This is a genomic window from Salegentibacter sp. T436, assembly GCF_001932675.1.
In the GTDB taxonomy this organism is placed as follows: Bacteria; Bacteroidota; Bacteroidia; order Flavobacteriales; family Flavobacteriaceae; genus Salegentibacter; species Salegentibacter agarivorans.
In genome coordinates this window covers 2,534,733-2,592,403 of sequence record NZ_CP012872.1, presented here as the reverse complement: position 1 = coordinate 2,592,403, position 57,671 = coordinate 2,534,733, and the positions used below count along the sequence as shown (strand labels likewise).

General features: G+C 37.1%; 46 protein-coding genes and 1 tRNA gene (1 of these 47 only partly in view). 31 read left to right on the top strand and 16 right to left on the bottom strand.

The genetic code is table 11. The features are described 5' to 3' along the window. Positions 1-829: the 5' portion of an L-aspartate oxidase gene (gene nadB / locus AO058_RS11330; protein WP_156858142.1), read on the bottom strand. Its footprint begins 680 nt before the window's first position; the window shows 829 of its 1,509 coding nt (coding positions 1-829); the start codon lies at positions 827-829; the stop codon falls past the left edge of the window. Positions 830-832: 3 nt separating this feature from the next. Next, positions 833-1,777: a quinolinate synthase NadA gene (nadA, locus tag AO058_RS11325; protein WP_075326663.1), complete on the bottom strand. Its 945-nt coding sequence runs from the start codon at positions 1,775-1,777 to the stop codon at positions 833-835. Positions 1,778-2,143: 366 nt separating this feature from the next. Between nadA and AO058_RS11320 the strand changes: the two genes are divergently transcribed. The 10 genes from AO058_RS11320 to AO058_RS11275 all read left to right on the top strand — a co-directional run bounded on the left by AO058_RS11320 (position 2,144) and on the right by AO058_RS11275 (position 17,293). After that, the gene (locus tag AO058_RS11320; protein ID WP_075326662.1) at positions 2,144-3,109 is read left to right on the top strand and encodes a DUF438 domain-containing protein; all 966 of its coding nucleotides are present in this window, start codon (positions 2,144-2,146) and stop codon (positions 3,107-3,109) included. 165 nt (positions 3,110-3,274) lie between these two features. After that, positions 3,275-4,051: an NIPSNAP family protein gene (locus AO058_RS11315; protein ID WP_075326661.1), complete on the top strand. Its 777-nt coding sequence runs from the start codon at positions 3,275-3,277 to the stop codon at positions 4,049-4,051. A 432-nt stretch (positions 4,052-4,483) separates the two neighbouring features. Beyond that, the gene (gene nirB / locus AO058_RS11310; protein WP_075326660.1) at positions 4,484-6,994 is read left to right on the top strand and encodes a nitrite reductase large subunit NirB; all 2,511 of its coding nucleotides are present in this window, start codon (positions 4,484-4,486) and stop codon (positions 6,992-6,994) included. 45 nt (positions 6,995-7,039) lie between these two features. Beyond that, on the top strand, positions 7,040-7,417 hold the full coding sequence (gene nirD, locus AO058_RS11305) for a nitrite reductase small subunit NirD (protein ID WP_075326659.1): 378 nt from the start codon (positions 7,040-7,042) through the stop codon (positions 7,415-7,417). Between the two features lie 11 nt (positions 7,418-7,428). Continuing rightward, entirely contained in the window at positions 7,429-8,007 is a 579-nt protein-coding gene (locus tag AO058_RS11300; protein WP_075326658.1) for a DUF4202 domain-containing protein, read from the top strand. A 3-nt stretch (positions 8,008-8,010) separates the two neighbouring features. Continuing rightward, a complete protein-coding gene (locus tag AO058_RS11295; RefSeq protein WP_075326657.1) occupies positions 8,011-9,828 on the top strand; it encodes a sensor histidine kinase in 1,818 nt (605 codons plus the stop codon). A gap of 48 nt (positions 9,829-9,876) precedes the next feature. Next, entirely contained in the window at positions 9,877-10,545 is a 669-nt protein-coding gene (locus tag AO058_RS11290; RefSeq protein ID WP_075326656.1) for a response regulator transcription factor, read from the top strand. Between the two features lie 215 nt (positions 10,546-10,760). Beyond that, complete coding sequence (locus AO058_RS11285) at positions 10,761-12,161, top strand: MFS transporter (protein WP_075326655.1); 1,401 nt, start codon at positions 10,761-10,763, stop codon at positions 12,159-12,161. Positions 12,162-12,275: 114 nt separating this feature from the next. After that, positions 12,276-15,800: a nitrate reductase gene (locus tag AO058_RS11280; RefSeq protein ID WP_075326654.1), complete on the top strand. Its 3,525-nt coding sequence runs from the start codon at positions 12,276-12,278 to the stop codon at positions 15,798-15,800. Positions 15,801-15,844: 44 nt separating this feature from the next. After that, a complete protein-coding gene (locus tag AO058_RS11275) occupies positions 15,845-17,293 on the top strand; it encodes a rubredoxin (RefSeq protein ID WP_075326653.1) in 1,449 nt (482 codons plus the stop codon). Positions 17,294-17,306: 13 nt separating this feature from the next. Here the strand turns inward: AO058_RS11275 and cobA are convergent, their stop codons facing one another. After that, complete coding sequence (gene cobA / locus AO058_RS11270; RefSeq protein WP_075326652.1) at positions 17,307-18,119, bottom strand: uroporphyrinogen-III C-methyltransferase; 813 nt, start codon at positions 18,117-18,119, stop codon at positions 17,307-17,309. A gap of 540 nt (positions 18,120-18,659) precedes the next feature. Here cobA and AO058_RS11265 point away from each other — a divergent pair. After that, the gene (locus AO058_RS11265) at positions 18,660-19,661 is read left to right on the top strand and encodes a response regulator (RefSeq protein ID WP_075326651.1); all 1,002 of its coding nucleotides are present in this window, start codon (positions 18,660-18,662) and stop codon (positions 19,659-19,661) included. Between the two features lie 36 nt (positions 19,662-19,697). Here the strand turns inward: AO058_RS11265 and AO058_RS11260 are convergent, their stop codons facing one another. From AO058_RS11260 to gyrA, 4 genes are all read right to left on the bottom strand, one after another. Then, positions 19,698-20,918 (bottom strand): cation:proton antiporter domain-containing protein, encoded by a 1,221-nt coding sequence (locus AO058_RS11260; protein ID WP_075326650.1) that lies wholly within the window; start codon positions 20,916-20,918, stop codon positions 19,698-19,700. A 296-nt stretch (positions 20,919-21,214) separates the two neighbouring features. Then, positions 21,215-22,507 carry a group II intron reverse transcriptase/maturase gene (gene ltrA / locus AO058_RS11255; protein WP_075326649.1) on the bottom strand — a complete coding sequence of 431 codons (1,293 nt, stop codon included), beginning with the start codon at positions 22,505-22,507 and terminating at the stop codon, positions 21,215-21,217. 812 nt (positions 22,508-23,319) lie between these two features. Further along, positions 23,320-24,558, bottom strand: a complete 1,239-nt coding sequence (locus tag AO058_RS11245; RefSeq protein WP_075327956.1) for a tetratricopeptide repeat protein — start codon at positions 24,556-24,558, stop codon at positions 23,320-23,322. 22 nt (positions 24,559-24,580) lie between these two features. After that, the gene (gene gyrA, locus AO058_RS11240) at positions 24,581-27,112 is read right to left on the bottom strand and encodes a DNA gyrase subunit A (RefSeq protein WP_075326647.1); all 2,532 of its coding nucleotides are present in this window, start codon (positions 27,110-27,112) and stop codon (positions 24,581-24,583) included. A gap of 251 nt (positions 27,113-27,363) precedes the next feature. Here gyrA and AO058_RS11235 point away from each other — a divergent pair, with 251 nt between their 5' ends. Together AO058_RS11235 and AO058_RS11230 are read left to right on the top strand one after the other, a co-directional pair. After that, on the top strand, positions 27,364-29,925 hold the full coding sequence (locus AO058_RS11235) for an ATP-dependent Clp protease ATP-binding subunit (protein ID WP_075326646.1): 2,562 nt from the start codon (positions 27,364-27,366) through the stop codon (positions 29,923-29,925). A gap of 117 nt (positions 29,926-30,042) precedes the next feature. Continuing rightward, complete coding sequence (locus AO058_RS11230) at positions 30,043-30,417, top strand: hypothetical protein (protein ID WP_075326645.1); 375 nt, start codon at positions 30,043-30,045, stop codon at positions 30,415-30,417. Here AO058_RS11230 and hutH read toward each other — a convergent pair. Next, complete coding sequence (gene hutH, locus AO058_RS11225) at positions 30,414-31,922, bottom strand: histidine ammonia-lyase (protein ID WP_075326644.1); 1,509 nt, start codon at positions 31,920-31,922, stop codon at positions 30,414-30,416. The genes AO058_RS11230 and hutH overlap by 4 nt on opposite strands. Positions 31,923-32,177: 255 nt before the next feature. After that, on the bottom strand, positions 32,178-33,698 hold the full coding sequence (locus AO058_RS11220) for an NAD(P)H-hydrate dehydratase (protein WP_075326643.1): 1,521 nt from the start codon (positions 33,696-33,698) through the stop codon (positions 32,178-32,180). A 239-nt stretch (positions 33,699-33,937) separates the two neighbouring features. On the opposite strand from AO058_RS11220, the gene gcvT reads away from it, so the two are divergent. The 4 genes from gcvT to AO058_RS11200 all read left to right on the top strand — a co-directional run bounded on the left by gcvT (position 33,938) and on the right by AO058_RS11200 (position 37,035). Next, complete coding sequence (gene gcvT, locus AO058_RS11215; protein ID WP_075326642.1) at positions 33,938-35,020, top strand: glycine cleavage system aminomethyltransferase GcvT; 1,083 nt, start codon at positions 33,938-33,940, stop codon at positions 35,018-35,020. A 3-nt stretch (positions 35,021-35,023) separates the two neighbouring features. Beyond that, positions 35,024-35,839, top strand: coding sequence for a sugar nucleotide-binding protein (locus AO058_RS11210; RefSeq protein ID WP_075326641.1), 816 nt, complete (start codon positions 35,024-35,026; stop codon positions 35,837-35,839). A gap of 89 nt (positions 35,840-35,928) precedes the next feature. Continuing rightward, entirely contained in the window at positions 35,929-36,219 is a 291-nt protein-coding gene (locus tag AO058_RS11205; RefSeq protein WP_075326640.1) for a 4a-hydroxytetrahydrobiopterin dehydratase, read from the top strand. 96 nt (positions 36,220-36,315) lie between these two features. Next, complete coding sequence (locus AO058_RS11200; protein ID WP_075326639.1) at positions 36,316-37,035, top strand: YebC/PmpR family DNA-binding transcriptional regulator; 720 nt, start codon at positions 36,316-36,318, stop codon at positions 37,033-37,035. A gap of 188 nt (positions 37,036-37,223) precedes the next feature. On the opposite strand, the gene AO058_RS11195 is transcribed toward AO058_RS11200, so the two are convergent. Beyond that, entirely contained in the window at positions 37,224-38,426 is a 1,203-nt protein-coding gene (locus AO058_RS11195) for a proline dehydrogenase family protein (protein WP_075326638.1), read from the bottom strand. A 110-nt stretch (positions 38,427-38,536) separates the two neighbouring features. On the opposite strand from AO058_RS11195, the gene aroB reads away from it, so the two are divergent. Then, complete coding sequence (gene aroB / locus AO058_RS11190) at positions 38,537-39,604, top strand: 3-dehydroquinate synthase (protein ID WP_075326637.1); 1,068 nt, start codon at positions 38,537-38,539, stop codon at positions 39,602-39,604. Between the two features lie 61 nt (positions 39,605-39,665). Next, positions 39,666-39,959 carry a hypothetical protein gene (locus AO058_RS11185; protein ID WP_075326636.1) on the top strand — a complete coding sequence of 98 codons (294 nt, stop codon included), beginning with the start codon at positions 39,666-39,668 and terminating at the stop codon, positions 39,957-39,959. A gap of 191 nt (positions 39,960-40,150) precedes the next feature. Here AO058_RS11185 and AO058_RS11180 read toward each other — a convergent pair. Beyond that, a tRNA-Pro gene (locus AO058_RS11180) sits at positions 40,151-40,225 on the bottom strand. A 216-nt stretch (positions 40,226-40,441) separates the two neighbouring features. Here AO058_RS11180 and AO058_RS11175 point away from each other — a divergent pair. The 12 genes from AO058_RS11175 (at position 40,442) to AO058_RS11120 (ending at position 52,746) form a co-directional block, all read left to right on the top strand. Then, entirely contained in the window at positions 40,442-41,641 is a 1,200-nt protein-coding gene (locus AO058_RS11175) for a PQQ-dependent sugar dehydrogenase (protein ID WP_075327955.1), read from the top strand. A gap of 92 nt (positions 41,642-41,733) precedes the next feature. Further along, positions 41,734-42,342 carry a uridine kinase gene (udk, locus tag AO058_RS11170; protein WP_075326635.1) on the top strand — a complete coding sequence of 203 codons (609 nt, stop codon included), beginning with the start codon at positions 41,734-41,736 and terminating at the stop codon, positions 42,340-42,342. Between the two features lie 89 nt (positions 42,343-42,431). Continuing rightward, positions 42,432-42,749, top strand: coding sequence for an FtsB family cell division protein (locus tag AO058_RS11165; protein WP_075326634.1), 318 nt, complete (start codon positions 42,432-42,434; stop codon positions 42,747-42,749). Positions 42,750-42,769: 20 nt separating this feature from the next. Beyond that, a complete protein-coding gene (locus AO058_RS11160; RefSeq protein WP_075326633.1) occupies positions 42,770-44,152 on the top strand; it encodes a methylmalonyl-CoA mutase subunit beta in 1,383 nt (460 codons plus the stop codon). Between the two features lie 15 nt (positions 44,153-44,167). After that, positions 44,168-46,306: a methylmalonyl-CoA mutase gene (gene scpA / locus AO058_RS11155; protein ID WP_075326632.1), complete on the top strand. Its 2,139-nt coding sequence runs from the start codon at positions 44,168-44,170 to the stop codon at positions 46,304-46,306. A 97-nt stretch (positions 46,307-46,403) separates the two neighbouring features. Beyond that, positions 46,404-47,285: an SDR family oxidoreductase gene (locus AO058_RS11150; protein WP_075326631.1), complete on the top strand. Its 882-nt coding sequence runs from the start codon at positions 46,404-46,406 to the stop codon at positions 47,283-47,285. 164 nt (positions 47,286-47,449) lie between these two features. Continuing rightward, the gene (locus AO058_RS11145) at positions 47,450-48,214 is read left to right on the top strand and encodes a ParA family protein (RefSeq protein ID WP_075326630.1); all 765 of its coding nucleotides are present in this window, start codon (positions 47,450-47,452) and stop codon (positions 48,212-48,214) included. Between the two features lie 3 nt (positions 48,215-48,217). Then, positions 48,218-49,123 (top strand): ParB/RepB/Spo0J family partition protein, encoded by a 906-nt coding sequence (locus AO058_RS11140; RefSeq protein WP_075326629.1) that lies wholly within the window; start codon positions 48,218-48,220, stop codon positions 49,121-49,123. Next, positions 49,113-49,703 carry a DUF5683 domain-containing protein gene (locus tag AO058_RS11135; protein WP_075326628.1) on the top strand — a complete coding sequence of 197 codons (591 nt, stop codon included), beginning with the start codon at positions 49,113-49,115 and terminating at the stop codon, positions 49,701-49,703. Before AO058_RS11140 ends, AO058_RS11135 begins: the two co-directional genes overlap by 11 nt. A 48-nt stretch (positions 49,704-49,751) precedes the next feature. Beyond that, a complete protein-coding gene (gene dapB, locus AO058_RS11130; RefSeq protein WP_075326627.1) occupies positions 49,752-50,465 on the top strand; it encodes a 4-hydroxy-tetrahydrodipicolinate reductase in 714 nt (237 codons plus the stop codon). A 55-nt stretch (positions 50,466-50,520) separates the two neighbouring features. Beyond that, complete coding sequence (gene lepB, locus AO058_RS11125; RefSeq protein ID WP_075326626.1) at positions 50,521-52,095, top strand: signal peptidase I; 1,575 nt, start codon at positions 50,521-50,523, stop codon at positions 52,093-52,095. Continuing rightward, positions 52,096-52,746, top strand: coding sequence for a WbqC family protein (locus AO058_RS11120; RefSeq protein ID WP_075326625.1), 651 nt, complete (start codon positions 52,096-52,098; stop codon positions 52,744-52,746). Here AO058_RS11120 and AO058_RS11115 read toward each other — a convergent pair. Genes AO058_RS11115 through AO058_RS11095 form a run of 5 tightly spaced genes read right to left on the bottom strand, consistent with a single transcriptional unit; the run spans position 52,736 to position 57,582 of the window. Continuing rightward, a complete protein-coding gene (locus AO058_RS11115) occupies positions 52,736-53,761 on the bottom strand; it encodes an endonuclease/exonuclease/phosphatase family protein (protein WP_075326624.1) in 1,026 nt (341 codons plus the stop codon). The two genes, AO058_RS11120 and AO058_RS11115, sit on opposite strands and share 11 nt — an antisense overlap. Beyond that, complete coding sequence (locus AO058_RS11110; protein WP_075326623.1) at positions 53,762-54,676, bottom strand: rhomboid family intramembrane serine protease; 915 nt, start codon at positions 54,674-54,676, stop codon at positions 53,762-53,764. Beyond that, positions 54,676-55,419 carry a rhomboid family intramembrane serine protease gene (locus AO058_RS11105; protein WP_075326622.1) on the bottom strand — a complete coding sequence of 248 codons (744 nt, stop codon included), beginning with the start codon at positions 55,417-55,419 and terminating at the stop codon, positions 54,676-54,678. Before AO058_RS11105 ends, AO058_RS11110 begins: the two co-directional genes overlap by 1 nt. Further along, positions 55,420-57,288: a DNA mismatch repair endonuclease MutL gene (gene mutL, locus AO058_RS11100; RefSeq protein WP_075326621.1), complete on the bottom strand. Its 1,869-nt coding sequence runs from the start codon at positions 57,286-57,288 to the stop codon at positions 55,420-55,422. Next, positions 57,289-57,582 carry a hypothetical protein gene (locus tag AO058_RS11095; RefSeq protein WP_093302413.1) on the bottom strand — a complete coding sequence of 98 codons (294 nt, stop codon included), beginning with the start codon at positions 57,580-57,582 and terminating at the stop codon, positions 57,289-57,291. Between the last annotated feature and the right edge of the window lie 89 nt (positions 57,583-57,671).

Here is a 57,671-nt window from a genome sequence, read left to right as displayed (position 1 = left end):
CGTTAACATCATATTTAAAAAGGAATCTATTTCCGGCACTGTCAATTACGTATGCCCCAAAACCTCTAACCGCTTCAGAAATAAGGAACAAAGAATGCTGGTTTTTAGTATAAAGGGCTGTGGGGTGAAATTGAATAAAATTCATGTTTGATATTGCTGCGCCCGCTCTGTACGCCATTGCAATTCCGTCTCCTGTTGCAACTGAAGGATTTGTAGTATTTTGAAATATTCTTCCACTTCCGCCGGTGGCCAAAAATGTAACGCGAGAGCTTATGCTTACCACTGCAGCCTTTTGCCTGTCTATCGCCCTTACTCCTATGCAGGTTGTAATAGATTTTTCTTTTTTCAGAATTAAATCGGTCACAAAATAATGATCGCAAAAAATAATATTTGAATAAGATGCTGCTTTTTGAAGCAATTTAGTCTCCATTTCCTTCCCTGTAAGATCCTGGTGATGAACAATTCGTTTTTGTGAATGTCCGCCTTCCAGTCCAAGTTCAAGTTCTCCCAGTTCATTTGCGTCAAAGCTGGTCCCCCAATTAATAAGTTCGTACAATCTCTCCGGAGCCTGAGAAATTACCATTTTTACGACTTCGGGATCATTTATGCCTTTACCGGCTTTCATGGTGTCCTCTATATGTTGCTCAAAACTATCCCTTATTTTATCGAGTACTACCGCAATCCCTCCTTGCGCTTTAGTAGTATTACCAACATCATTATTACTCTTTGTAAGCACGTGAATAATGGCATCAGGTTTTGCTGCAGCTACCTTAATTGCAAATGATAACCCGGCAATTCCTGAACCTATAACTAAAACATCTGTTTTCATAATTTACAGTTCCATCATACGTTTTATTGGTCTGTGAGCAGCTTTCATCAGGCTCTCAGCCAGTACTATTTCGGGCGATTCATCCTTTAAACAGTTGTATAATTTTTGTAGCGTGTTCATTTTCATAAAAGCACATTCACTGCAAGCACAGCTATTATCTTCTTTTGCGGGTGCCGGTATCAAGGTTTTATCAGGTACATCCATTTGCATTTGATAAAGAATTCCTGCCTCTGTAGCTACAATAAAAGTATCCTGCTTACTGGATTTTACGAAATTGAGCATTCCAGAAGTAGACCCTATGTAATTTGCAATTTTAAGAATATGTTCTTCGGATTCCGGATGAGCTATAATTTTAGCCGAAGGATACTTTGCGTACAATTCCAACAATTTATCTATAGAAAAAGCTTCATGAACAATACACGCGCCATCCCAGAGTAACATTTTCCTGCCGGTTTTTTCTATTAAATACCGGCCAAGATTCTTATCGGGTGCAAAAATAATGGGCTTATCTAAAGGAATGGAGTTTATCACTCTTTCGGCATTAGAGGAGGTACAAACCACATCACTCATTGCCTTAATTTCAGCAGAACAATTAATATAAGTGACCACCACGTAATTGGGATATTGATCTTTTAATTGCTGAAAAGCTTCAGGAGGACAACTTTCAGCTAAAGAACAACCCGCGTTAAGATCGGGTAAAAGAACTTTTCTGGACGGATTCAGGATCTTGGCAGTTTCAGCCATAAAATGTACGCCGGCAAAAACAATAATATCAGCATTTGTGGTAGCAGCTTTTTTGGCCAGCTCCAGACTATCTCCGACAAAATCAGCGATCTCCTGGATTTCCGGTTCCTGATAATAATGAGCCAGGATAACGGCATTTTTCGTTTTTTTTAATATTGAAATCTCTTCTTGTAGTGATAATTTATTTTCCGTTAACACACTCATTATGATGGTTTTTAGAGAAAAAAGAATTCAGAAACTTTTGAAAATCTAATCTTCTGAAACTATCAGAAGAATATAATTGAATTAAGCTACCTCCCAGCAAACCCAGGCACTCACCGTAAACGGTTAAGAAATTTGCAAAGTAAACCCCGAAGCATTTAATCTCGATTATAGAGTAAAATTAATAGGATTTTATTCTGCGATTTATGACCCTAATCAGGAAAAAGGAATTTCTTATCATTTCTGAATTTTTCTACAGTGAAAAATTCAGCTATTACAGCTATTTATACAAATTTCTGCAATGTGATTGCGATCATAAATTTGTGTATGCCTTAAAATCTTTCTTTGTAAAAATTAAATTTTACAAAAATGAATGATACGATTGATACTTCTAAACTCGCTGCAGGACACCCGGTAAGTGTATATTTTCAGGAAAAAGAATTGATAAAATTACTTACTGAAGAATTAAAAAATACAAATCCCACGGCTGAATATCAAAAGTTCTATAATATTTTCAATCAGTTGCAATCTATAGAAAGACGTTTTGAGAGAAAAGAGAACCAACTATTTCCTTTCCTGGAACAAAAAGGATGGAACGGCCCATCACAGGGAATGTGGTCTTTTCACGACACTTTAAGAGAGCAGTTTAGATTATTGCGAAAAAAAATTGAAGCAAGGGAAATAGAAGAAATAGATCAGGACGTACAATATCTTATCAGCGGAATTTTTAGATTGTTATTAATTGAAGAAACAACATTATTTCCAAACGCTCTAAAAATACTAACGGAAGAAGATTGGACCAAAGTACGTGCGGGCGAAGAAGAAATAGGTTGGATGCTACCGCAGATTCCACCAGCCTTTCCTAATAAGGAATATATACATCCCAGCCAGGATTTCACCAAAAGAGAGCTTTCATTTTCGCTAGAGAATACCGCCCATTACGATGAAGGTTATATGACGGTAGAACAGGTAAACCTGCTTCTTAAAACTATGCCGTTAGACCTTACTTATGTAGATGAGAATGATAAAGTGATATTTTACAATCGTGGAGAAGAACGTGTATTTCCCAGAAGTGCGGGTATTATTGGCCGTGAAGTAAAATTTTGTCATCCTCCAAAAAGTGTAGGTACTGTTTTAAAAATTTTGGAAGAATTTAGAAAAGGAACTAAAAGTGAATCATCTTTCTGGATTAATTTTAAAGGTCGACTTATCTACATCAGGTATTTTGCTGTTCGTGATGCTCAGAAAAATTATAAAGGTGTAATTGAAATGTCTCAGGATATTACAGATATTAAGAATATAGAAGGGGAAAAACGCCTATTGGATTGGGATTAAAAATTAGGTAATCACCAAGTGATTAAAAGAATACCCAGGAAGAAACTCGAAAACAATAAGCTTATGCCTGTGTATTAGGAAACAAGATAGCAGCCGCTTTTTTTGATAATTTTAAAAACCTTTACTTTGCTAAAATCCATTTCCTGACTTTTTAAATATATCATTATGAAATATTCTTCCAATTTTAAAACTTTACTTCCCCTGTTCCTTTTAATTATCGCTCCTTTGGTGAACCAGGCTCAAGAACAGGAATATTATGAACTCAAGGTTTATGAATTTGAAAACCACGATCAGGTAGAAAAGACCGAAAATTACCTTCAAAACGCACTACTCCCCGGCTTAAAGGATTTAGGAGTGAAAAATATTGGTGTTTTCAAACCCAAGGCCGACAGCCTAAATAAACTGTATGTGTTGATTCCTTATACTTCTTTAGAGGAATTTGCGTCAAAAAATAAAGCCTTTCAGAATTCAGAAGTTTTTCAGCAAAAAGATGGTGATTATATATCGGGTTCAAATGATAATCCACCTTATAAAAGGATGAGTACCATTTTGCTAAAAGCATTTAAAGATATGCCGGTAATGAAACCTTCAGCAATTGAGGGGCCAAAAAAAGACCGGGTTTATGAACTAAGAAGTTATCAATCCTCAACCGAAGCTTTGCTGAAGAATAAGATAAAAATGTTTAATGAAGGAGGGGAAATAAAGCTTTTTGATGAATTGGATTTTAATGCTGTATTTTATGGTGAAGTGATAGCAGGGCCCCATATGCCAAATCTTATGTACCTCACAACATTTAGCGACCAGGAATCGAGAGATGAGCACTGGGAAAGCTTTGGCAACTCACCCGTATGGAAGAAAATGGAAGCTATTCCCGAATACCAAGGCAATGTTTCTAAAATAGATATTCACTATTTATATCCTACCGATTATTCTGATTATTAGTAAAAAATTATAGTCCAGAAAGTAACACATAAACTCTGGATAATTTGAAATATTTTTTAAATGAGCCCGGTAACTTATCAGGCTCATTCTTTTTGTAGCTTTTTCTCTATCAAAAATAAACTACCTCGAACCAAGCTCCCGAAGCTCTTATAGGGAAACATTGATTAAATTTCGAGATAAAGCCTAGAACATTTAAATCTCGATTCTTAATTAAACTTTTAACAAATTCTAAAAATAATCGGTAATAATAAAAATACTAAGCCACCCTTCAAATTATTAGATTTCACTAAAAATCATTATAAACTTCAAATAATACCGATTTTTTATTTATAAGCGGCTATTTTTCTTAATTCCGTTTTTCTACGCAGAAAATTCAATTCAATACGTATTAATACGTATTTTTATTTAAATTTGAATTAAACTTACGTAGTTATGAAGAAAATAGTTGTAGTAGGAAACGGGATGGTTGGTTATAAATTTTGTGAAAAACTGGTAACCAGACCTGATAGAGAAAACTATCAAATAGAGGTGTTTGGGGAAGAACCGAGTCCGGCTTACGATCGTGTTCACCTTAGCGAATATTTTTCTGAGAAAGGAAAAGATGAATTACTTCTGGCGTCCAAAAGCTGGTATAAAGATCATGAAATTAAACTACGTACTTCTTCGCTTATTTCAGAAATTAATACCAAAGAAAAAGAAGTTATCACCTATAAAGGTGAAAAAATAAGCTACGATTACCTTGTACTGGCAACGGGTTCTTCCCCATTTATTCCACCTATAAAAGGTTCAGAAAAAGCCGGGGTTTTTGTGTATCGTACTACAGAAGATCTAGATGCAATAAAAACCTATGCAAAAAAACTTCAGAAGAGCAATAAATCTAAAGCCACTGTATTAGGCGGCGGACTTTTAGGCCTGGAAGCGGCAAACGCAGCCAAAGAACTTGGTCTTGAAACCAGCGTGGTAGAATTTGCGCCCCGGTTAATGCCAAGACAATTAGACGAAGCTGGTAGTAATACCCTTATTCGTAAAATAGAAAATTTAGGTATTAAAATTTTAATCAATAAAGCTACTTCAGAAATTAGCGGTAAAGAGGAAATTGATGCGCTTACGTTTTCCGATGGCTCCAGGCACGAGACCAATATGCTTATTATTTCTGCCGGAATTAGGCCCCGGGATGAACTTGCAAAATCTGGAGGACTTAAAACTGGCGAGCGCGGTGGCATATTTGTTAATAATAAGATGGAAACTTCAGCAACAAACGTTTATGCCATTGGGGAGGCTGCGCTTTATAATAACGCTATCTACGGTCTTGTTGCGCCGGGATATAATATGGCTGAGGTTGCCGTTTCTCAAATTTGTGGGGGCGATAAAACTATGGCCGCTCATATAGATATGTCTACCCAGCTAAAATTAATTGGCACCGATGTAGCCAGTTTTGGCGATCCGTTTATTGAAAATGAAGAAGTTTCTGCCATTACCTACGAAAACAAGCAAAGCGGAATTTATAAACGAATCAACGTATCCCGCGATGGCAAAAAACTTCTCGGTGGAATTTTAGTCGGCGATGCTTCAGAATATCAGAATTTATTCCAGATATATATCAATGGGATGAAACTCCCAGAGAATCCTGAAGATCTTATTTTGGGAAGCCGCGGGGGCGAAAACTCAAGCCTTGGTTCGGTAACCGAGTTACCAGATTCTGCACAAATTTGCTCCTGCGAAGCTATTTCAAAAGGAGATATCTGTAAACCACTGGAAGCTGGAGAATGCTGCTCTATGGAAGATGTGGTGGCCAAAACTAAAGCCTCTACAGGTTGTGGCGGTTGTAAACCTATGGTAACAGATCTCTTTAATGCTACCATGAAATCTCTCGGAAAAGAAGTAAAAGAGGTGATTTGTGAACATTTTGATTTTAACCGCCAGGAACTTTTTGATTTGGTAAAGATTAATAAAGTAAAAGATTTTGATGAAGCATTAAATCTTTTCGGAAAAGGACATGGCTGCGAAAAATGTAAGCCGGTTCTGGCTTCAATTTTTGCGAGTATTACTATGGAAACTGCCAATAAACAGGTGATTATCCAGGATAGTAATGATAAATTTTTAGCCAATATTCAGCGAAATGGAACTTATTCTATAGTTCCACGCATTCCGGGCGGAGAAATTACCCCAGATAAATTAATGACTATAGGCGCCGTAGCCAAGAAATTTGACCTTTACACAAAAATTACCGGTGGGCAACGAATAGATCTTTTTGGCGCCGAATTGCATCAACTGCCCGAAATATGGAAAGAATTAATTGATGCCGGTTTTGAGAGCGGCCACGCCTACGGAAAATCGCTAAGAACCGTTAAAAGCTGTGTAGGTTCTACCTGGTGTCGCTTTGGGATGCATGAAAGCGTAAGTTTTGCCATTCAAATTGAAGAACGCTATCGCGGTCTGCGTTCTCCTCATAAATTAAAAGGTGGTGTTTCGGGCTGTATTAGGGAATGTGCTGAAGCACGCGGAAAAGATTTTGGAATTATTGCTGTAGAATCTGGTTGGAATTTATACGTATGCGGAAATGGAGGCGCCACCCCAAAACACGCAATTTTACTCGCTGAAGGCTTAGACGATGAAACCACTATAAAATACCTTGATAGATTTTTGATGTATTACATACGTACCGCCGCGCCACTTATGCGAACTGCGCCCTGGTTGGAGAAATTAGACGGTGGAATTGCACATCTAAAAAAAGTAGTAGTTGAAGATTCTTTAGGAATTGCCGAAGATCTTGAAAAAGAAATGCAGAGTCTAATAACCAATTACGAATGCGAATGGAAGCAGGCAATTGAAGATCCTGAAATGATGAAGCGTTTTAAACACTTTGTCAATTCAGATGAAGGTGATGATAATATTAGTTATGTCCCGCTTCGAGACCAAAAAATGCCTAAGGCCTGGACTTAAATTTTCCTTTTTCAAATCAACTTCTAATTTCAAACTTTAAAAGCCATGCAAGAATTATTAGCTCAGTATCAAAGTGTAACTGCACCAGAAGTGCTCAAATGGGTGAATGTGGGGAAAGCCAAAGATTTTCCCGAAAATGGCGGTGCCTGTATAAAATATAAAAACAAGCAAATTGCGGTGTTTAATTTTGCCCGGGAATCCACATGGTATGCCTGCCAAAATCTTTGTCCGCATAAATTGGAAATGGTTCTTTCCCGCGGAATGATTGGCGATAAAGAGGGAATTCCCAAAGTGGCCTGCCCTATGCACAAAAAAACATTTTCCTTAAAAGACGGGAATAATCTTAATGGTGAAGATTACAAAATTGCAGTCTATCCGGTAAAAATTGAAGCAGAAAATGTCTATATTGGTTTTATAGATTAAGATACCTCCCAATGAGTAAATTCCAGGAAGCCATACAACGTATAGACAATAAAAATGCTCAAGATCCTAATTTGGAAATAGCAAACGGAAAAGAATTTCCGAAAGAATTATTGTATTCACAACGAATGACAGATAAGTTACTGGATTTTCATCCGCAGGCTTCCGAAGAATTACAAATTGCAGTACGTGCGCAGCATATTTGTCGGTGGACAGTTCCTCGAGACACCTATCCAAAAAATAGAATTGGATATTTAAAATGGCGCGAAGGTCTCAAAAAAACCCACGCTAAAATTACAGATGAAATTTTGGAAGAAGTGGGTTATGATAAAGATTTTCGGGATCGGGTTTCATTTTTAATTAAGAAAAAGCAGATTAAAAAAGACGAAGGTTCTCAAATTATGGAAGATGTGGTGTGCCTGGTTTTTCTTGAACATTATTTTGAAAATTTTGCGGCAAAACATAATGATGATAAAATAATAGACATTGTAAAGAAAACCTGGGCTAAAATGTCTCCTGAAGGGCATAAAGCCGCCCTAAAACTTCCTCTTTCCGCACATAGTGAAACTTTAATACAAGAAGCTTTAAAATAAATAATGGCGTCACATAGCTCTCTAGACCAACATACCTTTATAAAACTTAGAAAGCTATATATTCTGGCCCTAACAGCCATTGCGCTTTCGGTAATTATAAGTCAGTTATTTATCGGTAAATTCCTTGAAGAACAGGAAGGAGATTCTAAACTTATCAATATCTCGGGTCGCCAAAGAATGTTGAGTCAAAAGCTTACCAAAGAGAGCCTTTTACTCCTTGAAACCGAAAGCATAAACGAGCGCAAAAAAATTGTCCAAAACCTCGAAGAAAGCCTTACTCGCTGGACGCATTCTCATGAAGTTTTAAAACATGGGAGCGACAGTTTAAATATCGCTTCAGCACAGAGTGATGAAATTGAAGAAAAATTCAGTAAAATTCAGCCTTATTATGAGAGAATTAGGGCAGCATCGCAAAGTTTACTGCTGAAAATAGATGAAAATCCGGGACGTCCTGTAGAAGATTTTTCAGCTGAAATCACTGAAATCAAAGAAAACGAAGCCGATTTTCTTGGTCTTATGGAGGCTATAGTAAACCAATATGATGAAGAAGCACATACCCGGGTGGAACAATTACAAAACCTGGAATTATTTTTAACAATTTTTACGCTGTCAATTTTATTACTTGAATTTTTCTTCATCTTCTTACCAACAGCTAAAGGGGTTAAAAACAATATTAAAAACCTGATACACGCAGAATCCCGGGCCGTAAAAATGGCGCGTGATGCAGATGCCATAAGCGAAGCTCGTGAAAAATCGGTGAAAGAATTACGTGCACTTGGCCAGGCAATGGATCAAATTTTACTTTTTGCCCGAATTACTCCAAATGGCGATGTTTTGCATATAGGCGATCGGTTTTCGAAGCTATTTCAGTATAAAAAATTTAATATGGAGACTAAATTTTCTGAAATTTTATCACCCAAAGAAAATGAACAACTCAATATTGAAAAACTCATTTCAGCTCATAAAAGATCGGGCTGGCAGGGGGAAGTAAAAGCTACTACCAAAGACAAAAAAGATATTTGGCTTGAATTATCTATCGTTCCTTTTCAACCCGAAAAAGATAAAACCGAACTTACCATTATTGGCGTAGATATTACCAAAAATAAAGAAGTCCAGCTAAAAATAGAAGAACTTACAAGAAAGAGTTACGAAGAAAAAATGCGCCAACAGGGTTTAATTGCTAAAAAAATCATTGAAAACCAGGAAAACGAGCAGAACCGAATTGCAAAAGATATTCACGACGGAATTGGCCAAATGCTAACCGGACTTAAATATAACCTTGAAAGCATAGATTTTAAATATCCCGAAAAAGCCGAAAGCAAAATTGAAAGTTTAAAAGAATTAAGTACAAGAATTATTCAGGGAGTTCGCGCTGCTACTTTCAATCTCACCCCACCGGAACTCACAGACCATGGAATTGTACCGGCGCTTCAAAAACTCTCAGAAGAACTTTCAAAACTCACCGGGAAAAATATTATTTTATTCAATAAAACAGGGTTTTCACAGCGCCTGGGAAATATTACTGAAATTAACCTTTATCGCATTACGCAGGAAGCCGTAAATAATGCCATAAAATATGCCGAATCTACCCATATTATTGTAAGTGTAAGCCATAGCAAAGAAATTTTAAGTATTAGTATTGAGGATAATGGTAAAGGTTTTGACCAGGAAAGTATTGCTTCAGAAAAAAGCGGCAATCGTGGGATGGGACTTACTTTTATGAAAGAACGTGTAAAATTTATAGACAGCCGATTGTTTATTAATTCGTCTCCCGGGGAAGGCACAAGGGTAACGCTGAATCTTCCCCTAAAACAAGATTAGACTTCTATTTAAAAATGCGTATTTTCGTACGTATAAAACACAAATATTATGGCGCAAACCAAAATTCTTTTAGCCGATGATCACGAACTGGTGCGCGATGGCATTATTGCCTTACTGGAAAATGAAGAAAATCTAACTGTGGTGAATGAAGCAGCGAATGGTAAAAAAGCCCTTGAAATCATTGAAAAAGAGGCTCCCGATTTACTAATCGTTGATATTAGAATGCCCGAGCTAAACGGGATTGAAGTAGTTAAAAGAGTAAAAAAAGATTTTCCTGAAGTAAAAACATTGGTTCTTTCCATGCACGATTCTACCGAATACGTAGTACAATGCGTAGAAGCCGGCGCAGATGGTTATTTACTTAAAGGATCGAGCAAAGAAGAATTTCTTAAAGCCATTAATAAGATTGCCGACGGTGGAAAATATTTTAGTGGCGATATTTCTGCAATTATCGTAAACAATTTTGTGAATGGCAATTCTGGAAAACGCTTAGAGACAAGCTCCCCGGAGCAAGACCCGGCCCTTAATATTCTTACCAAAAGAGAGAAACAAATTCTTGAACTTATTTTAAAGGGAAAAAACAACCAGGAAATTGGCGATGAGCTTAATATAAGTAAACGAACTGCTGAAGCTCACCGGTTTAATTTGATGAAAAAATTAGAAGTAAAAAATCTTATGGAACTCACTCATAAATCCCGGGAGCTAAAATTAATTTAAGAAATCCACTCTCCAAATAATTATCCCGAAATTTAAACTTCTTTACTGTTCGCACCTCCAGGAACACTTCTATTACCTGAAGATTAATATTTTGAATATCTTATTTTTAGAAATTTATAATTCTAAAGGCTCAATTTTCTAATTTTCGCATTAATTCATTTTTACTTATTTTTTTAAGTATTTATACTTAATTTTAGATCATAAAACTAAGTATTATGAAGGATGTGATCACTGGTAAAGCAACAAAATTAGATTTAAGAAATTTAAAAAGTATTCCAATAAGGACTTTTTGGATTTCGGCATTTGCCTTTTTTATCTGTTTTTTTTCCTGGTTTGGAATAGTGCCTTTTATGCCCCAGGTAGAAAAAGATTTAGGCCTTAGCCCCTCCCAAAAATGGAACGCTATTATCCTCGCGGTATCAGGTACAGTCTTTGCCCGCCTGTTAATTGGTAAGTTATGTGATAAATACGGTCCCAGGCTCTGCTATACCTGGTTATTAATTTTAGGAGCCATTCCCACCATACTCTGCGGCCAGGTACAAACGCCATTTCAATTTCAACTTTGTCGCTTATGTATGGGGTTCATAGGAGCTTCGTTTGTAATTACGCAAGTACATACTTCTTTAATGTTTGCTTCTAACGTAGTAGGCACGGCCAATGCAACCTCAGCCGGTTGGGGCAACCTGGGTGGAGGCGCAAACAGGTTAGGAATGCCTTTAATTGCTACTGGTCTTGTTGCTTTTGGAGTTGCAGAAACCGAAGTTTGGCGTTATGCAATGATTGTGGCAGGACTTGTATGCTTCAGTATGGGCTTTGTCTATTATTTCTTCACACAAGACACCCCGGAAGGAAATTTTTCAGACCTAAAAAAATCGGGAAAAAGAATTCCGGTTAAGAAAGATCAAAATGGATTTTTAACCGCTATCAAGGATTATCGCGTCTGGATACTCTTTGTAGTTTACGGTGTGTGTTTTGGTATAGAGCTTACGGTTTACGGTACCATGGACAGCTATTTACAAGATACTTTTAACCTGGAGCGCGTAACAGCAGGAAACATTATTTTAGGCTTTGCCCTTATGAATCTTTTTGCCAGGACCCTGGGTGGATATTTTGGCGATAAATCGGGAGAAAAAGGCGGATTAAAAGGCCGGGTATTCTTTCTCACCCTAATTCTAATTGCTGAAGGAATTATACTTTCGCTATTCTCCATGGCCGGCAGTCTTATTATAGCCATTCTTCTTCTTACTGCATTCAGTTTAGCGGTGCAAATGGCTGAGGGCGCTACTTTCGCCGTGGTGCCTTTTATTAATAAAAAAGCTATAGGTTCAATTTCTGGAATCGTAGGTGCCGGGGGAAATGTAGGAGCATTTTTCGCAGCTTTATTCCTGAAAATTAAATCGGTTGCTGCCGAAGAAGCAGCAATTGCCGCTAACGAAGGCCGAAATAATGAAATTGTAGAAGCAGCCAGGGCTTCGGCATCTTCAGCAGCCATTTCAGACGCATTTCTGTGGATTGGTTTTAGTATTCTGGCCGCAGGTCTTATTAGTTTAGCCATTCGGTTTTCTAAGGAAGATGAAAAAGAAGCTGCATTAGAATTAAGGCACCAAAACGCTTAGAAATCCTATAATAATCACCTCTGTTTTATAAGGATTTAGCAGAAATAATCCATTCTTTTAATAAATTATAAGCGCTTAGTAACCAGCGTTTAAGTATATTTTGTCGCTGAGTTTATGAAAAAAATACAACAAGAAGAATTTAAAACCACCTGCTCTTATTGCGGCGTAGGCTGTGGTATTATAGCCCAAAAAAGCTTCGATAATAAAATTACGGTTAAAGGTGATAAAGACCATCCCGTAAACCGCGGAATGCTTTGTTCTAAAGGAATGAACCTTGATTATGTTGCCAACAATGTTTCTGACAGGATTATGCATCCCGAAATGCGTTGGAGCAAATCCCATCCGCGCGAACGGGTAAGCTGGGAAACGGGACTTGATCGCGCTGCTCGCGTTTTCAAAACTCTTATCCAAAAATATGGACCTGACAGTGTGGGATTCTACGTTTCGGGACAATGCCTTACGGAAGAATATTACATTGCGAATAAACTCACTAAAGGTTTTCTGGGTACAAATAATATTGATACCAATTCCCGCTTATGTATGAGCTCGGCGGTAGTGGCTTATAAAAAAACTTTCGGGGAAGATTCAGTGCCGGTTTCTTATGATGATATTGAACTGGCCGATTGTTTTTTAATCGCCGGTGCAAACCCTGCCTGGTGCCACCCTATTCTCTTTAGAAGACTTGAAAAGCATAAAGAAGAAAACCCCGATGAAGTGAAAGTGATTGTGGTAGATCCACGTAAAACCGATTCTGCACGTTTCGCCGATCTTCACCTCCAACTTATACCCGGCACAGATATTATTCTGTTTAATGCCATTGGCCGCCGCTTAATTGAAAGAGGTTATATCGATAAAAAATTCATAAAAGCGCATACTGAAAATTTCCCTGATTATAAAAAACAGGCCTATTCCCTTTCTCTTAAAAAAGCAGCTAAAGAATGTGGCGTTCCTGTAGAAGAAATTAAAGAAGCAGCTGAATTGATAGGTCGCTCTAAAGGCTTTATTACTATGTGGGCTATGGGGCTTAATCAAAGTTCTGTGGGAACCGATAAAAATTTTGCACTGCTTAACCTTTCTCTTATAACCGGAAAAGTTGGAAAACCCGGTAATGGCCCTTTTTCTCTTACAGGGCAACCCAATGCCATGGGTGGCCGGGAAGTTGGCGGAATGGCGAGTTTATTAGCAGTTCATAAAAATTTAGATAATCCTGATCACAGGCAGGAAGTAGCTGATTTTTGGGGAGTGGATAAAATTTCAGAAAAACCGGGATATACAGCAACTGAAATGTTTGATGCCCTGGAAAGTGGAAAATTAAAAGCGGTTTGGATTGCCTGTACAAATCCTATGGTGAGCCTCCCCGATGTTCGCAAAGCTGAAGCAGCACTTAAAAAAGCCAAATTTGTGGTGGTTCAGGAAATTTCACATAAGTCTGACACCCTGGAATATGCCGATTTAGTATTACCTGCCGCTGGCTGGATGGAGAAAGAAGGCACAATGACCAATTCTGAAAGACGGATTTCTTATCTACCAAAGGCCCTCACCCCACCCGGAGAAGCCCGCGCCGATGTGGAAATTTTTTGTGATTTCGCGCAAAGAATGGGCTTTTCTGAATTTAACTATAATTCTACAGAAGAAATTTACGCGGAATATTGCGAAATGACTAAAGGTACCAATATTGATATTTCCCATCTTAATTATGATCGTCTCAAAAACGAAGGGAGTATTCAATGGCCAGTACCTCAATATCGCCATCCCGGCACTAAGAGATTATTTGAAGACCACCAATTTTACACCGTATCTAAAAAAGCGATTTTTAATATTCCCGCTTCGTTTAATAACACCTCTACACAACCCGATGAAGAATTCCCATTAATCCTTACAACGGGAAGAGTTCGGGATCAATGGCATAGTATGACCAAAACCGGAAAGGTTTCCCGACTTCGAACCCATTATTCTTCCCCCGTATTAGAGATAAATCCAGTAGATGGGATTAAGAATTTCATCAAAAATGGCGAAGTCGTGGAAGTAGAAAGTGAGAATGGAAATGTTAGGCTACGTGCAAAAATCACTAAAGACGTAAGACCTGGCGTTTTGTTTTTACCAATGCATTGGGGTAAACAATTACAAAGTGACCTTAACCGGGCGAACAACCTTACTTTTAATCACGTTGATCCGCAATCAAAAGAACCCGATTTCAAATTTACCAGGGTTTCGGTTTCAAAATATAAAAAACCGGTAGAAAAAATAATAATTATTGGTGCAGGAGCGGCAGCATTTCGGTTTGTTCAAAATTATCGCGACCATAATAGCGATGATGAGTTGCACGTATTTTCAGAAGAAGCACATCCGTTTTACAATCGTGTTTTACTACCTGAGTATGTTACGGAAGAACTCAGCTGGGAAAAACTTTTAAAAATTAAGGAAGTTGAATTGGGAAAATTAAATCTTCAACTTCATAAAGCCTGTTCTATTTCTAAAATAGATAAAAACGAAAAATGGGTGACCGACCACCGGGGGAATAAACATCATTTTGATAAATTGATAATTGCTACAGGTAGTCGGGCATTTGTTCCAAAGGATGCTCAGCTGGATTCCCCGGGAAGATTTACCATGAGAAGTAAAGCAGATGCCGATGAATTTAAAACCTACCTGGAAAATACCGGTTTACCACCAGCGGAACAACATGTGGTGATTGTAGGCGGTGGCTTGCTGGGCTTAGAGCTCGCGGCTGCATTGCAAAAAGAGCTTGTAAATATTACCATAGTACAACGTTCATCCCGCCTTATGGAGCGCCAGCTTGATATACTCTCCAGCAGGCTCCTGGCCAGGGATGTTCAGGAACGTGGAATTAATATTTATTTTGATAACGAAGTAAGTACTGTTTTTGATGTTGAAGAAAATCCCGGAGAATTAACTATTAGTCTTAAAAGTGGGAAAATCCTTAATGCACACGCCATTGCCTATGCCATTGGCACACGGCCAAATATTGAAATTGCTAAGGAAAGCGGTCTCATTTGTGGGCGAGGCGTAAAAGTAAACGAGCATTTACAAACCTCTAATTCAGATATATTTGCAATTGGTGAAATTGCTGAGTATAAAGGTCAGTTATTTGGTATCACTTCTGCTGCCGAAGAGCAAGCCGAGGTTCTTTCTAACTTTTTAGCTGGCGATGTTGGCAGTATTTACAGGGGTTCGGTACTAATGAATATCCTGAAATTTAAAAACCTGGACCTCTGTAGTGTGGGAGATATAAATGTACCCGAGAACGACCCTGCTTACGAGGAAATTGTATTTACCGATGTTAGTAAGCGATATTATAAAAAATGCATTGTAAAAAATGATCTGCTTGTTGGGGCCATTTTAATGGGTGATAAAAATGAATTTGCTCAATTTAAAACGCTTATTGAAAGTAAAATGGAACTGGCAGATAAGCGCGATACGCTATTACGTGGTTCAGGAAACAGTAAACCGGTAAAGGGAAAACTTGTATGCTCATGCAGCCAGGTTGGTGCCGGAAACTTACAGGAAGCCATTAAAAATGGAAATAAAGATTTTACAACACTTTGCAAAGAAACCGGTGCCGGGTTAGGCTGCGGAAGTTGTAAAACCGAAGTTAGGGAACTTTTGGTGGCCGGGTAGTTTTCGCATAGCTCTGGCTTCAGTTTAAATTAATTAGAATATTTATGAAAAAATCATTCACAAGAATAATTATAAAAGGAGGAGTTTTATCACCTGCAGAATTAAAGGAAATTGTAGAATTAGCTGAGGCATCGGGTTCAGATTCTATTTCGCTGGGGTCCCGCCAGGATATTTTGATTACCAAAGATGTTGAAGTTGAAAATTTTTCTGCTGAAAATAAATATCAAATAATTCCGCCAAAAACTGAGGGAGCTGAAAATATAGTTTCTTCTTATGTAGCTGCAGATATTTTTTCGGGAACACCTTGGCTTACCGGAGACCGTTATTTATATGTGCTGGAACAATTTAGAATTCCTCCAAATTTAAAAGTAAATATTACAGATCCTAAACAACGCCTGGTCCCATTATTTACCGGTCATCTAAATTTTATAGCATCAGAACACGAAGATTATTGGTACCTGTACATCAGGCTACCAGAATGGCAAAAAATGCAGGTATATCCTGCGCTTATTTATACCTGGGACGTGGGAGAAATTGTTTATGGAATTGAAGAATTGCTCCAGGAAGAACCAGAGGAGGTAGAGATGATTTTCAATTTGCTAAGTGATTCTCTTGAAACCAATAATAGAACAATTGATAAATCTCTGGAAATCCCATATCAACCTTTTCCGTATTACGAGGGAATGAATAAGATTGGAATGGATAATTATTGGCTGGGACTATATTGGCGAAATAATAAATATTACACCAGTTTTCTCAAAGAAATGTGTGATTTATGCGCTGAGTCTAAAATTGGAAAAATTTCAATTACCCCCTGGAAATCTTTGATTGTAAAAGGAATCCCAATAAACACCAAACTTGAATGGGAGAAATTTCTGGGAAAAAACGGAATTAATGTGAGGCATTCTATGTTAGAGCTAAATTGGCATATTCCGGTAGATAACGAAGAAGCCGCAAACCTAAAAAAATACCTGGTTTCAAATTTTGATCAAAAGGATATTAGCACCTATGGATTGACTTTCGGGATTTTTGATTCAACCAAAAAAAGCAACTATTTTACTGCTGTGGTAATTGAAAAAAATCAAGCACCAGAAATTCTAAATGAGATTGGAGTACGTGACACCTATAATTTACTTTATGCTCAAAATTTTGATCCTAATACCCGTAATTATGTGATTCATGTTCAGGATGTGGACAAAGTTGAATTGCCCGGTTTGCTAATAGAATTAAGTAAAATGTACTTTAGCCAATTGGGTGAGAAAGAAGAAAAGGCCAGAAAGTTACCAGAATCAAAATCAGAGAAAGAGAAATTGAAAAAAGAAATCTGGCAATGTGCGGCCTGTCTCAGTATTTACGAAGCAAAGTTTGGTGACATTACTCAGGAAATACCAGCCGGCACCAGCTTTGATAAACTTCCCGAAACCTACGTTTGTTCACTTTGTGAAGCCCCAAAGTCAGCATTTGAAAAACGTATCCAGGAAAAGCCTAGTTAAATATCAACTATAATTATGCAGTTTGGGGTAAATTGAGGTAATTAAGATTCTGAAAGATAAATTCATCAATTTCTGTATTGTTCACTCCTGTTTTATAAGCCTCACATTCCTTAACAACCTCCCCAATAATTATAATGGCCGGGGTTCCTATTTTATATTTTTTTACCAGGTTTTCAATATTGGCAATATTTCCGGCAACGAGTTTTTGATCTTCCCGCGTACCGTTTTGTACTATTGCAATTGGTAGTTCTGCTTTAGCTTCTTTTTTATATAAAGCTACAATTTGAGCGAGTTTACTCACTCCCATCAAAATCACCACCGTTGCAGAAGTTTTAGCTGCCAGAGCCACATCTTTAGAAAGCTTATGCCCTGAAGTAGTCCCGGTAATTATCCAAAAACTTTCGGCTATATGTCTTTTTGTAACAGGAATTCCTACAGAAGCCGGAACCGAAATAGCTGAAGAAATTCCAGGAATTACTTCTACTTCTACCCCGTGTGCACAGGCATATTTTTTTTCTTCGCTCCCGCGTCCAAATACAAATGGGTCTCCTCCTTTTAACCTTACTACGCTCCCATTTTCTTTGGCAAATTTTACGATAAGCTCGTTTATCTGATCCTGAGTATAAGCGTGACACCCTTTCCTCTTTCCTACAAAAATTTTTATAGCCCCGGGTGCGTGTTCCAGAATTTCGGGATTTACCAATGCGTCGTAAAGTATTACACCTGCATTATTGAGTACTTTTATCGCTTTTAAAGTCAGCAAGTCTGGGTCTCCAGGACCAGCCCCAACGATAGTACATTTTGGGATATTGATTAGTGTTTTCATTTCAATTACGATTAATCTAATTCTTAGAAAACACAATTTATAAAACCCTTCTTAAAACTAAGTATTTTTACGTAAAAAATAGATGAAAAGAGAGTGTTTTTATGAGCTTAGTAATTTTGCGGACTAAAATTTAAATTATAATATTTTGAACAAAAAAAATAATAAGAAAGCTTCAATAAATAGCTTTCTGTTTCTTCAAAATAAATGAATCAAAGCGCTTAATAATCCAATTTTAATATAAAAACGAACTCTTTCATCCATAAAAAAAATACAAAACTTCATTTAAATAAGATTTACTAAAGCTCCCAGGCTTGCATCGAAATCAATAACAATGCTTCGTGAGCTTGCTCTGAAACTGTTTACTTACTTTAAAAATGAACTTAATATCCTGTTTAAAAATTTATTATTTTTAACGGCTTGTACTACTTATAAGTTTTGCTGATTTTAAAGTATTTAGCTTTTTATTTATTCAGAAATATTTGATATTTAGTATTTAGAATTATCAGAAAAATAAACCGAAAATCTATCCCTACTCCAACTATGTTTAAGAATAAAGCTTACCATTTCCTCTTAATAGAGGACAATGATGGAGATTATTATTTAATCTCTGAGTATTTAAAAGAAAAATTACCAGAGCATTCTCTAACCCGGTATAGTAAATTTTCAGCATTAAAGGAGAACGAGTTAAGTGCAGAATATGATGCTATTCTACTAGATCTGAACCTTCCCGATAATAAAGGAAATAACCTGGTAAACACAGTTTGCCATCTTTTTACTGAAATTCCTATTATTGTATTAACGGGAGAAGTTTTTGAAGAATTTGCGTTAGATGCTATTTCTTTAGGGGCTTCAGACTATTTAATTAAAGATAATCTAAACCCTGATATTTTATATAAAAGTATACTTTACAGTTTAGAGCGAAAAGCAAATTTACAATTGCTAAAAAAATCGCAACAACTATATTTCGATTTATTTGAGTTTAATCCCCAGCCTACCTGGGTCTACGATTTGGAAACCTTACAGTTTTTAGATGTAAACGAGAAGGCTATAAATCATTATGGATATTCTAAGGATGAATTCTTAAATATGACTATAAAAGATATTAGGCCAAAAGAACAAATTCCAAATATGGAGGCTTCTTTACGCGATTTTAAAGCTGAAAAAAAGTTGGCGGGGAATAGAATTTTTATCCATTTAAAACGAAATGGTTCAGAGATCCAGGTGAAGATTGATAGTAAAATAATTACTTATATGAATCGAAGAGCCGCAATAATTGTGGCTACAGATATAACGGAAGAAATTGAACACCAGAAAATAATTGAAAAACAAAACGAAGAATTAAAGAATATTACCTGGATCCAGTCTCATTTAGTTAGGGCGCCGGTGGCCAAAATTCTAAGTATTGTAAAAGAAACTTCCTGGGAAGAGCTAAATAAGGATGAGCGTAATTTTTTATTTAAAGGTTTAAATGAATCGGCTACTGAATTAGACGGAATTACCCGGCAAATAATCGGGAAATCTGAAGCTATTCTTCAGTTATAAAATAAATTAAATAAGGTATGGATGAAGAAAACCTGGCTATTCTTTATTTGATTTACTAACCAATTTAGCATACCATTTAGAAAAGGCCAAACTGCTTAGACCGTGAATTAACGTAGAGGCCATTACCACTAAGCTAGTAATAATCCAGGCAGTGTCATCTTTAGTTTTCTCTAAAGTTAGGATAGCATAATAAAGCGCAGCTACACCAATAGGACCAAACCAGCCAATTAATAGCTGATCTTTAAACTTAGATTTAAATTGAGGAGTTAGCCTAAGAAATAAAAGAAAACTGGGAATTCTTCGGAATAAAATTATAACAAAAATTATGCTTACTGACGTCCATATTCCTAAATCAATCCAATCTTTCCAGGGCAGAAGTAAACCAAAAATAAAGAAAACCGGGATAGTAAAAATGCGATCCATAGATTCCTGAACGCGTTCCTCCTGGATGGTTTCGTTTTGAGAAATTTCAGAAGAAAACGCAAAACCTCCTATAAAAACGCTAAAAATTCCATTCATACCTACAGCATTAAAACCAGATAATAGCAGGAATGCAAGCGCCAGAGAAAAAGGCAGTACTGCTTTATTAGACATCCAACCTTTCCCGTGGGCCTTATGCATTAGTTTCCCAAATAATTTACCCAAAACAAATGCTACAATACCACATAAAACCGTCGCAAAAAGGAATTCTTTTAAAACCCAGTTTTGTAAATTTTGCGCGGGGAATATTAAAGCGAAAACGAATAGAATTAACGGATAGACCAAACCATCATTCACCCCAGATTCAAATGAAATTGTATCTCTTACCCTTGCCGGTAAAAATCTCTTTGCATTTTCACCAGATACCATTGTAGATGCTACCACAGGATCTGTAGGAGTTATTATTGCTCCTATAAGGCAGCTTTCTGGTAACGATAAAGGCAACAACCAAAATAAAAGTAAAGAGCTACATAAAAACATTCCTAAAATTCCAAAGACAATAACCATAGATTGTGTTTTGAAATGCTTTCTAAAGTAGTTAGAAGGGATTCGTAATGCTGTAGCCATAAGAGCAACTGCCATGGTAAATTCTGTAGCGGTTTTGAGAATATCCAAAGATTTACTATTCTCCAGGGAAATAAAGCTGAATAAATTGGGTCCAAAGATCACTCCAAAAATTAACGCAATTAAGGGATCGGTTATATAATGATTCTCCAGCTTTTTATAAAAAGTGCCAGATAAAATAATTAAAGCACTAATGGTAAAGATTAATAACATATCACACGGCTTAGTGGCTGCAGTTTATACTGTTATAGTTTTTATCTTATAACTAAGTTATCAAATTATTTATGCTAAATGAAAATCGCTGCTTTTATCCCATCAAAAATTTGGCGTTTCATCTCCTATAGATTTAATTTTTCCTGAATGAATACTGAAATTTAATTAATGTAAATTCAGTTTTTTAATAGAAATACGGCATAATCAAGTAGGGTGAAGATAATAAATATTTGAGCATTTATTATCTTCATCCCTCTTACAGGAACCGGGCATACGGGTCTCGTACACGGCTCATGTTAAATCTTATTCAGTACTGTTTGATAGTACTGATGCAAAGTATTCCCTTCAACGCTGTCCATTGCGTACAACCCTAATTCTGTGAAGTACTTATTTGGCAGGGCATAGTGTATTAAATTGGTAGAGGAGTTTCTCCATCGGGTTACCGATATCTTAAGAAAATTCCCCTTATAACCCATACGCCTTAGTTGTCGGTGAAGAGGTTTCCAGCTTTTCCAGCTTTTCATTACCATCATTCGTAACCTTCTCCTGATCCAGCTTAAAAGATCCTGGAACAGCTTTTTGGTCAAGCCTATTCGGAAGTAGTTGGCAAAACCCCTTAATAGCGGGTTCAGTTCTTTAATATAGAAAGCTATACTTTGCCCTTTAGTTCTAGGGGTTAGTAGTTTTACTTTCTCTTTGAACCTTTTGATGCTTTTGTGGGATACCACTACTCCAAAGGGCTTTATCACCACACCTAAATAGTGAATGCCTTCTGCGAGGTTTGTCAGACTGCTCTTGTTTTTATTCACTTCTAACCCAAGCTCATTTTCCAGATAACTCGTGGCTTTAGCCATATAGTTTCCAGCTTGAGCTTTGGTTGGTGCAAACAACAGCACGTCATCGGCGAACCTCACCATTCGTATGCCTGAATTTTTCATATGCTGGTCGAATGCGTCCAGATAGATATTCATCAGGAGCGGTGAGATAATTCCCCCTTGTGGGCTCCCCTTCTTTGTAGGTGTGAAGCGCTCTCCATCGAGTGCGCCGGATTCTAAAAAGCTCCCTATCAGTTTAAGTATCTTTCCATCGCTTACCCGTTTGCCCACGCTTTGCACTATCAGTCCGTGATCTAGAGTATCAAAACATTTGGATAAATCCATGTCTGCTACATGATCCAGACCATAGTACCGACTAAAGCGCTCTGCTTTGGCAATGGCATGATGAGCACTTCGTTTAGGACGATACCCATAACTGGAGGGATGGAATTCGGGATCGAAGATAGGTTGCAACACATTAAGCAGCGATTGTTGTACAATACGGTCTTTAATGGTTGGGATACCCAATCCTCTCTTGCTCCCGTCTGGTTTATCGATATAGACCCGCCTTACCGGCTGTGGCTTATACCTCCCCTCTTTCAGTTCCCTGAAGAGTTGGCACAAATTCTCCTCTAAAGCTGAACTAAAATCAGCTATACTTTGGTTATCCACTCCCTTGGCTCTGGAACCTTTATTTTTCCTTACCTCACGGTAGGCTTGTTCCAGCCTCGGTAATGCATAAACCTTGTCTATAAGACTGTACCATTTTCGCATAATGAAACTTTCTCTTCTTTGCAGTACGGTTTATTTCTTTAGGCAGAATTAGACAGATTGTTTGTTCATAAGGTATACTGTTGTTTTTAGCACTGTGGCAATCTATAACAGTAAAAAAAAAAAAAAAAATCTTACTACTCAATACTCGCGCGGATTAACAGCCAGAGTTAGCTCGTCACTCCTCTTTGCTGCAATTCCTCAGAATATTTCAATTCCGATTGTCTTCGCTTATAACTAATTCTTTTAAAGAACTTCCTGTACTTGATTTAACTTCGTCCCTTCGCATCCGCCACAGTTAATCTGTGACAGTCATTGCAACCGATTATGCGATTCTTGTGCAATGTCATTTGGGTTTTCTCCTCCACACTGTTACCAGTGATTCTCAGGTCCAAATTTTCTCACTACTACGGACTCATCTGCCACCTGATTTTCCATAACAAATCCTTGTCTCTCGACTTGTTTCTGCTTAGCCTGGAAAGGCGAATAATCAGGCTTCCCCTGTTAAGCTAAAACATTCCTGTTAGTGAAGCCATCCGTTTTAACATATATTGCCATTCGGATTTTGGGCGTTGGCACTTTTTGCAACCTTACCCCCAATATATGCCAGAATCGGTTCGATTTCTCTATGTTCCACTAACTTGCTAGGTCTTCCTTCACACCCCACCGTTGCCAGTGACGCACTTGACTTCGCATTGCTCTTCCCTCCGATCAGGTGAGCGGACTTTCTTTCAAGTCCCGGAATTGTTTGCGTGCAGGGCAAACAAAAAACCACCGGAATTCCGGTGGTTTAAAATATAAAGTAAGAGGATAAATTACTCTAAACGAGCTTTAAGCTCTGCAGCTTTTTCGTCTTCACCTAATTGGGTATAGATGTTAATAGTAGTTCTAATTGCGTTAACATTCTCAGGATCATTTTCAATCACCTTTTCAAGGTATGGAACAGCCTCCTCGTAAATCTCTTTACGCTCTTCTTCCAGCTCCTCATAACGTTTGTTATCTTCCTTACTCATTCCAAGCTGATTCATCTCATCAATTAACTCACGTTCTTTTGCTAAAATTGCCACTACAATATTCATTCTTGCATTGGTCATTTCGGGATCAATTTCAAGAGCTTTTTCGTAATATTCAATAGCCTGTTCGTTATTGCCTAAATCTGCAGCTGTTACACCTAAGTTGTAATATACGTTAGGATCGTTAGGATTTTTCTTTACAATTTCCTGCATTAGTTCATTGTACTTTTCCTTATCACCCATTCTGTAATAAACATCGGCTTCTGCCTGGATTAGTGCAATATTGTCAGGATTTTCTGCTTTAGCATCCTGGATAGCTTCAATTGCTTTTTCATCCTGACCTTCCTGGATATAGATTAAAGCAATATTTTTAGCAATCTCTCCTTTTTTAGTAGGAATTTTACGGTCTTGAGGATTTTCGTACTCGCCCGTTTTAATCATTAAATCTCGTTGCTCTTTTTGCATTACTTCCTGTTCACCAGTTTCTACATTGGTGGCAAGATATTCTACACCAGAACCATCAAAACCTAATTCTTTTAGATCTTCATAGTAACCTAAAGCTGTAGTGTAATCCTGAGCGTTCAACGAGTTAGCCGCAGCATAGTATAAATAAAGTGTATCCTGCTTATTTAACTGGTAGCTGTAATACAATTTATCTGAAGCACTTTCGTAATTCTCTGTATTTTGATCGTTAATCGCGCTTTGTACTAAAGCATTTCTTACCTGGTCAAAACCCTGTATAGCTTCATCATCATTTCCCATTTCCTGGGCTTTCTGAAAAGCTTCTGCAGCAACTTCCAGGTCTTCCAGAGAAGCATTTTCTCCGTTTCCTAAGTAAGCCTGGCCTTTATAAAGGTAGAATCGCTCGGTCCATTTATCATTTGCTTCAGAGAGCATAGACTCGGCAGTTTGTAATTGCGTTTTGGCTTCTGCATAGTTGCCATCTTCTACGGCATCGCCTGCATCTCTAATCTCACTTTTTTGTGCAACGGCAGCCACCGATAATAATGACAACGCAACAGTAAAAATATTAGTTTTCATCTTGTTTTGGTTTTTATTATAGTTATTCTTCACTATCGTTTACAATAGTTGTGCCATTTGGGTTTTCTTCAGCATCTTCGGCCTTCTCGGCGTCTTCCATCAACTCAACATCATCTTCATCGTGCAGTACTTTTGCAACGGCTGCAATGGCATCGTTTCCTTTTAGATTGATTAATCTAACACCCTGAGTTGCACGTCCCATAACTCTAAGATTTGCAACTTCCATTCGTATTACAATTCCAGATTTATTGATAATCATTATATCCTCATCATCTGAAACATTTTTAATTGCAACAAGACTTCCGGTTTTTTCGGTAATGGAAATTGTTTTGACACCTTTTCCTCCCCTGTTGGTAATCCTGTAATCTTCAAGGCTTGATCTTTTTCCGTATCCATTTTCAGAAACTACAAGAATATCAGAATTAAAATCTTCTACCGAGATCATTCCTACCACTTCGTCTTTATCGTCGGCAAGTGTAATTCCTCTTACCCCTGAAGCATTTCTTCCCATTGGCCTGGTTTTTCCTTCTTCAAACCTAATGGCTTTACCACTTCTTACGGCAAGCATTACCTGGCTATCCCCGTTGGTTAACTTTGCTTCAAGCAATTCGTCATCTTCTTTAATGGTAATTGCATTAATTCCATTAGTTCGAGGTCTTGAATATTGCTCTAAAGAAGTTTTCTTAACCTGGCCTTTTTTAGTGGCCATAATTACATAATGCTTATTGATGTACTCTTCATCTTTAAGATCTTGAGTACAGATAAAGGCTTTTACGCGATCGTCTGGATCTATATTTATAAGATTCTGAATCGCTCTACCTTTAGAGGCTTTACTTCCTTCCGGAATTTCGTAAACCCGCATCCAGAAACATTTTCCTTTTTGAGTAAAGAATAACATGTACTGGTGATTGGTTCCAGAGAATAAATATTCTAAGAAATCTTCATTTCGGGTATTAGAACCTTTTTGGCCAACTCCTCCCCTGTTTTGGGTTTTATATTCGTTTAAAGAAGTCCTTTTTATATAACCAGCGTGAGAAATTGTAATCACCACACGTTCATCTGGGATCATATCTTCTATACTTAGATCGCCACCAGAATATTCTATGGTAGAACGTCTTTCGTCGCCATATTTTTCTTTAATCTCAAGAAGTTCGTCCTTAATAACCTGCATTCTGCGTTCTTTTCGCGCCAAAATGTCTTTAAGGTCTTCTATGGTTTTCATTATCTCTTCATACTCTGCACGAAGCTTGTCCTGTTCCAGGCCGGTAAGCTGGCGTAAACGCATCTCTACAATGGCCTTTGCCTGCAATTCGCTTAAATCAAAGCGCTCAATTAATTTATTCCTGGCTTCTTCAGCATTGCTGGAAGAACGAATTAATGCAATTACCTCATCTATATTATCTGAAGCGATAATTAAACCTTCAAGGATATGAGCCCTATCTTCGGCCTTTTTAAGTTCAAATTCTGTTCTTCTTACAACAACCTCGTGCCTATGCTCTACAAAATGATAAATAATATCTTTTAGGTTAAGCATCTCTGGCCTTCCTTTTACAAGTGCAATATTATTTACACTAAAAGAAGTTTGTAAAGCGGTATGTTTATAAAGGGTATTTAAAACTATATTGGGGATTGCATCTCGTTTTAATTGATAAACGATTCTCATCCCGTTTCTATCAGATTCATCTCTAATAAGACTAATCCCTTCAATTTTCTTTTCGTTAACAAGATCGGCAGTTTTCTTGATCATATCTGCCTTGTTCACCTGGTAAGGAATTTCAGTAACTACTAAAAACTCTTTTCCGTTGATTTCTTCTAATGAAGATTTAGCGCGCATAACAATACGGCCTCTTCCGGTTTTAAAAGCTTCACGAACACCATCATAACCATAAATAATTCCGCCGGTAGGAAAATCGGGAGCTTTTATATGCTCCATTAACTCTTCTACTTCAATATCGTGATTTTCAATATATGCAACGGTTCCGTCTATTACTTCAGAAATATTATGAGGTGCCATATTGGTAGCCATACCTACAGCAATACCGCTGGCACCATTTACAAGAAGGTTGGGAATACGCGTTGGCATCACCACCGGCTCGTTTAAAGAGTCGTCAAAGTTTAGCTGGGTATCTACCGTTTCCTTATCGATGTCAGCGAGCATATCCTCACTAATTTTTCGCATTCTGGCCTCGGTATAACGCATTGCTGCAGGGCTATCGCCATCTACAGACCCAAAGTTACCCTGCCCGTCTACAAGCATATAGCGCATGCTCCAGTGCTGGGCCATCCTTACCATAGTATCGTAAACAGAAGAATCACCGTGAGGGTGATACTTACCAAGCACTTCCCCTACAATCCTGGCCGATTTTTTATAAGACCGGTTAGAGAGTACACCAAGTTCATACATACCGTACAATACCCGGCGATGCACCGGTTTTAACCCGTCACGAACATCTGGTAAAGCACGTGACACAATGACCGACATTGAATAATCAATGTAGGCCGATTTCATTTCATCTTCAATATTTATAGGAATAAGCTTTTCTCCTTCAGCCATATTGTAAAGTTTATTTTAGTTCTCTAATCTAACGAGCCAATTTACATATTTTATAGATGTTCAAGCCCTGTTTGGCGTATTGTTTACCCAAATTTTATTAACAAATATTTAGTGTGCTATCGTTAATAAGTTCCTTATTTTACCCTTTGAATATTGAAAGTAATTTTGTCAATTAGCTAATATCATAGGATTAGGTACAATTTTTGAAAGTTTTGTACTGAATAAATCATTAGAGAGAAAGGAAGATAAAGATGGATGATAATTTTTCACCAAGAGTAAAAGATGTAATTGCATATAGCAAGGAAGAAGCACTGCGTTTAGGCCACGATTTTATTGGAACTGAACACCTTATGCTTGGTTTGCTGCGAGATGGAGATGGTAAAGCCATAGATATTTTAAATGCTTTAGATATAGATTTAAGTCATTTAAGACGCAAAGTAGAAATACTTAGCCCGGCCAATCCCGAGTCTACTGCGGTTTCTAACGAAAAAAGAAACCTGCACCTTACCCGCCAGGCAGAGCGAGCCCTGAAAACAACTTTTTTAGAAGCAAAGCTTTTTCAAAGTTCTAATATAAATACTGCGCATCTATTGCTATGTATTTTAAGAAATGAGAACGATCCCACCACCAAACTACTTAATAAGCTTAAGATAGATTATGATGGGGTTAAAGATCAATTTAAGTATATGATTGCCAGTGATGAAACTGATTTTCAGGATAGTCCTACGGCCGAATCATTTTCTGACGACGATAGTAATACCGATGACGCTACTAAAGACAATCCGTTTAGCGGAGGCGGTAGCGGCCCTGGCAAAACTTCCAAAAAATCTAAAACTCCAGTTTTAGATAACTTCGGAAGGGATTTAACTGCGATGGCCGAAAATGATAAACTTGATCCCGTTGTTGGGCGTGAGAAGGAAATTGAAAGGGTTTCTCAAATTTTAAGTAGAAGAAAGAAAAACAACCCATTGCTAATTGGTGAACCCGGAGTTGGTAAATCGGCTATTGCAGAAGGTTTAGCGCTTAGAATTATTCAACGTAAAGTTTCAAGAATACTGTTTGATAAACGCGTGGTGACTTTAGATCTTGCCAGTTTAGTAGCAGGAACCAAATACCGTGGCCAGTTTGAGGAGCGTATGAAAGCCGTGATGAACGAGCTTGAAAAGAATGACGATATTATTCTTTTTATAGACGAGATTCATACCATTGTAGGTGCGGGCGGCGCTACTGGAAGTCTGGATGCCAGCAATATGTTTAAACCCGCTCTTGCGAGAGGTGAAATTCAATGTATAGGTGCTACTACTTTAGATGAGTACAGGCAGTATATTGAGAAGGATGGAGCTTTAGAAAGAAGGTTCCAAAAGGTTATTGTTGAGCCTACTTCAGTTGAAGAAACTATTGAAATTCTAAATAATATTAAAGATAAATACGAAGAGCACCACAACGTTTCTTATACAGATGAAGCGATTGAAGCCTGTGTAAAATTAACTAACAGGTATTTAACCGATCGTTTTTTACCAGATAAAGCTATTGATGCTTTAGATGAAGCAGGTTCTCGAGTGCATATCACCAATATTGATGTTCCAAAACAGATTTTAGACCTTGAGCGTAAACTGGAAGAAGTGCGCGAAAAGAAAAATTCTGTAGTTAAAAAGCAGAAATACGAAGAAGCTGCTAAACTTAGGGACGATGAGAAAAATCTTGAAAAAGAACTACAAATAGCCCAGGAAAAATGGGAAGAAGAATCTAAGAAACACAAGGAAACGGTTGATGAAGATAGCGTGGCTGATGTTGTTTCTATGATGACCGGCGTACCTGTTAAGCGTATTGCACAAACCGAAAGCAATAAACTGGTTGAACTTCCTAAGAAAATTAAAGGAAAAGTTATTGGCCAGGACGATGCGGTTGGAAAAGTGGTAAAAGCCATTCAAAGAAACCGTGCAGGTCTAAAAGATCCAAACAAACCCATTGGATCGTTTATATTTTTAGGCCAAACCGGGGTTGGAAAAACACAGTTGGCTAAAGTACTTGCTCGCGAGTTATTTGATAACGACGATTCACTTATTCGAATAGATATGAGTGAATATATGGAGAAATTCGCCATTTCTAGATTAGTAGGAGCGCCTCCTGGATACGTGGGTTACGAAGAAGGTGGACAGCTTACAGAAAAAGTACGCAGAAAACCTTACGCGGTTATTCTACTGGACGAGGTAGAAAAAGCCCATCCAGATGTTTTCAATATGCTGCTTCAGGTTTTAGATGACGGATATTTAACCGATAGCTTAGGAAGAAAGATAGATTTTAGAAATACTATAATCATCATGACTTCTAATATTGGAGCAAGAAAACTTAAAGATTTTGGCCAGGGAGTTGGATTTGGTACCGCTTCCCAGCGCTCTCAAGCCGATGAAAATGCAAGAAGTGTAATTGAAAACGCGCTTAAAAAAGCATTTGCTCCAGAATTCTTAAACAGGATTGATGATGTAGTGATCTTCAACAGTCTTGAACGGGAAGATATTCATAAGATTATTGATATTGAATTAGTGAAATTATTCAATAGAATTGGAAGCCTTGGTTATAAATTAACTTTAAGTGATAAGGCAAAAGATTTTATTGCTGAAAAAGGATTCGATAAACAATATGGCGCAAGACCGTTAAATAGAGCGATTCAAAAATATATAGAAGATGCTCTTGCTGAAGAAATCATAACTTCAAAATTAGCTGAAGGTGATAAGATTTTTATGGATCTCGATGAAGAGAAAAATGAATTAACTATAAAAATTGATAAGGCAGTTAAAGAAACTGAATCTTAGTGATTTAGGGAATAATTAGTTTTATAAGAGGCTATTTGAAAGATTCATTTCAAATAGCCTTTTTTTAATATATTCCCTGAAATATATTAAATTTGCAAAGAATTAATCCCTACATTAATGACTACTGATAAATTGGAAGTGAAATTTGGGCAGGTGCGCATTTTTCAAAATATCCTAATTGCCGAATTAAACGAAGGTCTTCTCTTTACCTCCGAAAATAACAAAGAATTATTAGCTATTGGAAAAGAGGTATTTAAAGGGAAAGACTATGGATATATTTCTTTCCGAAAAAATTCTTATGCAGTAGATCCTATGGTTTACCGGGAATCTGCCCAGGCCCAAAATTTAAAAGCTATTGCCGTAGTAAGTGAAAATGAACTTATTCGGTTAAATGCGCATAAAGTAGAACGCCAGTTTTATAAAACTCAGAATTCTTTTGAGGTTTTTGATAATTTAGACCAGGCGATAAATTGGATTCAATTCGAAATTTAATCGAAGAAATTTTCAGTAAAATTAAAATTTTCAAGAAAAGATTTAGCCGACTTTATATAAGGCGCCATCGTTACATCGGTATGTAATATTGGAACTTCGGCTCTAAATTCATTTAAAACATCACTTAGCATTGCCGAAGTTTTTGCCGGCTCTCTAAAGTGCATAGCTTGTGAAGCGTTAAAAAGTTCAATGGCCAGTACACTATTTAAATTTTTTACAACTTTTAAAAGCTTTGTTGCGCCGTTTGCCCCCATACTTACGTGATCTTCCTGCCCGTTAGAAGAAACAATGGAATCTACCGAAGCAGGTACTGCAAGTTGTTTATTCTGGCTCACTATACTTGCTGCGGTGTACTGCGGAATCATAAAACCGCTATTTAAACCTGGATTTTCAACCAGAAATGCCGGTAATCCGCGAAGCCCCGAAACCAATTGATAAGTTCTTCTTTCTGAAATATTAGCAAGTTCTGCCAACGCAATTGCTAAATAATCTACTGCCAGGGCCAGAGGCTGACCGTGAAAATTACCTCCAGAAATAATCTTATCTTCTTCAATAAAAATATTGGGATTATCGGTAACCGAATTGATTTCGGTTTTAATGGTTTTTCTAACAAAACTCAAGGTATCCTTACTTGCTCCGTGCACTTGCGGGATACATCTAAAACTGTAAGGGTCCTGTACATTTTCCTTTTCGCTCATAGCAATCTGGCTGTCTTCCAAAAATCTACGAATACGTTCGGCAGTTTTTATTTGTCCGCGATGGGGCCTTGCCAAATGAACCAACTCATCAAAAGGAGATAAGTTACAATCAAAAGCATCTATGGAGACCGAACCAATAAGGTCGGCCAGGTAAGATAATTTATAAGATTTCAGTAAGGCGTAAACGGCGTGAGCGCTCATAAATTGCGTTCCGTTTAGCAAAGCTAACCCCTCTTTAGATTGCAATTTTAAAGCTTCCCAATTTTGGTTTTTCAGTAATTTTTCCCCGCTAATTATTTTATCTTCAAAATAAACCTCTCCCTCACCAATTAAAGGTAAGGCCAAATGCGCCAATGGGGCGAGATCGCCCGACGCTCCCAACGAACCCTGCTCATAAACCACCGGCAAAATATCCTGATTGTAAAAATCTATAAGTCTTAAAACAGTTTCCAGGGCTATACCAGAATTTCCATAGCTTAAAGACTGAATTTTTAGTAAAAGCATCAACCTTACAATCTCTTTATTTACTTTATCGCCGGTTCCGCAGGCGTGAGATTTCACCAGGTTTTGCTGAAGCTCGGTTAACTTCCCCGGACTTATTTTTACATTACATAAAGCTCCAAAACCGGTATTTATTCCATACACTGGTGTATCACTTTCTGTAATTTTTTTGTTTAAGTATTTTCTGGATTTCTGAATATTGGATTCAGCCTCTTCACTAAGCGCCAATTGCTTCTTATTTACCATTATATCTTCAATGGTTTCTAAATCTAAAATGGCTGAACTGATATAATGATGAGACTGCATAACTTACAATTTTAGATAATGGAGAAATATCCTGAACTTATTGAAATTACGGTAAATTCAGGCAAATTTTATTAAATAAGTAATGATTAAATTTTATTCCGAAAAATGATTAAAAATAATATTTCAGCTATAAAATAAAATCCTTTTAATTTACGGGCCAAAATTCATATTTCTACTGATGCAATCCAAATTTAAAACCAAAATTTTAAGAATTATTCAACCAAAAGTTTTAAACAATTCTAAAAGAAGAACCTATCACTTCTTTTCGTCCTTCATTAAAGCTAAAAATGCTTTTCCCAGGTTGTCGCTTATATCTCCCGAAATTAAAGCTTCATAACCACTTTCTTCAGCGCAAATATCACCCGCGAGCCCGTGTAGATATACGCCTAAAATTGCTGCCACAAGGGGTTCGTATTTTTGAGACATTAATCCGGCAATTATGCCTGAAAGGACATCGCCACTTCCCGCTGTGGCCATCCCGGAATTTCCGGAATTATTTATATAGATATGTTTTCCGCTAAATACAAAGCTATGCGCTCCTTTTAAAACCAGAATTATCTTATATTTTTTAGTGAATTTCTCAATCTTATGAATCTTCTCAAAGTCATCATTCCACTTCCCTATTAGCCTTTCTAATTCCTTTGGATGCGGCGTTAATACCGAATTTTTAGGAAGCAAACCCAGTAATTCATTATTTTCAGAAAGCATATTTAATCCATCGGCATCAATTAGCATAGGGTTTTTAATTCTTCCCAGTAAGTTTTTAAATGCTTTTACCGTATTAGAAGATTTCCCCGCTCCCATTCCAAAACAAATCACATCGGGTTCCAGATCGGTTTTAATATTGGTGAGCTCTTTATCGTTTTCATCTGTAATTACCATTGCTTCCGGAAAGCTAGATTGTAAAATTTCGTATCCACATTTTGGAACAAAAACACTACATAAACCGGCACCCGCTCTTAATGTAGATTTTGCCGAAAGTACTATACTTCCAATTTTTCCATAACTCCCACCAACTACAAGTGTATGGCCGTAGTCTCCTTTATGCGAGTTTTTATCACGCGGTTTATAAAGATGCCTGGCTTCACGCTTGCCAATAAGCTGCGCCATTGCTTGAACTTCTTTCAAATAACCGCGATCTAAACCAATATCTAAAACCTGTACTTCACCTGCATATTTCATAGATTGAGGCAGAAAAAATACCAGTTTCGGGGTTTGGAAAGTAAGGGTATAATTTGCTTTAATCACCGCAGTATCTTCTGCCGGCACTTTATCAGGGAACAATCCTGAAGGCATATCTACCGCCAGGCAAAATGCGCCAGATTCATTAATATGCAACAACAATTTTGCAAGCCAGCCTTCAGCGGGGCGGTTTAACCCAATTCCAAAAATGGCATCTACCACAAAATCACCGGGAGAAATTTCAGGAAAATCTTCTTCTCGTTTTATCAATTCAGGCCAGGTATGGCTTTCTTTTTTATAGCGATCGTAATTCACAAGAAAATCATCAGATCGTTTATCGCTGTAATTCACCACGTAAACTTCAACCTTATAACCATATTTATGAAGTAAACGCGCCACCACCAGTCCGTCGCCACCGTTATTTCCTATTCCGCAGAAAATTTTAATATTGATATCTGCACCTTCAAGTCGGGTATGAATTTCGTTAAAAACAAGACTTGCGGCACGTTCCATTAAACGTGTGCTCGAAATTCCTTCAGTCTTAAGTGTAACTTCATCAGCTTCTTTTAATTGTTCTGCAGAGAGTATCTTCATAATTGGTTAGGTTGAATAATTACATTCATAAAATTACAAATTAAAGCCTGAAAGCTTTGTTCTAAAAATTAAATCTAAACTTAAATTTCGGGGAGTTTTGCCAATAAAAGTTTAATACAGAAACTTATTAAATATAAAACTGCGTGCTAAGCCTATTATGTTAACTATTCTTCATAAAAAGTATTTTTTTAATATTGTATTCAAAGTGAAATCAATAAATTTGCCCAAATTTTAGAAAAATGAAAGAAGTTGCCCTAGCTGCCAGACATAAAGAATTAAATGCCAAAATGGTACCTTTTGCAGGTTATAATATGCCTATTTCTTATGAAGGTGTGAATATTGAACACCAAAACGTTCGTGAAAAATTAGGTGTTTTTGATGTTTCCCATATGGGGGAATTCCTAATTACCGGGGATAAGGCTCTGGAACTTATTCAGAAAATTACCACTAACGATGCTTCTAAACTGGTAGACGGGAAAGCGCAATATACAGTAATGCCAAACGAAACCGGCGGAATTGTTGACGATTTAATTGTATACAGGATTAATTCTGAAAAATATTTGCTGGTAGTAAATGCTTCTAACATAGATAAAGACTGGAACTGGATCGCGCAACATAATACTATGGATGCAACGATGCGCGATATGTCTGACGAATTTTCACTTTTGGCTATTCAGGGACCAAAAGCGGCAGAAGCTATGCAATCTTTAACCGATGTAGATCTTTCTAACATGAAATTCTACACTTTTGAAGTTGCTGAATTTGCTGGAATAGATAAAGTGATTATTTCGGCTACAGGTTATACCGGCAGCGGCGGATTTGAGATCTATTTTAAAAACGAAGATGCCGAGCAAATTTGGGATCGCGTGATGGAAGCCGGGAAAGACTACGGTATCAAACCTATTGGTTTAGCTGCACGTGATACTTTAAGACTGGAAATGGGCTTCTGTCTCTATGGCAATGATATAGACGAAACCACTTCGCCAATTGAAGCTAAATTGGGGTGGATTACCAAATTCACCAAAGATTTTATTAATTCTGAAGCTTTAAAGAAAGAAAAAGAAGAAGGACCAAAACGAAAGTTAATCGCCTTTGAATTGGAAGAACGTGGAATCCCGCGCCAGGGTTACGAAATTGAAGATGAAGATGGCAAGGTTATTGGCGAAGTAACTTCTGGGACAATGTCACCATCGCTGGAAAAAGGAATAGGTTTAGGCTACGTGCCTTCGGAAGTTGCTAAATTTGGCAACAAGATTTTTATAAAAGTTAGAAAAAAATCCATTCCGGCCGTACAGGTGAAATTGCCCTTTTATAAAGGATAGTTTTTGGAACGAATTTTAATTTTAGGAGCAAGCGGCTTTATAGGCAACGCCTTATATAAAGAGCTATGCTCCTTTTTTGATACCTACGGTACCTACCACACTCCAAACCGCGTTTTTGAAGAAAATCACCAGTTTCATCATTTTGATATGGAAACTGAAAATATTGAGATCCTGCTTCAAAATGTAAAACCTACGATTATTATCTCTGCCGTTCGGGGAAATTTTGATGCGCAAATAATCGCTCATTTTGAAATAATTAATTACATCCTCACTCATAAATGTAAATTGCTATTTATTTCATCTGCCAATGTGTTTGATGCTTTTACCAATTTCCCTTCTTATGAATATGACAAAACACTTTCCCAAAGTATTTACGGCAGGTTTAAAATTAAGATTGAAAATGCCCTGCTAAGGCTCCCAAACGATAAGTATAACATTTTACGTTTACCAATGGTTTTTGGCCATAATTCTCCCCGACTAAAGCAAATTAAAACCCTTATAGATTTGGGTGAAGCCATAGAAGTTTTCCCAAACGTAGTGATTAATGTTACTGAAATTGAAAAAGTAACCCAGCAAATTCATTATATCATTAATAGAAAAAAACAGGGAGTTTTTCATTTGGGAAGCAGCGATCTGGTACATCAAAAAGATTTTATTGAAGAGGTTTGTGAAGTTTTAGGTTATAAAAACCTCGTTTTTAAAAATATCTACGATTCTAATTTCGATAGGTTTTTAGCGGTTTTACCTAAAGAAAACATTCTACCTAAAAACTTACAGGTTTCAGTACAGCAAGTCGCAAAGGCATCAATAAAGAGTTAGGTGTTAATCTTGTACTAAAACCTAATTAGATTGAAAATTCAGGCTTTAGTTGCTTAAATTTAAAGGACTAATCCTTAAAAATTATTACAATGAAAAAGCTTAGCGAAGACGAAATCAATAAAAAACTGGAAAATCTTGAGGGCTGGGTTTATAAAGATAATGCAATTCATACTTCATTTCAGTTTGCCAATTTTAAAGACGCTTTTACGGTAATGACGCGAATTGCTTTTGAAGCCGAAGCCCAGCAGCATCATCCAAATTGGGGAAATGTTTATAATGAACTTGAAATTTCCCTTTCTACCCACGATGCCGATGGAGTAACCGAAAAAGATTTTAAACTGGCAAAAGCTATTGAAGAAATAGTAGAAGCTTCGGCTTAAATTAAGAAAAAAGAGCATTGAAATTTAAAGCTTCCAATTTTTAAATTGAATTGGAAGCTTTTTTATATTTTTGCTTCAATTTTTTATTCAGAATAAATGGGAAGAGCATTTGAATTTAGAAAGGCGCGTAAGATGAAACGCTGGTCTGCAATGGCCAAAGCCTTTACCCGCATTGGAAAAGATATTGTGATGGCTGTTAAAGAAGGCGGCCCAGATCCTGATACCAATGCCAAATTAAGAGCAGTTATTCAAAACGCGAAAAGCGTGAATATGCCCAAAGATAATATTGAGCGTGCCATTAAAAGGGCGAGTGATAAAAATCAGGGCGATTATAAAATTGTACTTTTTGAAGGTTATGCACCCCACGGAATTGCCGTATTGGTAGAAACCGCTACCGATAATAATAACCGTACCGTTGCGAATGTTCGCTCTCATTTTAATAAATGTGATGGAAACCTTGGAACTTCAGGTTCAGTTGAATTTATGTTTGACCACACTTGTAATTTCAGACTGAATGCTGAAGGACTTGACGTGGAAGAATTGGAACTTGAATTTATAGATTTTGGCGCCGAAGAAGTTTTTGAAGATGAAGATGGCATTCACATTTACGCACCTTTCGAATATTTTGGAGCTATTCAAAAAGAATTAGAAAATAGAGAGATTGAAATACTTTCTTCAGGATTTGAAAGAATCCCACAGGTTACCAAACCACTTTCTACTGAAGAAGCTGCAGATGTTGAGAAGCTACTGGAAAGGCTGGAAGAAGACGATGATGTACAAAATGTATATCACACTATGGAAGAAACTGAGGCTTAAACGGCTGTTGGTTTCTTTAGAAATAAGTGTAAAAGCTGTTTAGGAGGTTTAGCTATTTTTAACGTCAACCTGAACCTGGTTCAGAGCCTGCTCCGAAATTTGTTCGGAGTTCTAATATGTTAGATTATGAAATAAGTTCAGAATGACATTCTTCTAAAAAAACTAAATTCTAAACAGCTTTTTAATTTTTAGTGCTCTCCCCTATCGTGTTTTGTTGGTTGGCCCTTTCTACGTTTCTTTTCTTCTTCTAAAAGCGAAAGTTCACGCCCTGTTTGCCCCTTAACCGATGTATTTTCCTGCGCCCTTCTTAATAAATAAGGTACCACTTCGCGTACAGGACCAAAAGGCACTAATTTCGCTGAATTGTATCCTTTCTTTGCCAGGTTATAACTAATATGATCACTCATTCCATAAAGTTGGCTAAACCAAATACGATCGTCGTTTAAAGGAAGGCCTTTATCTTCCATACTTTGCAGCGCAAGATAATTACTCACCTCGTTATGTGTACCTATAAATAAATGTATATCATTAAGGTTTGCTAAACAGTAAGACATCACGCTATTAAAATTAACATCTGTAGCTTCCTTGTTTTCGCAAATTGGGGTAGTATAATTATATTTTTTTGCACGTGCATTTTCTTTTTCCATATAAGCTCCACGCACAATTTTAGCACCTATTTTAAAGCCTTCTTCTTTAGCTCTTTCGTGAAGATTTTTTACATACTCCAACCTGTCCCAACGGTAACACTGAAAAGTATTATAAATAAGAATTTTCTCCTTGTTATACTTTTTCATCATTTCTTCCATCAATTCATCGGCTGCGAGTTGCATCCAACTCTCCTCGGCATCGGCGTATAATCTTACATTATTATCATAAGCACATTTACAAAGAGTATCAACTCTTTCTTTAACACGTTCCCATTCTTCTTTTTCTTCGTCGCTTAAATTAATACGTTCTGTGATTTTTTCCCAAATAGCAAACCTTCCAATTCCTGTAGGTTTAAAGAGCGAAAATGGCAATTCTTCACTTTCAGCAGCGAATTTTATCAACTTCATTTTTTTATCTAAAGCAGCATCAAACTGCTCTTCGGTTTCTTTACCCTCAACCGAATAATCAAGAATGCCGTGCAATTTTTCATCATACATTTCTTTGGTGAGCGGCTTGCAATCATCTTCGGTAACACCACCACAAAACTGTTCAAAAATGGTTTTTTTAATCAGTCCTTCTACAGGCAGGTGTAGCTTTAAAGAAATTTTAGTCAACCAGGAACCGGCATCTACCAGTTGCTTGTTCTTCATCATGCTAAATAAAAAGATAGCACGATCCAGTTCTAAATCAGATTTTAATTTAAAAGCTGTTTTAGTATCATTAAAAATTTTTCTATTAATCATGGGGTGTGTCTTAATTAGCGCAAATATAATTATTGAAGTTTGATTTTATTATGAATATTTCTGCTTATTTTCGAAGCCCAATCAGATAAATGTTTAAAACGTCAAGAACTATGTCCAACATGGCAGCCAAAGGGCCGGTTTACTATCAGCAAGATGGTTTTCATAAAATAAATACTTATTTAAAAGAGGCAAAACCTTCCAAAGTTTTCATTCTAGTAGATAATAATACGCATCGTGATTGCCTGGCTTCTTTTTTACAGAAAATTGATGCTTCAGAAAATTTTGAGATTTTGGAGATTGAAGCCGGTGAGATCAATAAAAATTTGGAAACCTGTAGTGGTGTTTGGAATGCACTTTCAGAATTAGATGCCGATAGAAAAAGCTTAATGATAAATGTAGGTGGCGGCGTTGTAACCGATCTTGGCGGATTTATAGCTTCTACTTTTAAACGCGGCATAAGCTACATAAATGTACCTACCAGTCTTTTGGCAATGGTAGATGCATCTGTTGGAGGAAAAACCGGTGTAGACCTGGGAAATTTAAAGAACCAGATTGGCGTAATTAATCACGCTGAAATGGTGATAATTGATCCATCTTTTCTGGCTACCCTACCCCAAAACGAAATGCGAAGCGGTTTGGCAGAGATCCTAAAACACGCATTAATTAGCAGCGAGACCTATTGGGAAAAAGTGACTAATTTAAGCGAACTAACTTTAGACGATCTTGACGATATTATTAGAGAATCGGTAGAAATAAAAGCTAAAGTTGTCACCGAAGATCCGGAAGAAAACGGATTGCGAAAAACCTTAAATTACGGTCATACCTTGGGGCACGCTATAGAATCTTATTTTTTAACCCACCCTGAAAAAACAACTTTACTTCACGGCGAAGCTATTGCGGTGGGAATGGTTTTGGCAACTTATCTTTCTAAAGAACTTAAAAGTTTCCCGGAAGATAAATTGAAAGAAATCACCATTAAAATTTTGGATATTTACGAAAAAGTAGAATTTTTGGAAGAAGACATTCAGCAAATCATAGATTTGATGAAATACGACAAGAAAAATTCACACGGAAATATAAATTTTGTTCTGCTAAAAGATATTGGCAACACCGAGATAGATTGCAAAGTACCTAACACGCTAATTTGGAATGCTTTTGAATATTACAGGAAAACTTGATTTATAATATAAAAACAGTATTTTTAAAACCTACTAACTACATCCTCATAAACTTTTATTTATGAAAAGAATTATTGTTGACTACAAAAAATTAACTCCCGAAATCCTGGGCCTTTTGGTTGAGAAATATCCAGACGGGTATGATGACGACCAGATAATTGCCTTTAAAAACGCAAAAAACGAAACAGTTGAAGCGGTTGAAGTAAAAACCGAAGACACTATTTACCTGGTTAAAGTAAGCACACGACTTGAAAATACTATGGCCAATTTTGATGAAGACGATTACGACGATTCAGATTACAACGAGCCTATCGTAGAAATTCCTGAAAAAGACGACGAGGAAGATAAAGATTAGGGAATTACAAAATATTAAACCAAAAAAGGGATTTTTCTGAATGAAGAATCCCTTTTTTATTAGGTGTTTTTTACATTTTGACATTCAAAAGTCGGGGTGGCAATTGCGAAGCGTAGGATGAGTCTGTCCTAACACTTAAGATTAAGACATAAAAAAACCACTTAGGTTTTTTCTAAGTGGTTTATATTAAGTCGGGGTGGCAGGATTCGAACCTGCGGCCTCCTGCTCCCAAAGCAGGCGCGATAACCGGGCTACGCTACACCCCGAGTAATTTTTTAATCGCGCTCGGCGCGATAACTTAAGTTTATAATAGTAAAAACTATTGTTAAACTTCAAAATTTCAACTTGAGTGAATTAATATCCCCCAAAGCGGGTGCAAATATAAGAAAACTTATCAGTCTACAAGAAAAACTTTAGATTTTTTATATCTTAGTTGAATCTTGCTGGCAATGCAGGATAAGCTAATCACAAAAAAAATTATTATGAAGCGAATTTTATTATTATTGGGGTTGATTTTTACCTTTTCCGCCTGCGGAGATAATCAAAAATCTGATAAAAAAGCCGAGGTGGAAGAACCAACAGAAACAAATGCTCAGGATTCTGATAACCCGGTACCAAAAGAAATGCCGGAAGCTGTTTCTCCCGAAAATGAATATAAACACGAGGTTGTTGCAGAGAATATGACAATTCCGTGGGGATTTGATTTTCTTCCCGATGGTAGCATCCTTGCAACCGAAAAAGGTGGCGATATTTATCATTTTAAAAATGGTAAACGTGTAGCTATTACCGGAGGTCCCGAAATTTACAATCAGGGGCAGGGTGGATTACTGGATATCGCCCTTCATCCCGATTTTGAGAACAATAATTGGGTTTATATCACCTATTCATCAGATGAAGGTGAAAGCGAAGGGGGAAATACTGCCTTAATGCGAGCCAAACTGGAAAACAATCAACTAACCAGTCGCGAAGATTTATACAAAGCCACTCCTAACTCTACCAGAGGACAACATTTTGGATCACGAATTGTTTTTGATGGAGAAGGTCATTTATTTTTTACTATTGGAGATAGAGGAAATAGAGATGTGAATCCGCAGGATATTACAAGAGATGGTGGGAAAGTATACCGACTTAACTTAGACGGAAGCGTACCTTCAGACAATCCTTTTGTAGGTGAAGAAAACGCTATAGAAGCTATTTATTCTTACGGACACAGAAATCCGCAGGGGATGATTTTCAACGAAGAAACCGGAGAAGTTTGGGTTAATGAACACGGCCCAAAAGGTGGTGATGAAATTAATGTTGTAAAAGCTGGAAAAAATTACGGTTGGCCGGTAGTAACTTATGGTGAAAATTATGATGGCACTACTATTACTGAAGATAGAACGGGACCTGAATTTCAGAACCCACTTACCTACTGGTTACCATCAATCGCACCAAGCGGATTTGAAAAAGTAACTTCAGATAAATATCCAGAGCTTAAAGGAAACTTTTTAGTGGGTGCCCTTAAATTTCAATATTTAGAACATTTAGCCATAGAAAATGGAGAAGTAACTACACGTGAGAAATTATTGGAAGGTCTTGGAAGATTAAGAGATGTTCAACAAGGCCCTGACGGATTTATCTACGCTGCTATTGAAGGAACGGGTATAGTAAAATTGCTACCCCTGGAGGAAGCTGAATAATTTATAATCCTAAGATCGAAGCTTAGGAATTAAAACATCATATTTATTTCTAATTTGGGGCAAATGTTTAAATTTGCCCCAAATTTTTTTAGATGCTCATTATAGGAATTACAGGTGGAACCGGTAGTGGAAAAACTACGGTAGTAAGGCAAATTATAGACGAATTAAAAAATGAAGAGGTAGATGTAATTTCCCAGGATTCCTACTATAAAGACCTAAGTCATTTAGCTAAAGAAGAGCGGGTTAAATCCAATTTTGACCATCCAAAATCTATAGATTTTGATCTTTTAGTTGAACATTTAAAAGAGCTTAAAGCAGGCAATACCATTCAGCAGCCTGTATATTCATTTACAGAACATAACCGCACCAAACAAACCCTGGAAACCCAACCCAGGAAAGTGGTGATTGTAGAAGGCATTCTAATCTTCGCCCATCCTGATATTAGGGAGATGTTTGATATTAAAATCTACGTTCACGCCGATAGTGACGAACGTCTAATTCGCCGACTTAAGAGAGATATTTCTGAACGTGGGCGCAATTTAGATGAAGTTTTATGGCGATATCAAACTACGCTGAAACCAATGCACCAGCAGTTTATAGAACCTACCAAAGAATTTGCCGATATCATTATTCCTACCAACCGTTATAACACCGTTGCTGTTGATATTGTGCAAACCATAATCAAAGACCGCTTGACCTAATTTTGTATCTTTAATCCAAATAGCCGAGAAAAATTTAAGTTTTACGGTTTAACCAAAACAATCTTAATTAGTTACTGAAGTTAGAAGGTGTGAAATTAAAGGAATTAAGAAACAAAAAATGGTTTAAAATTATTAGCAACAAATATGTGCTGCTAATAATTATTTTTGGAGGCTGGATGCTATTTTTAGATAGTAATTCCTGGTTAGTCCATAATGAACTCAACCAGGAAGTAGAGGAGCTTGAAGAAAATAGGCAGTATTACAAAAATGAAATCTCCAAAGATAAAGCAACCATACAACAGCTTCAGGATTCGGTAGAGATGGAAAAATTTGCGCGCCAGCAATATTATATGAAACGTCCCAATGAAGAAATATTCATCATTGAATACGATACAATTCAGGATTAATTTTTCAGAAAAACCACACAATGAAAGAATCATTATTTCAGGAATTTGAAGAAGTTTCTGCAAAAGAATGGAAACAAAAAATACAATTTGATCTAAAAGGAGCCGATTATAACGAGAAACTCGTTTATAAGTCCCTGGACGGAATTAATATAAAACCTTTTTATAGTGGTGAAGATGTTGAAGAAAGTATAAAAACACCTTCTCCAAAAAACTGGAACATTTGCGAAAGATTATACGTAGTTTCTGTTGAAAAAAGTAATAAGCGTGCAAATGAAATTCTTAACAAAGGAACCGAAAGCCTTTGGTTTATCATTCCAAATGAAGAAATTTCTATTGAAAATTTACTGGATGGAATAGTACTGGATAAAACCATAATTTACTTTAGTTTCAGCTTTTTTTCTGAAAATTATTTCAAACGTTTTCGGGAGTATTTTAAAGGAAAACAGCATCAGGTTTTTCTTCAATTTGATATTGTAGGAAACCTTGCCCGTTCCGGAAACTGGTTCCATAATCTTCAAAAAGACCACGAAATCCTGAACAGTATTTTCACTAATTCCAAAGATTTTAAATCGGTAATCAGTATAGATACCGCTTTATATCAAAATGCCGGTGCAAATATTCCACAGCAATTGGCTTATGCCCTGGCGCACGTTAACGAATATCTTAACCATTTTCAGGAAAGCCCGAATTTCGAGAAATTACAACCACAATTTCTAATTGCTTCCGGACCAAATTATTTCTTCGAAATAGCAAAAATTAAAGCTCTAAGATGGCTATACGCTACTTTAGCTTCAGAATACAACATCCCGGAAACCTGCCATATCCTGGCGCAACCCACCAAAAGAAATAAAACACTTTACGATTTCAACGTAAACCTTCTTCGAACAACCACTGAAAGTATGAGCGCTGTTTTAGGCGGTGCCGATACGGTTTATAATATGCCTTATGATGCTATCTATCATAAAAACAATGAGTTTGGAGACAGGATTGCCCGTAATCAATTGCTAGTGATGAAACACGAGGCATACCTTGACAAGGTTGCCAATGCTGCCGAAGGTGCTTATTATATTGAAAGCCTTACCAAACAATTTGCGGAAATGGCCCTAGATATTTTTAAAGAAATAGAGAAAGGTGGTGGCTTTTTAAAGCAATTAAAAGAAGGAGCTATTCAGCGAAAAATAAAGGAAAGCGCTAAAAAGGAACAGGAACAATTTGATAGTGGAGAATTGGTATTAATAGGTACTAATAAATTCGAAAATCCGCAGGACAAAATGAAAGATGAACTGGAATTGTATCCATTTTTAAAGCAAAATCCGCGTAAAACTCTAATAGAACCTATCCTGGAAAGACGTATAAGTGAACAAATTGAGCAGGAAAGAATAAAGCAGGAAAAGGTCGAATAATTAAAAAAAAGAGCAATGCAAAGAAAAGATCTTCAACATATAGAATTAAAAGAACCAGCAATTGGCAAGCGGCAAAAAGAGGGTGAAAACAACACCTATAAAACCCCGGAAGAAATCAACTTGCAGCCTTCTTATTCAAAAGAAGATATCAAAGATCTAAAACACTTAAATTTTGCGGCTGGAATTCCTCCCTATTTACGGGGTCCTTATAGTACAATGTATGTTAGTCGGCCGTGGACGATTCGCCAGTATGCTGGATTTTCTACTGCTGAAGAAAGCAATGCTTTTTACCGAAGAAATCTTGCTGCCGGGCAAAAAGGGCTTTCGGTTGCTTTTGATCTTCCCACCCATCGCGGTTACGACAGCGATCATGAACGTGTGGTTGGCGATGTGGGAAAAGCCGGTGTTGCGATAGATTCGGTCGAAGATATGAAGATCCTTTTTGACCAGATTCCGCTCGATAAAATGTCGGTTTCTATGACGATGAACGGTGCGGTTTTACCGGTTTTGGCATTCTATATCGTTGCTGCCGAAGTACAGGGCGTTAAACCGGAACAACTTTCAGGAACTATTCAAAACGATATTTTAAAGGAGTTTATGGTACGTAATACCTACATCTATCCACCTACTCCTTCAATGAAGATTATTTCAGATATTTTTGAATATTCCTCTCAAAATATGCCCAAATTCAATAGCATAAGTATTTCGGGCTATCATATGCAGGAAGCCGGTGCTACCTGCGATATTGAACTGGCTTACACCTTAGCCGACGGATTGGAATATATTAGAAAAGGCCTTGAAGCCGGGATGGATATAGATAGTTTTGCTCCCCGACTTTCATTTTTCTGGGGAATTGGGATGAATCATTTTATGGAAATCGCCAAAATGCGAGCCGCCAGAATGCTTTGGGCAAAACTCGTAAAGCAATTCAACCCAAAAAATGCGAAATCACTTTCGCTTAGAACACATTCGCAAACTAGCGGTTGGAGTTTAACCGAGCAGGATCCATTTAATAACGTAGCTCGAACCTGTATAGAAGCGGCAGCGGCAGCCTTTGGTGGAACGCAAAGTTTACACACAAATGCTTTGGACGAAGCCATTGCACTACCTACAGATTTTTCAGCAAGAATAGCGAGAAACACGCAGTTGCACCTTCAACAGGAAACAATGATTACCAAAACGGTAGATCCCTGGGCCGGCAGTTATTATGTTGAAAAACTTACCGACGAAATTGCTGAAAAAGCCTGGAAACTTATAGAAGAAGTTGAAGAATTAGGCGGAATGACCAAAGCCATTGAAGAAGGAATTCCGAAGATGCGAATTGAAGAAGCCGCAGCTAAAAAACAGGCCAGGATAGATAGTGAAACCGATATTATTGTAGGCACTAACAAATACCGACTCGAAAAAGAAGATGAGCTGGTTACTTTAGAAGTAGATAACCAGACAGTAAGAAAACAACAGGTAGAACGCCTAGAGAAAATAAAAGCCGAAAGAAATACCGGAAAAGTTGAAAAAGCGCTAAAAGCTCTTACCGAATGCGCCGAAAAGGAAAACGGGAATTTGCTTAGTTTAGCTGTTGAGGCGGCAAGACATCGCGCAACATTAGGTGAAATTAGCGATGCGCTGGAAGAAGTTTACGGCAGGCATAAAGCTAAAGTACAAACCTTTAGCGGTGTATATTCTAAAGAAATGAAAGAGAACACTTCGTTTAAAAAAGCCAGGGAACTGGCCGATAAATTTGCCGAACAGGACGGAAGAAGACCCCGAATTATGATCGCAAAAATGGGTCAGGATGGTCACGATCGTGGTGCAAAGGTGGTAGCCACCGGTTATGCCGATCTTGGTTTTGATGTAGATATTGGTCCGCTTTTCCAAACCCCAAAAGAAGCTGCAAAACAAGCTGTAGAGAACGATGTACATATTTTAGGAGTTTCCTCTTTAGCAGCAGGCCATAAAACTTTGGTTCCGCAGGTCCTTGAAGAATTAGAAAAACTTGGACGTGAAGATATAATGGTAATTGTAGGCGGGGTAATACCGTCGCAGGATTATCAATATTTATTTGATGCCGGTGCTGTGGCGGTTTTTGGACCGGGAACTAAAATAAGCGATGCCGCTATTCAGCTTTTAGAAATTTTGATAGAGGAAGAAGTTTAAACTCATAAAAATAACCTTGAAGGTTTTATAACTTATAAAAAGACTTAAAATATTAAATCTCACTTAGTGAGTAAACTAACCAACTAAAAAATATATTATGGATTTTACTAAAAAAATGCTTCGTGACGATGCTTTAAAAGGCAAAACCATTATCGTAACCGGCGGAGGAAGTGGCCTTGGGAAAGCAATGACCAAATACTTTATGGAGCTTGGCGCTAATGTAGCCATTACTTCCAGAAACCTGGAAAAACTTCAAAACACCGCCAAAGAGCTGGAAGATGAAACCGGAGGTAAATGTTTTGCGGTTCAATGCGATGTAAGGCATTACGATCAGGTAGAAAACATGCGTGATGAAGTTCTAAAAGAATTTGGAAGCATAGATGTTTTATTAAACAATGCTGCAGGAAACTTTATTTCTCCAACTGAAAGATTAAGCGCTAACGCTTTTGATACAATCATTGATATTGTACTTAAAGGAAGTAAAAACTGCACCATGGCGCTTGGAAAACATTGGATAGATACAAAACAAAAAGATAAAACTGTACTTAATATTGTGACCACCTATGCGTGGACAGGCTCTGCTTATGTAGTACCAAGTGCTACTGCGAAAGCAGGAGTTTTGGCTATGACGCGCTCTTTAGCGGTAGAATGGGCAAAATACGGAATTAGGTTCAACGCAATTGCACCCGGCCCTTTCCCTACTAAAGGTGCCTGGGACAGATTATTACCAGGAGATTTAAAAGACAAATTTGATCTTGCTAAAAAAGTACCACTAAAAAGAGTTGGTGAACACCAGGAATTGGCAAACCTTGCCGCCTATTTAGTTTCAGACTTTTCAGCTTATGTAAACGGCGAAGTAATTACCATAGATGGTGGAGAATGGCTTAAAGGTGCAGGCCAGTTTAACCTCTTAGAAGCTATTCCGGAGGAAATGTGGGATCAATTAGAAGCGATGATTAAATCTAAGAAAGGCAGCTAGAACTGTCTAAAATAGAAGTTATTTCAATTCAAATTTTTCAGAATCAAACCGATTGTTACCTATTTACGGCAACAATCGGTTTTTTATGTATAAGCTGTTAACAAAATCATTTTATAAACCTGTAATAAATTGTATTTTTACCCTTCAAAAATCACAGAGACTTAATGGGTAAAATCATTGCTATTGCAAACCAAAAAGGAGGAGTTGGTAAAACCACTACCTCGGTAAACCTGGCCGCTTCGCTTGGAGTACTTGAAAAGAAAGTATTGTTAATAGATGCAGACCCACAGGCCAATGCTACATCGGGCCTGGGAATTGACGTTGAAGAGGTTGAATTAGGCACTTACCAGCTTTTTGAAGACTCAATAGCTCCTGAAGACTGCATTCAAAAAACAAGTTCTCCCAATTTAGATATCATACCGGCTCATATTGACCTGGTTGCTATAGAAATTGAACTGGTAGACCAGGATCAAAGGGAATCTATGCTTAAAAAAGCAATCACTCCTTTAAAAGACCGGTATGATTTTATTTTGATTGATTGTGCTCCCTCCCTGGGTTTATTAACTTTAAATGCCTTAACAGCATCAGATTCTGTGGTAATTCCAATTCAATGTGAATATTTTGCACTCGAAGGTTTAGGAAAACTGCTTAACACTATAAAAAGCGTTCAAAAAATTCATAATAATAAATTAGACATAGAAGGTTTATTGCTAACTATGTACGATTCGCGTTTAAGGCTTTCTAACCAGGTGGTAGAAGAAGTTCAGAAGCATTTTGGCGAGATGGTTTTTGATACAATCATTCAAAGAAATGTGCGTTTAAGTGAAGCCCCAAGTTATGGGGAAAGCATTATTAACTATGATGCAGGCAGCAAAGGAGCCAGCAATTATTTGAGCCTGGCACATGAAATTATAAAGAAAAACTCGTAGAAGATGGCGAAGGCGACCAAAAAACAAGCATTAGGACGTGGACTTTCAGCTTTATTGAAAGATCCGCAAAACGATATACAATCTGCAGAAGATAAAAATGCCGATAAACTGGTTGGACATATTGTTGAACTGGATTTAGAATCTATTGAAGTAAATCCTTTCCAACCAAGGACAAGTTTTAATGAAGACAATCTTAAAGAACTTGCCTCTTCAATACGAGAACTTGGAGTAATTCAACCAATTACCGTAAGAAAACTGGATTTTGATAAATACCAGCTGGTTTCGGGAGAACGCCGTTATCGTGCTTCAAAATTGGTAGGTTTAGAAACTATTCCGGCTTATATAAGGATTGCCAACGACCAGGAATCTTTAGAAATGGCTTTGGTAGAAAACATTCAGCGCCAGGATCTGGATCCTATAGAGATTTCGCTTTCCTATCAACGTTTAATAGATGAAATAAACCTTACCCAGGAACAGTTAAGTGAACGCATTGGTAAAAATCGTTCTACTATTGCTAATTACTTACGTCTTTTAAAACTGGATCCCATAATTCAAACAGGAATGCGAGATGGCTTTATGAGTATGGGTCACGGACGCGCACTTATTAATGTTAGCGATCCGCAAAAGCAACTGGATATTTATGAGAAAATACTTCAAAAATCATTGTCGGTAAGAGAAACTGAACAATTGGTGCGTGAAGTAAACGAAGGTTCAAAAGTTTCAAAAACTTCCAAAAAAACCGCTGCAGTTCCTACTTCTTACAAAAAAGGAATTAAAGAATTCTCAGAATATCTCGGGACAAAAGTTGATGTGAAGGTTACTAAAAAAGGATCAGGAAAACTTAGTATTCCATTTTCTTCCGAAGAAGATTTTATTAGACTAAAAAAACTTATTCAGGGTGAAGACTAATAAGGTATTTTCATTTCTCTTTTTTCTGTTGTTCGTTTTTACACTAACAGCCCAGGAAGATTCTTTAAGGATTGAAAACCCTGAAGTAATAGATACAATTTCAGAAGAAAAGGATTATAAACCTTACAATGCCCTGGCACCCGCTAAAGCAGCATTTTATTCGGCTATTCTACCCGGTTTAGGCCAGGCATATAACGGTAAATACTGGAAAATCCCTTTGGTATATGCGGGAATTGGTACCGGAGTTTATTTTTATATAAACAACAATAAAGAATGGAACCGGTATAGGGATGCTTATAAAAATCGGCTTGCAGGAAGAAAAGATGAATTTACCGTAAATGGGGAAGAAAGAATATCTGATGATGGTCTAATAAGAGCCCAGGAATTTTACCGTAGAAATAAAGAAATCTCGATACTGGTAATCGCAGGATTTTACGTATTAAATATTATTGATGCGAACGTAAATGCACATTTGCAGCAATTTAATGTTAGTGAAGACCTAACGTTACAGCCTAATATGGGGCTTGATAATTTTACCGGTAAATCCCGCTACGGTTTATCTTTACATTATAAGTTTTAGGAAGCGTTTATTACTACCAATTAATTAGAATATCAAAATTTTATAGAGATGAAAATAGCACTTTTAGGATACGGAAAAATGGGAAAGACAATTGAAGAGATTGCTTTAAACCGTGGTCACGAAATTGTTCTTAAAATTGAAGAAGATATTGATACTTACGAGATCAATAAAATGGAAATTGATGTTGCTATAGATTTTAGTGTTCCAAAAGCAGCGTTTAAAAATATTACCACCTGTTTTGAAAATAATATCCCGGTGGTTTGTGGTACGACCGGTTGGTTAGATGATTATGAGAAAGCAGTAGAAATTTGCAAAAAAGAAGACAGCGCTTTTATTTATGCTTCAAATTTTAGCGTAGGTGTAAATCTATTTTTCGAACTGAATAAAAAGCTGGCCAAAATGATGAATGGTATGGAGGATTATGCTGTAGAAATTGAAGAAATTCATCATACCCAGAAACAAGATGCCCCAAGTGGCACGGCTATAAGCCTTGCGCAACAAGTAATTGCTGAAAACGATAAAAAGAACAATTGGCAACTGGATCACGCCGCTGCCGATGAAATCCCTATTAAAGCTAAAAGAATTGAAGATGTGCCGGGCACTCACACCGTTTCTTACAAATCTAATATAGATTCTATAGAAATTATGCATACCGCAAATTCACGCGAGGGATTTGCATTAGGGGCAGTAATTGCTGCAGAGTGGCTTAAGGATAAGCAAGGAGTTTTCACTATGCAAGACGTACTTTCCAGCCAATTTTAAACAAAAAATAGTAACAATCACTGGATTTTGTTACTAATAAGCAAAGAATAAAAATATGACGTTTACACAATGGTTTCTGTTTTTTCTGCTGGTTCAGGTTATTCACTTTGCAGGTACCTGGAAACTTTATCAAAAAGCGGGAAGACAAGCCTGGGAAGCCGCAATTCCTATTTACAATGCAGTAATTTTAATGAAAATTATAAACCGCCCGTGGTGGTGGGTGATTCTTCTGTTTATTCCTATTGTAAACCTTATTATGTTCCCAGTAATTTGGGTAGAAACCATTAGAAGTTATGGCCGGCATAGCACTACCGATACCATTTTAGCTATTATAACACTCGGTTTCTATATCTACTATATAAATTATGCAACTGATGTAAAATATATTGAAGATAGAAGCTTGAAACCAAGGACCGCCGCCGGCGAATGGATAAGCTCTATACTATTTGCAGTAATTGCTGCAACCATAGTGCATACTTATGTAATGCAACCTTTTACCATCCCAACTTCCTCTTTAGAAAAGACTTTATTAGTAGGTGATTTCCTTTTTGTAAGTAAGTTTCATTATGGTGCACGCCTGCCAAGAACGGCGGTGGCGTTTCCTATGGTACACGATACTATACCTGTTTTGGGTGTAAAATCTTATCTAACAAAACCTCAAATTCCATATTTGAGATTACCGGGATTTAAAGAAATAGAGCGCAACGATATTGTAGTCTTTAACTGGCCGGTAGATACCGTAAATGCTTTTCAGCAATATGGTGATGGGAAATATTATTACAAACCCATAGATAAAAAATCTAATTACGTAAAACGAGCGGTAGGAATTCCCGGGGATTCTCTGGAAGTTCGTGCAGGGAAAGTTGTGGTAAATAACGAGCCGCTTCAGCTTCCGGGACGTGCAAAAACTCAGTTCACTTATATTGGAACTACCAACGGGCAGGGTTTCAACCCTAGGTATTTATATGAAGAATATGATATTACCGATGGTTATTACCACAACCCTAATACCAATCAATTTTATATAAAAGCCTTAACCGAAGACGCCTATAACCGAATTAAAAATCATCCCAACGTTACCAGTATTGAAAGATATTCTGACTCATTAGGTTCAAAAGATCGAAGCATTTTTCCGAATAATGGAAAACTGAATTGGAATAACGATTATATGGGTCCAATTTACATTCCTGAGGAAGGGGTGACGATAGATCTTACTGCAGAATCAATGCCTTTTTATAAGCGAATTATAGAAACTTACGAAGGCAGTGAGATGGGAATTAACAATAAGCTCAGTCTTAATGGAACCCAGGTTTTATTAAACGGCCAACCCGTTAATTCTTACACCTTTAAGCAAAATTATTACTGGATGATGGGTGACAATCGCCATAATAGTGAAGACAGCCGTACGTGGGGGTTTGTTCCTGAAAATCACGTGGTGGGAAAACCTGTATTTGTATGGATGAGTTGGGATGCCAATGCCCAGGGCTTCTTTAATAAAATTAGATGGGATCGTGTTTTCACCACCGTTAAAGGTGACGCTACACCCACCTCATACCTGCCTTATTTCCTAATAATTGTAGTAATACTTATCGCTTTTAATTACTTCAAAAAACGCAGGAAAAACGCTTAAATGGAAAGAATTTTAATACATCCGGCCTATTTTGGGCCGGTTTCTCAGTTTGTTGCCCTGGTAAAAGCTAATAAAGTCTTTTTTGAAAACGAAGACAATTACCAGAAACAAACCTATAGAAACCGGATGTATATCTATGACTCCAATGGAAAATTATTGCTGAATATTCCTATTAAGCATCGCTCAGCCCTAACTGGCGAACCTAAAGAAGCCGGAAAGCACCAACTTTATAAAGAAGTTAAAATTGAAAACGATTTTGAATGGCAAAAGCAACATTGGAGAGCTTTAAAAGCTTCTTACCAAACTTCACCATTTTTTGAATTTTATGAAGATGAAATTTATCCGCTTTATCATAAGAAATTTAATTACTTAATGGATTTCAATTATGCCTGTTTGGAGTTTGTTACAGATGCGCTTCAGCTGGATTTAGATTTCGAGAAAACTTCAGAATTTATTCTTCATCCAGAAGACAAAAAAGACCTAAGAACATTGATTAATGCTAAGGGAAAATTGAAGTTTCAGCAGGAAGAATACACCCAGGTTTTTAAAGAAAAACACGGGTTTTTATCTAATTTAAGTATTTTGGATCTTCTTTTTAATGAAGGGCCAAATACCACCAATTACCTGGAAGCACAGGAACTTAAATTTTAATCCTGGTTAAGATTGGATAGTGATCTGAAAGTTCATTTTTAAAACGGGTATAATCGTTTATTTGAATGTTGTTATCTACCCAGATAAAATCTATTCTTAAAGGGAAATAATTTAATTTAAATGTTTGCCCAAAACCTTCTCCAGAATGCAGAAAAGCATCGGTAAACCTGTCATCTTTATTTAGCATTTCATATACATAAGAGAAAGCAGTATTGTTAAAGTCTCCGGCGATAATTGTTTTATAAGGAGTTTTGTTCACTTTTTCCATCATCATTTCGGCCTGCTCTTGTTGTAAACTAAAACCCTGCCCTATTCTACCCAGCAATTTCTTAGAATCTGCTTTACGTAAATCTTCAATTTCGGGTTTAATATTGAGGGATTGAAAATGAACATTAAAAATACGCAAGGTATCTTTTTTCACTACCACATCGGTATAGATAGAATTATTATTCCCATTATGTGGAAAATCTATAGAAGACTGTTCAATTATTGGATATTTAGAGAAAATGGCCATTCCAAACTCAGAATTCCTTCCTTTTTTATGTACAAATTTATAAGGGTATATTTCCTTAAAACCGGTTTCGTCTACGGTATGCTCCTGCGTGAGTAAAATATCCGGATTTTTATCTTTTACAAAATTGGTGATTTTCTCTGGAATGTTTTTTTCATCAGTCCATCCATAAGAATTAAACATTCTAACATTATAGCTCATAATACTCAGCTCATCATCAGAAGTAAGTGTATCACCGCTAAACTGGTAAAGATTAGTTACATAATTATAACCTACCAGTAAAATAATGAAGGATAACAAAAATTGCCTTTTCAACCTTATAATCCAATAAACCATAAAAACCAGGTTTATTAAGATTAAAATCGGTACCCCAAGGCTTAAAACAGAGAGTAATGGAAAAGATTTTGGAGGAATAAAAGCAAGCAAATAAGATAATAAAAGCGCCGTAGCAGCAAGGGAATTAAAGATAAAAATGATCTTATCTATGAGTCCAAGATTCTTCATTTAATCTTCTTTACCGGCTTTAAATAGAAAATCTTTCTCGCTTTTGCTCAAACTATCATAACCGCTTTTGCTTATTTTATCTAAAATGGCATCAATTTGCTTTTGTTTTTCATCTTTATCCAGCTTTTTAGAAGAAGAAGATTTACGAGGTCCCGAGCCAGATTTTTTATCTGAAGTTTTTCGGTACACCGTTTTCATTTTGGCTTTGCGCTCGGTAGGTTGAAACATAGCCGCAAAGCTGTCCATTATTTTCTCAAACCATGAACCAATATCATTCCCTTTTTGTAATTGTTTAGTATAAGTATAGCCTAAAGCCGCACCACCGAGGTGAGCTAAATGCCCCCCGGCATTCCCCATTGGAATCTGAATAACATCCAGGGCCACTAAAAAAGCGGCGATATACCAGAATTTGATACTTCCTATTAAAAGAAGTCTAACCCGCATATTGGGAATATAGGTAGCAATACCAACTAAAACGGCCATTACCCCGGCAGAAGCACCTATTAAATAAGATCTACCGGTAGCTTCAAATGCGGGAAATAAATTATAACTAAGCATATAAACCAAAGCGCCCATAATTACTCCTAAAAAGAAATAATTAAGCAACCTTTTTGGCGAAAAGTAGTTTAAAAAATAAATTCCGGAAAAGTATAAAATGAGCATATTAGATAGAATATGCCAAATCCCACCGTGTAAAAAAGAATAGGTAATAATAGACCAGGGCTTAAAAATAAATTCTCCTAATTCTTTCGGAAAAGAAAACCACTCCAGTAAAAAATCTGATGGTAACTGAAACAAAAAGGTTAAGGTTCTAAAAAGATAAAACAAGATAAAAACCAACACATTAATTGCGATTAGTTTTTCAACTACCGTTGCGGTTTGTAGTTTGTATTTAAATTTATCAGATCCTTTCATCAATCCCAGCGGTTTTGGTTAAACTGGTTTTTCTTCCAGTACCACATCATAATAAAGCCGAACAGGGCTCCACCAATGTGGGCAAAGTGAGCAATACCTCCTCCAAATAACGAATATCCGGTTAATCCTGAAAATAAATCAAGTAAAATAAGTGCAGGAATAAAGAATTTTGCCTTAATAGGAACCGGCACAAATAAAAGGAATAATTCTACATTGGGAAACATCATTCCAAAAGCAACAAGAATTCCATAGATAGCACCCGATGCTCCCACCGCAGGTGTATTCACGCTTTGATATAATCCCTGAAGCGTTTCCCGGGGTACAGACTCAAGTATTGCGGTAGAATATTCTCCCGTTTTAAGTAATTGTTCTATGCTTCCCATACTCATTCCTGCATCTAAGAGCGCATTATAACCGGTTTTAAATTCAATATAATTTACCAGTGTATGTAAAAATGCAGCTCCAAGCCCTGCCGAAAAGTAGAAGAAAATAAACTTCTTTTGCCCCAGCATTTGTTCTATAGGGCCACCAAACGCCCAAAGTGCATACATATTAAAAACAATATGCATAAGGCCGCCGTGCATAAACATATGGGTAACAAACTGCCACGCCATAAAATTATCGTTCTCAAAGAACCAAAGTGCAAATAACTGGTAGGCATAATCGCCCAGAAACTGGCTACCAACAAAAAAGATGATGTTGATTATTAAAAGTACTTTTACAGTTTCGGTAATTCTTCCCATTTACATAAATTTTTTGTCCAGTTCGTCTACAGTTAAAGTAACGAAAACCGATCTGTTAGACGGGCTTAACCCGGGTTCTTTACAAGCAAACAACCTGTTAACGATATGCTGCTGCTCGGTATTGTTTAATAAGGTGCCAGATTTTACCGCCATTCCCTTTGCGAGCGACTTTGCCAGTAAATCGGTTTGAGAAAAACCATTATCGGGAACATCGTTTTCAAAATCGGCAATAAGTTGTTCCAGTAATATTTCTACTTCACTTTCTGAAATAAGCGTTGGAATTCCTACAATTTCTACGGAATCACTTTTTACTTCAGAAAATACAAATCCTGTTTGTTCCAGAGAATCCTGTAATTGTTTTAATATCTCAATTTCGTGAGTATTAAACTGAAGGTTTAACGGAAACAACAACTGTTGGCTCACCGCGGCTGAAACGGTAATATTTTTCAGCATCTCTTCATATAATATCCTGGTGTGGGCCCGGTGTTGATCTATTACTAAAATCCCGCTCTTCAGCGTACTTACAATATATTTTTTATGAAGCTGAAAGGTAGATTTTTCTTCTTTATCTTCAGAAGGCTGGAATAAATTTCCTGTTACTTCTTCACTTTCAAATTCTATTTCCCTAAAATCTGCATCCGGCTTAGGGGTGTCTTCGGTTTGCAAACCGGTGTATAAACTTTCCCAACTTTCTTCCCGCTCTTTTTTAAAGTTTGAAGAAAAGGAGTTTGAACCCGTTCTATGGGTCCTTGTATTTTCTTCCCGAAATGGATTAAAATTACGATCTACTTCTACCTGCGGTACTTCAGCAGATCTGTTTTTATAATCATAAGGCGTGTCCAGGTTTGCATCGCGATCAAAATCCAGGACAGGAGCTACATTAAATTGCCCCAAACTATGTTTGATCGCGCTTCTTAAAATTGCATAAAGCGCGTGTTCATCGTCAAACTTTATTTCAGTTTTAGTAGGATGAATATTGATATCTATACTTTTTGGATCAACCTTTAAGAAAAGAAAATAACTGGGATAAGATTTATCTTTTAATAAACCTTCAAAAGCGGCTACTACGGCGTGATTTAAGTAAGGACTTTTTATAAACCTATTATTTACAAAAAAGAATTGTTCTCCCCGTGATTTTTTGGCAAACTCAGGTTTCCCTACAAATCCCGAAATTTCAACAATCTCAGTCTCCTCGGTTACCGGCACCAATTTTTCGTTGGTTTTTCCTCCAAAAATATTAGTAATTCGCTGCCTGTGATTAGTCTCCGGAAGTTGAAAAAGTTCACTCCCGTTATGAAATAACGAAAAAGCAATTTGTGGATGCGCCAAAGCCACCCTTTGAAATTCGTCTATAATATGCCGTGTTTCTACCGCGTCAGATTTCAGGAAATTTCTTCTTGCCGGAATATTATAAAACAGGTTTTTTACACTTACCGAAGTTCCTTTTGGGCAAACACAAACATCCTGATTGGCAACTTTACTGCCTTCAACTTTAATTTGTGTTCCAACTTCATCATCTTCAGGTTTAGTCTTTAATTCTACGTGGGCAATCGCAGCTATAGAAGCCAATGCTTCTCCCCTAAAGCCTTTGGTTTGCAAACTAAAAAGATCTTCAGCAGCTTTAATTTTTGAAGTAGCGTGGCGTTCAAAACACATCCTGGCATCGGTAAGGCTCATTCCCTTACCATCATCAACAACCTGGATAAGCGTTTTTCCGGCATCTTTAATTACCACCTGGATATTCCCTGAACCTGCATCAATAGCATTTTCCACGAGTTCCTTTACCACCGAAGCAGGGCGTTGCACCACTTCCCCGGCAGCAATCTGGTTCGCTACATGGTCTGGTAAAAGTTGAATTATATCTGTCATTTAGGGTTGATTGGAAAAGATGGACAGATCAAAGTCAATTATCCATAGAAAAATAAGAACCAGCACCATAATAATAATGAGCAATCGCTTATTAATCTCCCGGTTTCCTCGGGTTCTACTTGATTTACGCACTTCAGCCCATTGAGAGCCAAAATCTATGGCATTCGTAGTTTCTTTATACTTACTAAATTTTGAATCAAAACTATAAATATTACCCGTATCCTTCCCCTTATAATAACGTGGGGTGTAATTATACCGGGCATTCTTTCTGGGTTTATGAATTTTGATTTTCAAAATATGTTGATTTTCTGTGGTAGTTCAAATTTACTCAAATTGCTTCAAAAAACCGAAGCGAACGAGCTTAAAAAGAAATCAACCATAAT

What these genes read in the sequence shown, in the direction of transcription:
- nadA (WP_075326663.1), bottom strand. Translation starts at nt 1,777, where the DNA reads ATGAGTGTGTTAACGGAAAATAAATTATCACTACAAGAAGAGATTTCA.
- AO058_RS11320 (WP_075326662.1), top strand. Translation starts at nt 2,144, where the DNA reads ATGAATGATACGATTGATACTTCTAAACTCGCTGCAGGACACCCGGTA.
- AO058_RS11315 (WP_075326661.1), top strand. Translation starts at nt 3,275, where the DNA reads ATGAAATATTCTTCCAATTTTAAAACTTTACTTCCCCTGTTCCTTTTA.
- nirB (WP_075326660.1), top strand. Translation starts at nt 4,484, where the DNA reads ATGAAGAAAATAGTTGTAGTAGGAAACGGGATGGTTGGTTATAAATTT.
- nirD (WP_075326659.1), top strand. Translation starts at nt 7,040, where the DNA reads ATGCAAGAATTATTAGCTCAGTATCAAAGTGTAACTGCACCAGAAGTG.
- AO058_RS11300 (WP_075326658.1), top strand. Translation starts at nt 7,429, where the DNA reads ATGAGTAAATTCCAGGAAGCCATACAACGTATAGACAATAAAAATGCT.
- AO058_RS11295 (WP_075326657.1), top strand. Translation starts at nt 8,011, where the DNA reads ATGGCGTCACATAGCTCTCTAGACCAACATACCTTTATAAAACTTAGA.
- AO058_RS11290 (WP_075326656.1), top strand. Translation starts at nt 9,877, where the DNA reads ATGGCGCAAACCAAAATTCTTTTAGCCGATGATCACGAACTGGTGCGC.
- AO058_RS11285 (WP_075326655.1), top strand. Translation starts at nt 10,761, where the DNA reads ATGAAGGATGTGATCACTGGTAAAGCAACAAAATTAGATTTAAGAAAT.
- AO058_RS11280 (WP_075326654.1), top strand. Translation starts at nt 12,276, where the DNA reads ATGAAAAAAATACAACAAGAAGAATTTAAAACCACCTGCTCTTATTGC.
- AO058_RS11275 (WP_075326653.1), top strand. Translation starts at nt 15,845, where the DNA reads ATGAAAAAATCATTCACAAGAATAATTATAAAAGGAGGAGTTTTATCA.
- cobA (WP_075326652.1), bottom strand. Translation starts at nt 18,119, where the DNA reads ATGAAAACACTAATCAATATCCCAAAATGTACTATCGTTGGGGCTGGT.
- AO058_RS11265 (WP_075326651.1), top strand. Translation starts at nt 18,660, where the DNA reads ATGTTTAAGAATAAAGCTTACCATTTCCTCTTAATAGAGGACAATGAT.
- AO058_RS11260 (WP_075326650.1), bottom strand. Translation starts at nt 20,918, where the DNA reads ATGTTATTAATCTTTACCATTAGTGCTTTAATTATTTTATCTGGCACT.
- ltrA (WP_075326649.1), bottom strand. Translation starts at nt 22,507, where the DNA reads ATGCGAAAATGGTACAGTCTTATAGACAAGGTTTATGCATTACCGAGG.
- AO058_RS11245 (WP_075327956.1), bottom strand. Translation starts at nt 24,558, where the DNA reads ATGAAAACTAATATTTTTACTGTTGCGTTGTCATTATTATCGGTGGCT.
- gyrA (WP_075326647.1), bottom strand. Translation starts at nt 27,112, where the DNA reads ATGGCTGAAGGAGAAAAGCTTATTCCTATAAATATTGAAGATGAAATG.
- AO058_RS11235 (WP_075326646.1), top strand. Translation starts at nt 27,364, where the DNA reads ATGGATGATAATTTTTCACCAAGAGTAAAAGATGTAATTGCATATAGC.
- AO058_RS11230 (WP_075326645.1), top strand. Translation starts at nt 30,043, where the DNA reads ATGACTACTGATAAATTGGAAGTGAAATTTGGGCAGGTGCGCATTTTT.
- hutH (WP_075326644.1), bottom strand. Translation starts at nt 31,922, where the DNA reads ATGCAGTCTCATCATTATATCAGTTCAGCCATTTTAGATTTAGAAACC.
- AO058_RS11220 (WP_075326643.1), bottom strand. Translation starts at nt 33,698, where the DNA reads ATGAAGATACTCTCTGCAGAACAATTAAAAGAAGCTGATGAAGTTACA.
- gcvT (WP_075326642.1), top strand. Translation starts at nt 33,938, where the DNA reads ATGAAAGAAGTTGCCCTAGCTGCCAGACATAAAGAATTAAATGCCAAA.
- AO058_RS11205 (WP_075326640.1), top strand. Translation starts at nt 35,929, where the DNA reads ATGAAAAAGCTTAGCGAAGACGAAATCAATAAAAAACTGGAAAATCTT.
- AO058_RS11200 (WP_075326639.1), top strand. Translation starts at nt 36,316, where the DNA reads ATGGGAAGAGCATTTGAATTTAGAAAGGCGCGTAAGATGAAACGCTGG.
- AO058_RS11195 (WP_075326638.1), bottom strand. Translation starts at nt 38,426, where the DNA reads ATGATTAATAGAAAAATTTTTAATGATACTAAAACAGCTTTTAAATTA.
- aroB (WP_075326637.1), top strand. Translation starts at nt 38,537, where the DNA reads ATGTCCAACATGGCAGCCAAAGGGCCGGTTTACTATCAGCAAGATGGT.
- AO058_RS11185 (WP_075326636.1), top strand. Translation starts at nt 39,666, where the DNA reads ATGAAAAGAATTATTGTTGACTACAAAAAATTAACTCCCGAAATCCTG.
- AO058_RS11175 (WP_075327955.1), top strand. Translation starts at nt 40,442, where the DNA reads ATGAAGCGAATTTTATTATTATTGGGGTTGATTTTTACCTTTTCCGCC.
- udk (WP_075326635.1), top strand. Translation starts at nt 41,734, where the DNA reads ATGCTCATTATAGGAATTACAGGTGGAACCGGTAGTGGAAAAACTACG.
- AO058_RS11160 (WP_075326633.1), top strand. Translation starts at nt 42,770, where the DNA reads ATGAAAGAATCATTATTTCAGGAATTTGAAGAAGTTTCTGCAAAAGAA.
- scpA (WP_075326632.1), top strand. Translation starts at nt 44,168, where the DNA reads ATGCAAAGAAAAGATCTTCAACATATAGAATTAAAAGAACCAGCAATT.
- AO058_RS11150 (WP_075326631.1), top strand. Translation starts at nt 46,404, where the DNA reads ATGGATTTTACTAAAAAAATGCTTCGTGACGATGCTTTAAAAGGCAAA.
- AO058_RS11145 (WP_075326630.1), top strand. Translation starts at nt 47,450, where the DNA reads ATGGGTAAAATCATTGCTATTGCAAACCAAAAAGGAGGAGTTGGTAAA.
- AO058_RS11140 (WP_075326629.1), top strand. Translation starts at nt 48,218, where the DNA reads ATGGCGAAGGCGACCAAAAAACAAGCATTAGGACGTGGACTTTCAGCT.
- dapB (WP_075326627.1), top strand. Translation starts at nt 49,752, where the DNA reads ATGAAAATAGCACTTTTAGGATACGGAAAAATGGGAAAGACAATTGAA.
- lepB (WP_075326626.1), top strand. Translation starts at nt 50,521, where the DNA reads ATGACGTTTACACAATGGTTTCTGTTTTTTCTGCTGGTTCAGGTTATT.
- AO058_RS11120 (WP_075326625.1), top strand. Translation starts at nt 52,096, where the DNA reads ATGGAAAGAATTTTAATACATCCGGCCTATTTTGGGCCGGTTTCTCAG.
- AO058_RS11115 (WP_075326624.1), bottom strand. Translation starts at nt 53,761, where the DNA reads ATGAAGAATCTTGGACTCATAGATAAGATCATTTTTATCTTTAATTCC.
- AO058_RS11110 (WP_075326623.1), bottom strand. Translation starts at nt 54,676, where the DNA reads ATGAAAGGATCTGATAAATTTAAATACAAACTACAAACCGCAACGGTA.
- AO058_RS11105 (WP_075326622.1), bottom strand. Translation starts at nt 55,419, where the DNA reads ATGGGAAGAATTACCGAAACTGTAAAAGTACTTTTAATAATCAACATC.
- mutL (WP_075326621.1), bottom strand. Translation starts at nt 57,288, where the DNA reads ATGACAGATATAATTCAACTTTTACCAGACCATGTAGCGAACCAGATT.